33 protein-coding genes and 2 tRNA genes are annotated in these 41,174 nt (G+C 56.5%); 22 read left to right on the top strand and 13 right to left on the bottom strand.

What is annotated here, in order from left to right:
• From Q669_RS04370 to Q669_RS04380, 3 genes are all read left to right on the top strand, one after another.
• Positions 1-288: hypothetical protein (locus Q669_RS04370; protein ID WP_036148811.1), on the top strand; the 288-nt coding region annotated here is incomplete at its 5' end.
• Positions 272-1,237, top strand: a complete 966-nt coding sequence (locus Q669_RS04375) for a PD-(D/E)XK motif protein (protein WP_022991392.1) — start codon at positions 272-274, stop codon at positions 1,235-1,237. The genes Q669_RS04370 and Q669_RS04375, both read left to right, overlap by 17 nt.
• Positions 1,230-3,296: an AIPR family protein gene (locus Q669_RS04380; RefSeq protein ID WP_022991393.1), complete on the top strand. Its 2,067-nt coding sequence runs from the start codon at positions 1,230-1,232 to the stop codon at positions 3,294-3,296. The genes Q669_RS04375 and Q669_RS04380 overlap by 8 nt, the downstream gene beginning before the upstream one ends.
• Before the next feature lie 83 nt (positions 3,297-3,379).
• Here the strand turns inward: Q669_RS04380 and Q669_RS04385 are convergent, their stop codons facing one another.
• A complete protein-coding gene (locus Q669_RS04385; RefSeq protein ID WP_022991394.1) occupies positions 3,380-4,960 on the bottom strand; it encodes a DNA cytosine methyltransferase in 1,581 nt (526 codons plus the stop codon).
• A gap of 73 nt (positions 4,961-5,033) precedes the next feature.
• Here Q669_RS04385 and Q669_RS04390 point away from each other — a divergent pair, with 73 nt between their 5' ends.
• Positions 5,034-5,522: a very short patch repair endonuclease gene (locus Q669_RS04390; protein ID WP_036148817.1), complete on the top strand. Its 489-nt coding sequence runs from the start codon at positions 5,034-5,036 to the stop codon at positions 5,520-5,522.
• An 18-nt stretch (positions 5,523-5,540) separates the two neighbouring features.
• Complete coding sequence (locus Q669_RS04395) at positions 5,541-6,161, top strand: class I SAM-dependent methyltransferase (protein WP_036148820.1); 621 nt, start codon at positions 5,541-5,543, stop codon at positions 6,159-6,161.
• Here Q669_RS04395 and Q669_RS04400 read toward each other — a convergent pair.
• From Q669_RS04400 to Q669_RS04410, 3 genes are all read right to left on the bottom strand, one after another.
• Positions 6,158-7,210 (bottom strand): NAD(P)H-dependent flavin oxidoreductase, encoded by a 1,053-nt coding sequence (locus Q669_RS04400; RefSeq protein WP_023010496.1) that lies wholly within the window; start codon positions 7,208-7,210, stop codon positions 6,158-6,160. The two genes, Q669_RS04395 and Q669_RS04400, sit on opposite strands and share 4 nt — an antisense overlap.
• A gap of 37 nt (positions 7,211-7,247) precedes the next feature.
• Entirely contained in the window at positions 7,248-7,988 is a 741-nt protein-coding gene (locus tag Q669_RS04405; protein WP_023010495.1) for a hypothetical protein, read from the bottom strand.
• Between the two features lie 76 nt (positions 7,989-8,064).
• Positions 8,065-8,505, bottom strand: a complete 441-nt coding sequence (locus Q669_RS04410) for a methylglyoxal synthase (protein WP_014421098.1) — start codon at positions 8,503-8,505, stop codon at positions 8,065-8,067.
• 207 nt (positions 8,506-8,712) lie between these two features.
• Here Q669_RS04410 and Q669_RS04415 point away from each other — a divergent pair, with 207 nt between their 5' ends.
• From Q669_RS04415 to pelG, 8 genes are all read left to right on the top strand, one after another.
• Positions 8,713-9,528, top strand: coding sequence for an SDR family oxidoreductase (locus tag Q669_RS04415; RefSeq protein WP_036148823.1), 816 nt, complete (start codon positions 8,713-8,715; stop codon positions 9,526-9,528).
• A 118-nt stretch (positions 9,529-9,646) separates the two neighbouring features.
• Positions 9,647-12,400, top strand: a complete 2,754-nt coding sequence (locus Q669_RS04420) for a bifunctional glycoside hydrolase 114/ polysaccharide deacetylase family protein (RefSeq protein ID WP_036148825.1) — start codon at positions 9,647-9,649, stop codon at positions 12,398-12,400.
• Complete coding sequence (locus tag Q669_RS04425; protein ID WP_036148828.1) at positions 12,401-15,589, top strand: tetratricopeptide repeat protein; 3,189 nt, start codon at positions 12,401-12,403, stop codon at positions 15,587-15,589.
• Complete coding sequence (locus tag Q669_RS04430; RefSeq protein ID WP_023009908.1) at positions 15,586-16,119, top strand: hypothetical protein; 534 nt, start codon at positions 15,586-15,588, stop codon at positions 16,117-16,119. Before Q669_RS04425 ends, Q669_RS04430 begins: the two co-directional genes overlap by 4 nt.
• Positions 16,120-16,124: 5 nt before the next feature.
• Entirely contained in the window at positions 16,125-17,456 is a 1,332-nt protein-coding gene (locus Q669_RS04435; protein ID WP_036148830.1) for a PelD GGDEF domain-containing protein, read from the top strand.
• A complete protein-coding gene (locus Q669_RS04440) occupies positions 17,440-18,438 on the top strand; it encodes a tetratricopeptide repeat protein (RefSeq protein ID WP_226611120.1) in 999 nt (332 codons plus the stop codon). The genes Q669_RS04435 and Q669_RS04440 overlap by 17 nt, the downstream gene beginning before the upstream one ends.
• The gene (gene pelF / locus Q669_RS04445) at positions 18,435-19,973 is read left to right on the top strand and encodes a GT4 family glycosyltransferase PelF (RefSeq protein WP_036148834.1); all 1,539 of its coding nucleotides are present in this window, start codon (positions 18,435-18,437) and stop codon (positions 19,971-19,973) included. The genes Q669_RS04440 and pelF overlap by 4 nt, the downstream gene beginning before the upstream one ends.
• Positions 19,973-21,349: an exopolysaccharide Pel transporter PelG gene (pelG, locus tag Q669_RS04450; RefSeq protein WP_011785372.1), complete on the top strand. Its 1,377-nt coding sequence runs from the start codon at positions 19,973-19,975 to the stop codon at positions 21,347-21,349. The genes pelF and pelG overlap by 1 nt, the downstream gene beginning before the upstream one ends.
• On the opposite strand, the gene Q669_RS04455 is transcribed toward pelG, so the two are convergent.
• Entirely contained in the window at positions 21,346-22,527 is a 1,182-nt protein-coding gene (locus Q669_RS04455) for a trans-sulfuration enzyme family protein (RefSeq protein ID WP_036148836.1), read from the bottom strand. The two genes, pelG and Q669_RS04455, sit on opposite strands and share 4 nt — an antisense overlap.
• 101 nt (positions 22,528-22,628) lie before the next feature.
• Here Q669_RS04455 and selD point away from each other — a divergent pair, with 101 nt between their 5' ends.
• A complete protein-coding gene (selD, locus tag Q669_RS04460) occupies positions 22,629-23,666 on the top strand; it encodes a selenide, water dikinase SelD (protein ID WP_036148853.1) in 1,038 nt (345 codons plus the stop codon).
• A 68-nt stretch (positions 23,667-23,734) separates the two neighbouring features.
• Here the strand turns inward: selD and Q669_RS04465 are convergent, their stop codons facing one another.
• The gene (locus tag Q669_RS04465) at positions 23,735-24,889 is read right to left on the bottom strand and encodes a cytochrome P450 (RefSeq protein ID WP_036148837.1); all 1,155 of its coding nucleotides are present in this window, start codon (positions 24,887-24,889) and stop codon (positions 23,735-23,737) included.
• Positions 24,890-24,991: 102 nt separating this feature from the next.
• Positions 24,992-25,378, bottom strand: a complete 387-nt coding sequence (gene rnk, locus Q669_RS04470; RefSeq protein ID WP_014421109.1) for a nucleoside diphosphate kinase regulator — start codon at positions 25,376-25,378, stop codon at positions 24,992-24,994.
• Positions 25,379-25,686: 308 nt separating this feature from the next.
• Between rnk and Q669_RS04475 the strand changes: the two genes are divergently transcribed.
• Entirely contained in the window at positions 25,687-26,601 is a 915-nt protein-coding gene (locus Q669_RS04475) for an AEC family transporter (RefSeq protein ID WP_036148839.1), read from the top strand.
• Here Q669_RS04475 and Q669_RS04480 read toward each other — a convergent pair.
• Complete coding sequence (locus Q669_RS04480; protein ID WP_023009918.1) at positions 26,581-27,546, bottom strand: zinc ABC transporter substrate-binding protein; 966 nt, start codon at positions 27,544-27,546, stop codon at positions 26,581-26,583. The two genes, Q669_RS04475 and Q669_RS04480, sit on opposite strands and share 21 nt — an antisense overlap.
• Before the next feature lie 142 nt (positions 27,547-27,688).
• On the opposite strand from Q669_RS04480, the gene gltX reads away from it, so the two are divergent.
• The 3 genes from gltX to Q669_RS04495 all read left to right on the top strand — a co-directional run bounded on the left by gltX (position 27,689) and on the right by Q669_RS04495 (position 29,445).
• Complete coding sequence (gene gltX / locus Q669_RS04485; protein WP_023010485.1) at positions 27,689-29,170, top strand: glutamate--tRNA ligase; 1,482 nt, start codon at positions 27,689-27,691, stop codon at positions 29,168-29,170.
• Positions 29,171-29,286: 116 nt separating this feature from the next.
• A tRNA-Ala gene (locus tag Q669_RS04490) sits at positions 29,287-29,362 on the top strand.
• Positions 29,363-29,369: 7 nt separating this feature from the next.
• Positions 29,370-29,445, top strand: a tRNA-Glu gene (locus Q669_RS04495).
• Positions 29,446-29,571: 126 nt separating this feature from the next.
• Here Q669_RS04495 and Q669_RS04500 read toward each other — a convergent pair.
• Positions 29,572-30,426: a 6-carboxytetrahydropterin synthase gene (locus Q669_RS04500; protein WP_023010484.1), complete on the bottom strand. Its 855-nt coding sequence runs from the start codon at positions 30,424-30,426 to the stop codon at positions 29,572-29,574.
• 12 nt (positions 30,427-30,438) lie between these two features.
• On the opposite strand from Q669_RS04500, the gene Q669_RS04505 reads away from it, so the two are divergent.
• On the top strand, positions 30,439-31,125 hold the full coding sequence (locus Q669_RS04505) for an NTP transferase domain-containing protein (RefSeq protein WP_160170553.1): 687 nt from the start codon (positions 30,439-30,441) through the stop codon (positions 31,123-31,125).
• Here the strand turns inward: Q669_RS04505 and Q669_RS04510 are convergent.
• The 3 genes from Q669_RS04510 to Q669_RS04520 all read right to left on the bottom strand — a co-directional run bounded on the left by Q669_RS04510 (position 31,105) and on the right by Q669_RS04520 (position 34,215).
• Complete coding sequence (locus Q669_RS04510; protein WP_023010482.1) at positions 31,105-32,202, bottom strand: response regulator; 1,098 nt, start codon at positions 32,200-32,202, stop codon at positions 31,105-31,107. The genes Q669_RS04505 and Q669_RS04510 overlap by 21 nt on opposite strands.
• 51 nt (positions 32,203-32,253) lie before the next feature.
• The gene (locus Q669_RS04515) at positions 32,254-33,639 is read right to left on the bottom strand and encodes an MORN repeat-containing protein (protein WP_036148843.1); all 1,386 of its coding nucleotides are present in this window, start codon (positions 33,637-33,639) and stop codon (positions 32,254-32,256) included.
• A gap of 114 nt (positions 33,640-33,753) precedes the next feature.
• A complete protein-coding gene (locus Q669_RS04520) occupies positions 33,754-34,215 on the bottom strand; it encodes a hypothetical protein (RefSeq protein WP_036148845.1) in 462 nt (153 codons plus the stop codon).
• Between the two features lie 99 nt (positions 34,216-34,314).
• Between Q669_RS04520 and Q669_RS04525 the strand changes: the two genes are divergently transcribed.
• Entirely contained in the window at positions 34,315-37,239 is a 2,925-nt protein-coding gene (locus tag Q669_RS04525; RefSeq protein WP_036148848.1) for an insulinase family protein, read from the top strand.
• 44 nt (positions 37,240-37,283) lie between these two features.
• On the opposite strand, the gene Q669_RS04530 is transcribed toward Q669_RS04525, so the two are convergent.
• A complete protein-coding gene (locus Q669_RS04530) occupies positions 37,284-38,099 on the bottom strand; it encodes a pyruvate, water dikinase regulatory protein (protein WP_036148851.1) in 816 nt (271 codons plus the stop codon).
• 132 nt (positions 38,100-38,231) lie between these two features.
• Between Q669_RS04530 and ppsA the strand changes: the two genes are divergently transcribed.
• Positions 38,232-40,604 (top strand): phosphoenolpyruvate synthase, encoded by a 2,373-nt coding sequence (gene ppsA, locus Q669_RS04535; RefSeq protein ID WP_014421120.1) that lies wholly within the window; start codon positions 38,232-38,234, stop codon positions 40,602-40,604.
• A 32-nt stretch (positions 40,605-40,636) separates the two neighbouring features.
• A complete protein-coding gene (gene rraA / locus Q669_RS04540) occupies positions 40,637-41,116 on the top strand; it encodes a ribonuclease E activity regulator RraA (protein ID WP_014421121.1) in 480 nt (159 codons plus the stop codon).
• The last annotated feature ends 58 nt before the right edge of the window (positions 41,117-41,174 follow it).

Here is a 41,174-nt window from a genome sequence, read left to right on the forward strand (position 1 = left end):
CACGTTCGCCGGAATACGCACCCCGATCACATATATAGAAAGGTGAGGAAGAAAGGGCTTTTCATACTACATCTAGTTATTCCAAAAGTGCCGGACGACGAAAAGGAGCTTCGTAATCAGATTTGTGTTCCAAGCGAGGTGGTTGTTGGGTGGGGAATGAGTCTGCCTCGATCTCTGCATGCTGAAGAAACTGTGGAGTACGTGGTGAACGCTGTCAGGTACAAAGAGTTGTTTGGGGATGAGGATGAGGATGAGGATCAGGAGAGCGACGATGACAGCAACAACTGATCCATGGGACAAGCTGACGAACGATGAAGCCCGGCGAGTGAATGTGGCCGGTCATTTTGATTTTTTCTGGATCGTCTTGGAAAAGAACACCCCTGGTCTGATGCTAAGACTTCCTCAGCTGCCCCTTTCACCTCCGAAGCTGCCTAAGCTAAAGAATCTAAGCCTGTCCTTCCGAAAAGCAGGTGCCTCACCGGCGTTCGTCGTCGCTTTGAATGAACGTAGCCAGATTGAAATTTTCGAAACGCTCTGCAGAGATGTCGTCGCGGCGGGAGAGGCTGCAGAGAATGTTGAGGATGCTTTGCTTAGGGCGGCTCAACGCACCCAGCGCTGGTACTATCTGTTGAGGGGGGGGAGTGAAAGAGGGCTTTCAGTGGAAGAGCAGCGAGGTTTGGTAGGAGAGCTGGCTTTTCTTAGAGAAGTGGCTGCGGGTATTAGCCCTGAAGCGGCAATAGAGGCTTGGAAAGGCCCTTCAAAATCATCGAAGGATTTCGAGTTTATCGGCTGTTGTGTCGAAGTTAAGGCTCGGAGAGTTGCAGCAAAGCCCTTTGTGTCAATTTCTTCCGAGGAGCAACTTGCTGATGTTGAAGGCTGCAGGTTGTTTCTGAAGGTCTGGAATATTTCCTCTGCCATTTCGCCAGACGGGTTTAGTTTGCATGACCATGTGAAAATGACAGCCGCCTATTTCGAGAATTCGGTCTCTGCCTTTGATCAGTGGGAAGAAGCTATCTTCGCAGCAGGATATGATCCGGATAATGATTATTCAGATAGACGTTGGCACCTTGGTAGTTCCCAAACTTATGAAATTACGGATGGGTTCCCTCGTCTTGCTGTACCACTTCCTTTTGGGGTTGAGATGGTTAGGTATTCGCTATCTCTAGAGGCCTGCGCAGAATTTGAAACAACCAGTGATTTAATCAAAGTGATCAAGGATGGCCCGAGTGATGAATGAACTACTTGAGTTTCACCATCAGCTTATCGCTGATATTCAAGGTGATGCAGATGCTTTGGGACTCGTTACAGCGGAGGCTTTTTTTGAGAAGGCGGCAGATTTGTTGTCCGAGGCTGGCGAAGTAGACGAGGCCGATCGAGCATATTATGAAGGTAGGATGTCAGGGTATCAGTTGCAGGTAGACGGCTACGGTGGAGACCCCAGTGATAACTCCGGTGTTCTGACGCTGATTCTTTGTGATTTTGGTCTTAGTGATGAAGTTCGTGTTTTGAACAGGCCTCATGTTGAGCGGATGCAAAATCGGCTCTACCGGTTTCTTATGGCCAGCATTAAGCCAGATTTTAGAAACCAATTGGAGGAGACAAGCTCGGGCTTTGGTTTGGCAGACCTTATATCCACGCGCTGGAACACAATTGAAAAGATCAAGCTGGTAATCGCTACGAATGGTAACTTTAGTGCAAGGACTGATGCTGAGGCTATTGACCCGGTTGACGGCAAGCCGATCACACTAAGTGTTTGGGACCTTAAGCGACTGAAACAGTTTATGGATCAGGGTCAGGCGCGGGCTGATCTTCAAATTGATTTTGAAAGGGACTTTGGTGGCGGAATACCGCTGCTGAAAGCTTCTGGGGGAAATGGGGCCCTAGAGAGTTACCTAGCGGTTATTCCTGGAAAACAGCTCGCAGCTATTTATGAAAAATGGGGCCCCAGGCTGTTGGAGGCGAACGTCAGGAGTTTTCTTCAGGCGAGAGGAAAAGTGAACCAGGGGATCAGAAATACGATCCGTGATGAGCCACACATGTTCTTTTCATATAACAATGGCTTGAGTGCAACCGCAGATGGCATTGAATTAAAGCAGGTAGCATCGGGTTTGGAACTAGTTCGGGCAGACAATCTGCAGATAGTGAATGGAGGTCAGACCACTGCCTCTCTACATGCTGCAAAAAAGGCTTTTGAAGAACAGTTAGAGCAGATACATGTGCAGATGAAGCTGACTATTGTTCCTCAGGATCAGTCGGAGGAGGTTGTTCCCCGGATTTCAGAGTATGCAAATAGTCAGAATAAAGTAAATGCGGCAGACTTCTTCGCAAACCATCCGTTCCACATTCGCGTTGAGGAGTATTCTAGACGGCTACTTGCACCTGCGGGAGATGATGGTTACCGGGAGACAAAGTGGTTTTATGAGCGTGCTCGTGGGCAGTACGCAGACGAACGAGGAAGACGGTCGCCAGCCGAGCGAAAGAAATTTGATGCTGAGTATCCTCGCGGACAGTTTTTCACTAAAACTGACCTGGCGAAATATGTGAACACCTTTGAGTGCTTACCTCATATTGTAAGTCGGGGTGCACAGAAGAATTTTGCAGAGTTTGCAAAGAATATTGGAAAGCAATGGGGTAAGGATGGTTCTATATTCGATGAACTTTGGTATAAGCGGCTTGTTGCAAAGAACATCATCTTTAGAACGATGGAGCGGCTGGTATCCAATGCTGACTGGTATGAAGGAGGCTATCGAGCGAACATCGTAACCTACGGGATTGCTAAAGTTGTTTATGACGTGAGGCAAAAAGGGAAGGTTATTGATCTAGACTTGATCTGGAGGAGTCAATCTATTGCTCCTGAGCTCAAAGCCATGCTTTTAGTAGCTGGTGAGACTGCCCAGCGTGTTATCAACACACCGCCAGCAGGGGTTCGAAATGTCAGCGAATGGGCCAAGAAGGAGATTTGCTGGACATGGCTCTCTGAGAAAGATGTCGTTTATTCCGGGAAAGTGGAGCGGGTAATCACCTCCTTGGAGTCTGCCAAAAGCCGGGCTAGAGAGGCAAAATCAGAGGCTGAACTGGATCAGGGTGTGAGTGCGGAGATAGAGGTTCATACGTTGGGTAGTCAATTCTGGAAAGGTGCTCGGGATTGGGCTCGCGAGCGAGCGTTATTAAGTCCCAAGGAGCTAGGGGTTTTAGAAACTTGCTCAGCAATTCCTAGAAAGATGCCGTCGGAGAGACAATGTGCGGTTGCATTGACAGCTCTAAGCAAACTAAAAAATGAAGGGTTTTCGGGTTAGGGGCTGTTACAGTTTTGTTTGCAGTCTCTTTTTGGAGTCGTGAGGGCACCGAACTGGAATTTTTTCAGTTCGGTGCCCAAGTACTACTTTTCCCCAGTGAGAACTGAGAACACTACCTTCGCAATATGGTTTGCTAGTAATGGGGGTACTGCATTCCCTACTTGAACATACTGCTCTGTGCGATTTCCTTCAAAGAAATAATTATCGGGAAATGTCTGAATGCGAGCCGCTTCTCGAACAGTCAAACTTCTGCACTGTGATGGATCGTAGTGAATGAAATAGTGCCCGTCTTTTGAGATATGGCTGGTGACCGTGCTTGCTACGCGATCCTTTGCTTGTACTTTGAAACGGTCAGTAAAATTGCCGCTCTTCCAGTTTTTATGGTTTGGGGTGAGGCTTTCAGGGTAGTCCCGTGAGCGCGGTGATTTGCCACTTTTGGCTGAGGCATAGCAACTAGCATAAAGATATCGGTGCAGATCTTTGGCCATATGGTTCCTGGCCTCGTGGTTTACGAAGCCAAGTAGGTGCTCATCCTCATACCACCTCTGCAAATGCTCTGGTAGACGATTTTTACTCTTTTGTTTCAGCGGAACGAATCTACCGCCTTGGTTCAGTTCCTTGGTGGTAGAATCATATGCGTGTTTTGCATCATTTTGAGCCTCAGTTGAGAAGGCTAGTTCTGTATAGACTTTGAGAAATCCCTTTTCAAAGTTGTTCTTCCATGTTTGGAAGTCATTGGGCTGGGTTCTGGATAGCCCGCTCCTTAGTGGAGGTAGATTTGCGAGGATTTCCCCGACAGTAACTTGCGCGTCCTGTCTCCAGTCAGATAGAAGCTCGCCAGTTAACTCATTGGGTACCAGGTCTTTGCGGACTCCAAGAAGTATCACTCGGTGCCGCGCTTGAGGAATGCCGAATTCCTCAGCACGGATCACGAAATCCTTGTTCTGAAAACTCCCTATGAGGTTTCGGTCTTCAAGCGGATGAGCGAACGGAAGAAGCATATATTCAATTGCCTCGCGATCGCTGTTGATAGCTTGGGCAGGACAAGCGAGATCCTCCCGAATCTTCTCGAAAATCGATTCACCGTTAACCTTGGCCGTCAGAATTCCTTTAACATTCTCCATCACGAAAATGTCGGGCTGCACTAGGTCGAGAACCTTCAGATATTCTTTGTAGAGAAAATGACGGTGGTCCTCTTCAGCAACATACCCCTTGATGCCTTTGTTCCTGGCTCGGCCAACCAGTGAGTAGGCTTGGCAAGGCGGGCCGCCGATGACGATTTTCTTTCCTTTGTGGTCAGCAATCTGCTCTTCAATTGCCCGAAAGATCTCATCATGGTCTTCGCTGCCCAGCGCTTTGGGACCACCAAGCGTTTCCCGTTTTGCTGCAGCCCACTCTTCAGGAAACTTCTCCGAGAAGAATTGTTCTGCACTGACTTTATGGCCGCTCCGAAGGTATTCATAGTATTCGGGTGGAATTCCTCGACCCAGGAACTGTCGGTAAAAAGCTCGCAATGTGAGCGTCTTGTGGGCGCTCGTTTCTTTCTCAACCGAAGCGACGATCTTGAAAGGGTGTGTTCCATCCGAAGTTTTGAATGCAGAAAAGCCCTCACCAAGCCCTCCCGGGCCAGCAAAAAGATCAATTACTTTGATAGTGTCAGTCATGCAGAGTTCGCCAAAATCAGGTAAGCGGGTAGGATACCAGGTAGCGCTCTAAATTCCAGAAGGCATTTGTTAGATGGTCGACGTTGTAGACCGACGAACCCGTTCCAGAATGATGTCGGGGATTCGCGGCAAGAACACAAAGCCGGAACTCGTGATCCGCAAGGCCCTCCACGCGGGCGGCTTCAGGTTTCGGTTACACCGAAAGGGCTTGCCCGGTTCTCCGGATATTGTGCTACCGAAATACCGAGCAGTGATTCTGATTAACGGCTGCTTTTGGCATGGCCATGATTGTCATTTGTTCAAGTGGCCCAAAACTCGTCCGGATTTTTGGCGGGAGAAGATAGAAGGGAATATCGCCAGAGATCTCAGGAATCAGGCTGAGTTGAAAAAACTTGGGTGGCGCCTGTGTATTCTGTGGGAGTGCGAGGTTAAAGGAGCAGAAGAGGTTCGCCGTACGGAGGTAATTACCATGATAATGGATTGGCTTTGCAGTGAATCAGATGAAGTTCATATCCCTCACTCCCGTACTCAGTCTAGTTCCACTACTGACAACAGTGGCTGACCAGATCAGAATAAACCAGTGGAACATAATGACAGTCGCCCCTACAACAAAAACGCCCAAAAATTCTTCACCCAATACCAGTCCCTGACCTTCGAACAGGTCCATAGCCACTGGCTCCCTCATTTGGATAATGTAACCGGCCTCGCGCTGGATGTGGGCGCCGGCAGTGGCCGCGATGCGCTGGCATTGGCGGAGCTTGGCTGGGACGTGGTGGCGGTGGAACCCGCTGCAGAGTTGCGCCGGCTGAGCGAGTCGGCAACGGCTCACCGCAGTATCCAGTGGGTGGATGATGCCCTGCCGGATCTGAGCGAGATCCGCAAACTCAGTTACCGGTTTGATCTGGTGCTAGTGTCTGCCGTTTGGATGCACCTGCCCCCCACACACCGGGAGCGGGCGTTCTGGATTCTGACTGAGCTGCTGGCGCCGTCCGGCATGCTGGTGATCACCCTGCGCCATGGGCCGGGGGATGGTGAACGGCAGTTTTATGAAGTCACCAAGGCCGAGCTGGACAGCTTTGCTCTTCGTCGCGCGGTTATGTCGGTGCCTTTGGCGGATTCACCTCGGGCCGATCAGTTAAACCGTTCCGATGTGTGGTGGGAGACCGCCGTTTACCTGGCTGCAGAAAAACCTTCCAGTTAAAGCATAAGCTGTTTCACCAACTCCCCCGCCGAAACCTCCCTGCACCCACTCACATTCTGCCCACTCCACAACGGTGAAAAATCGCCGGAGCCCGCCGCTTCAGCCGCTGCCCTGAGCGGCGCGATGGCGTTGGTTGCCAGTGGAAATGCCGGTGCGAGCTCTGATATTGGCCCGAGTTCTCGCATTATCCGGTTAACAATGCCCCGTGCAGGGCCTCCGGAAAACAGGTTTGTCAGGGCGGTATGCCTGGCCTGCGGGCTTTTGAGTGCCTGCCGGTGCAGGGGGCGGGTGGTTGCCTCGGGACACAGCATAAACGCCGTGCCAATCTGCGCTGCCGCTGCGCCAAGCTTCAACGCGGCCTGTACTCCCTCTGCAGTTGCAATGCCACCGGCCGCGATAATGGGAATGTTCACGGCGCCCACAATCTGAGGCAACAGGGCGAAGGTGCCCATCTGGGTGCTCATGTCTTTTGTAAGAAAAATTCCTCGATGACCGCCCGCTTCCAACCCTTGGGCGATAATTGCGTCTGCGCCGTGTTGTTCCAGCCAGATGGCTTCCTCCACAGTCGTGGCGGTAGAGAATATCTTTGCCCCGGCTTGCCGGACTCTATCCAGCAAAGCCGGTTCTGGTAGCCCGAAATGGAAGCTCACCACTGCCGGGCGGAAGGCTTCCACAATAGCTGCCGATTCTTCGTTGAAAGGCATGCGGCCGGGGCCGTTGCTGATGGAGGCTGGATCTATCTCGAATTCTTTGTAATAGGGCGCCAGTGCCTGCCTCCATCCGGCCTCCTGCGGGTCATTCGGGGTGGGCGGTGTATGGGCGAAAAAATTGAGGTTATAGGGGCCACCCTGGGTGGCTTCATTCAGTGCCTGAAGTTCTTTTTTCAGTGCATCGGGGCCGAGCATGGCGCAGGGCAGAGAGCCGAGGCCGCCGGCATTGGTAACTGCCGCTGCCAGGCGATAATCCTGAACGCCGGCCATCGGAGCCTGGATGACGGGTTTTTCTACGTGCAGTATGTCCAACAGTGGATGCGGCCATGATCGGGGCATAATGTGGGATCCTTAAAGGCGGTTTTCCGATGCTGAGTCAGCTTTTGCTGTGTTGATCTCGACGGAAGGACTCCAGTACTTCGGCTTTGATTCCTTCGCGTTCCAGTTGTTCGAGCACCTTGGCGAGTTGATCAGCGAGCACAGCATGTCGCTGGTTAAGGTAGTGGTAGAACGTAAAAGTCGTCACGGGCTTTCGGATCGGCTTTAGCCGATGCCAATGTTCGTTTGTCAGCGGCGATATGCCCTCAACATCCGAGACGAAAGCCACGTCAACTCTCCCTAGCTCCAGAAGGGAGCGGACCTGATCGTAATCGTCTGCAAGGATAGGCTCCATGCCGAGCTCTCTGGCTTTGTCCTCGGCGATGATGGCCCCCCGCAGTACAGATACCCGAAGAGGTTGATTCTTGGGCGAGTGTGGCAGGTCGTGGTTTTCTGTCTCCCGGACAACGGCCAGAAGTTTGCCCTGTAGAAGAGGGAACTCAACCCTGACGAGGTTGGGGTAATTCGATGCGACGGCATCAACCCGGTAGAGGTCGCCATCCAGGCCGCCATTGTCGGCCAGCAGAAGAGCGCGTTTGGTGGGCACCTCCATCACGGAGACACCGACACCCAAGCGTTGGTAGGCGATTTCCAGGATTTGCCTTGCGGCTTTCGCACTGGGCACCCCCTCAATGGCTGCCAGTCTGACTTCTGCCGGCAACCCGTTGGCCGTTGTATGGGGTGCAACGAATGCCAGAGAGGCAAGCACTGCGATCAGTAATCGACGTATTGCTTCCATAGTCTTTCCCCTCGGCTCCTTTCAAGGGTGTTCCTACATGTTAGTTCCGATCTGGACGTCTGGCTGTTTTTTTCGGTTACTGAACTTTACGACCAGTGTATTCCGAGAAGTCCGGCTTCTGTGGCTGGTGCTGGTCGTCGGTCATATAGGCGGAGGTCAGCACGAACTCTGCGGTGGCCCGGTTGCAGGCGACGGGGATGTTCCAGAGGGCGGCTATGCGCAGCAGGGCCTTGATGTCCGGGTCGTGGGGCTGAGGTTCGAGAGGGTCCCAGAAAAACACCAGCAGGTCGATTTCACCTTCAGCAATCTTGGCGCCGATCTGTTGGTCGCCCCCCAAAGGCCCGCTCAGCAGACAGTTGAGATCGGTTCGTCCGAGGCTTTCACTCAGTAGCCGGCCAGTGGTGCCGGTGGCGTACAAACGCAACGGGGCAAGGCGAGTGCGGTTCTCGTTCGCCCAGTCCACCAGTTCCTTCTTCTTGTTGTCGTGTGCCACCAGGGCAACGGATTTTACGGCCATGTTGCGTCCTTAATCTGTGAGGTTCCGTCAAAAGGGGCAGAGTGTTTCATAAACGCGTGGCCCGGGAAATAGGACGATGGCGGCATCACACCGGCACCGGCTACGTCAATAGCCAAACACGGGGCATTGGCCGGCATTGAAGGCATGGAGGATTATGCTGGCCGGGGGTACGCTGGCGGGATAACAAGGATTTGCGGAGCGTGTGGTATGGCGGGTGGTAATGTACAGAAGAAGTCTGCGAGCAAGGTATACATCACCGGTGGTGCCAGCGGAATTGGCCTTGAACTGGCGCGGTCTTATCTGCGTTCAGGGGCAGAGGTTACCCTGTTTGATATCCAGCCGATGGAATCCGCTGTGGAGGTGTTGGCAGCCATAGCGGGGCCGGCATCCATTCGAACATTCGCCATGGATGTGACCAAACCGGGCGGAGTGAGAGAGGCCTTTGCCTCCGCGGCGGAGTCTTCACCGCCAGATCTGGTCATTCACTGCGCGGGAATTGCCATTGCGGCCGATTTTGAGGCCATAGACGACGATGCCTATGCCCGGGTGATCAACATCAACCTGGTAGGTACGCGCAATGTGGTGGCCGGTGTCCTGCCCCATTTGAAAGCAGGTTCGCAGCTGGTTCTGGTTGCATCCATGGCCGGATTGGTGGGGTGTTATGGCTACGCGGCTTATTGTGCTTCCAAATACGGAGTGGTGGGGTTAGCTGAGGTGTTGCGCATCGAGCTGGCAACGCGGGGCATTGATGTCTCTGTGGTGTGCCCTCCGGAAGTGGAAACGCCGATGGTAGAGGCGGAGCGCTTGAATCGCCCCAGGCAAACCGAAGCGCTGAAGTTGATGGCCGGCACCTTGCCTTTGAATGTTGCCGTGGCGCAGATCCGCAAAGGTATCGATCGCCGCCGGTTTATGATTATCCCGGGTTGGCGGGCCAGGGGGCTTTGGTTTACCAACAAGCTGCTCCCGGGATACTGGACGAGAACCCTGGCCGATTATCTTGTCAGCAGGTCGTCGCAGTCGTAGGTTGTTGATGCGGGTGATCATTTTTTGGCCGTTTAATGTATGACCTTTGTCAAGCCCATGGTACCCTAGGCACCTTCTTTATCTGCTGCCTGTTTGGCTTGTTGGTTGCGCTGCCTCCATGACGTTTTTCAGAGTTCTGACGGTTCTTTCACTCCTTTTCCATGTGCCGGTTTTATCCGCCGAGAGCCCGAGAAATGTTGGCTTTTACTATGGCCACGAGTCACCGATAGGGCCACTTTTTGCCTACGACTGGCTGGTGTTGCAACCGGATCAGGCCACAGATGCCCGGCTGTCTTTGCTTTCCCGGGGAGGGACTGCGCCCCTGGCGTACGTTGCGGTTGACGAGATTGCCAAATCTCACGCGCTTTTCCCGCAAGTAGATCCGGCCTGGATCGTTGGTCGCAATAAGGCCTGGGGGAGCGTGATTCTGGATATCCGCAAACCCGAAGTCCGGCGGTTTCTCGTGGATAAGCGCGTTGTGCCGGCGTTGATGCGAGGCTTTGAAGGGGTTTTTCTCGACACGCTCGATAGTCACCTGATGGTGGAGGCCGGCAAGGTAGACGCATTGAGCTTCGCGCAAGCGCAGGCTGATCTGATCGCCGATATCCGAGATAGGTACCCTGAAGCTGTCATGATTATTAACCGCGGCTTTCATCTTCCGGTCCGGGCGCTTGATCAGGTGGATGCGCTGGCGTTCGAGTCCTACTTCGAGGGCTTTGATCCAGAGTCGGGTCGCTATCGCCCGGTTCCTGAGGAACATCGGGAATGGCTGGATGCTCGTATTGCCGAGTGGTCGGCTCGATATCCCGAAAAGCCCGTTATTGCCATTGATTACACAGCGACGCCACAGTTGGCTGAAGAAACGGCCGATCGTCTTCGCGATCGGGGCCTTTTGCCGGTGGTCAGCAACCAGGCGCTGGATCGATTAGGCCCGACGTCGCCAGAGACGATACGCCGACAAGTGCTGGTGTTGCATGACCTGCCGCCGCAGCAAGCGGATCAGAGTCAGGCCCACAGCCGTTTGGGCGTTGTTCTGGAATACCTCGGGTTTGTACCGGTATACCGCTCTGCTCTGGAACCTCCCTTATCCGAACCCGTGCTCGACCGGTATCACGGCGTGGTTGTCTGGTGGGAAGCGGGCACGGCTCATAGCCGGCTGTGCCAGTGGCTGGGAAATAGCGTTCAAGACCAGTTGCCGTTGGTTTTAATGGGGTTAATGCCCGCAGCTCCTGCCTGTCAGAGACTCGTTTCTGGCCAGCGCATGCGGGTCCCGGAGGGGATGCTGCAGGTTTCTGCACTTCAGGAGACGGTTGGCAGGTTTGAAGGTAGCCGTCTGCCGGCGCGGGTTCCTTTGGCGATGCCGCCCGCCATGGATACCTATGAGCCGTGGATTCTGATTGAGGACAAGAACGCGCGATCCTACTCCCCGGTATTTATTCGCCCGGAAGGGGGCGTTGCGCTGAGTCCGTTTTTGTTTGAGCCAGGGCCAGACAATGCAGCGTATTGGCTGTTTGACCCGGTACGGTTTATGGCCGATGCATTGAAGCCGGAGAGTCATCCTGGCGTGGATGCAACGACGGAAGCCGGGCGACGCATCGTCACGGCTCACATCGACGGCGATGGAGCGGTTTCCCGGGCTAACCTGCCTGGAACCCCGCAAGCCATCAGGGTGATCCTGGACAAGATCATCCGTCACTATCCCATTCCCCATACGGTTTCCGTCATCGAAGCGGAAGTCTCGGAGCGCGGGGTCTATCCGGCAGAGAGTCGGGAGGCGTTGGAGACTACGCGGCAGATCTTCCGGGAGCCGAATGTCGAGGTGGCTTCTCATACGTTCAGTCACCCGTTTTTCTGGCGCATGATGGAAGGTGGGGAAGCGCCGACGGCCGAACAGGCCGCCTACGGATATGCCATGGAAGTGCCGGGCTACGAACCGGATCTGAAAAGGGAAATCCCGGGTTCGGTGGCCTTTGTTAACGAGCTGACGCCTGACGATAAAGCGGTTCGTGTCTTTCTGTGGAGTGGTGATGCCCGGCCCGGTAAAACGGCGTTGCGAATGGTGAGGGAGTTGGGGCTGGTCAACGTCAACGGTGGTAATACCCGGCCGTTGAAATATGATTCTACCCTCGCGGCGGTCTGGCCGGATGCCCGCCTGGTGGGGGATGAGCTACAGGTTCATGCGCCCGTGCTGAACGAAAATGTCTACACCGATCTATGGACAGGCCCGTTCTATGGTTATCGTAACGCCCGGGAGAGCTTCGACCTGCTGGACGCCCCATACCGGTTGAAACCCAGCGGGATCTATTATCACTTTTACTCCGGCACCTACCCGGAATCGATCAAGGCGCTTCATGAGGTCTATCAGCATGCGCTGGACAAGCCAAATTCGCCGCTATACCTGAGCGAATACGCCACGCGGGTCCAGGCCCGCTATTACAGCGTTACGACCAGGGATGACGATGGCGTATACCGCTGGAAAGGGGTGTACACGCCAACGACCGTAACACTGCCCGATTCTCTGTATCCGGATATGAAAAAAAGCACCGGTGTTGCCGGCTTCATCAGGCATGGTCAGCGGCATTACGTTCACCTCACAGGCCCCGGCGCAGCGCTGGCGGTGAGTGAAGTCGCCCCTCAGGGTGTATATCTGGAGTCTGCCAATGCCAGGTTGACCCGTTGGGAGCGCGAGCAGGTTTCCGGGGCGACTTCGCGCGTTACTGTGTCGGCAAATGGTCATGTGCCGGTGGAGTTCCGTTTTGGTGGTGCTGAATCCTGTCGAGTGGTAAGTGAGCACCCTGCCACCCGCCTGAGCCCGGTGGCTTTCAGGTTGTCCGGTAAAGTGGTGTCGAACGTTGTGGTGGAGTGTAGCTGAGTGAGGCGAAGCTCTTCCCGTCCCAATCTGTTCGGGGTTCAGGCGTTGGCGGTGATGGGCGTGCTGGCCATTGCGTTGCTGTACGTAGTACACCCGCGGGAGGCGTTTTTTGACCAGATCGGCAGCCTTGAGAAGCCGGATGCGCTCTCCCTGGCTTACCTCACCGTGTTGCTGAATTCTGATTCTGATAATAAAGAGTTGCGCTATCGGCTTGCCCAGATGCAATCGGATGTTGGTGAATCCGAACAGGCCATGGCAACGTTGAGCCCCTTGCTCCATGAGCCGACAGTGTCGCCGAAAGCCGTGGAGCTGGCCTTGACATTGGCCATTCAGAAACTGGCGGCTGCGACTGATGAGCCTACCCGCGCTGAGCGAAAGGCTGACCTGCTGGTTCTGGTTGAGCGGCTGCTTGGGGGCGCAGGGGCCCATCCCCGCGTACACAGGAGCGTCGAGACGGTGCTAGGCTGGCTCACGCCGGATGAGCAACTGAGTTTGCTGCCGACGTTGATTTCATCAGCGGAGGGGCAAGACCGGTTGTGGTTAGTGATGTCGCTAGGACATGCTCAGGTCGCAGCCGGGAACCCGGCAGACGCTGCGGAAACCCTTGCCGGTATAGTCGACCAGTTACCCGCTGGGGAGCAGGACAAAGCGGCCAGGGAGCTGGTGCGACTATACCTTGCCTCCGGTCAACCCGTCCGCGCGCTGGATACCTTTCAGGCCCGGAATCTGATGTCTCCCGGAGCCGCGGGGCTGCAAGAGGCCATTCAGTTGGCCCGATTGGCGGGCAAAGACGGTCTGGAACGACAATGGCTAGAGTCGTTGATGCGACAGTATACGGCCGATATCACCGAACTCCGTCGTTTGCGAGCCCTGCAGTTGGGGCAAGGAGATCTGGCCCAGGCGGCAATGACGGCTGAGCGCGTTGCCGGGATGCCGGCGGCCGTGGTTGAGGATCGAATCTGGGCCGCAAGGGTGTGGGAGTGGCGAGGGCAGCCGGAGAAAGCCCTGGCCCGCTGGCAGTCGCTTTATCTTTCTGCCGGTCACCCCGAGGCACTGCAGCGCGCAACAGCGCTTGCTCAGGAACTGTTTCGTTGGCCTGAACTGGTGAAAACCCTCGAGACGGCGAGGGCAAGAGGCGATCTTGGGGCCGATGGTTACCTTGTGCTTGGTGATGCCTATACCAGAGCGGTGGAACTGGACAAGGCGGTTGCGGTTCTTGAGGAGGGACAACGAAAGTATCCCTCCGTCGTCGGGTTCAAGGACCGCCTGTATCAGTTGTACGTTAACAACAATCGTTATCTCGACGCCATTGCCCTGTTTGAGCGGCAGGATGTGCTCAGTGAGGGAGACCGATTGGTTCTGGCCAATCTGTATTGGCGAACCCGGCGCGTAGAGCGGGCGTTCGAAACCCTGTCTGTATCGTTCCAGAATCCGGATTTCGCTGCAGAGGCAGAGCTGATGCGGCTGGATCTTCTGACTATGCTGGGGGATGTCGACAAGATTCGGGCTGAGTATTCGCAATTGATGGCTGGTTCCTGGCGGCAGCATGGACCTGGTGTGGCGGATCGGCTGATCGGCCTGGCCGCGCAGTTCGGGGATTATGAGCGTGTTGCGGAACTCGCCCGTTACCGGTTTCAACGTACCGGGAATGCCCGTTACATTCCCATTCTTGCCGATGCACAGGCGAATACGGGGCAGTGGGAGGCGTTGGAGCGTACGCTGGCACAGTGGCGGTCAGACCCGGCCCACCGTCAGGATGGCCTTTACTGGACATTCCGGGGGCGACTGTTTGAGCAGCGGGGCAAGGCTGGTGACGCAGAGAAGGCCTATCGACAGGCGCTGCGTCTGAATCCTGGAAGCGAGGACATCCTCAGCGCGTGGGGCTGGCTGCTGGTGGCAGAACCTCAGCGCAAGAGCGATAAGCTGAATGCCATTCTGACAGAACTGTCATCGCAATCCGGGCAGCGACAGTATGCGTTGCTTGCGTATGGATACTCGGCACTTGGGCAGGATAAGCGGTCCAGGTATTGGTTACAGAAGTGGCGAACGGAGAATGCCGTTGAGCCCCGCGCCCTTGAGGAGCAGGCGGGTCTCGCCCACAGTCTTGGCGATCAGGCGAGTGCTTTTCATCTCAGACGTCTCGCCGCTCGACAGGTTCCTCGACGCGTCGAGCCAAGAACCCCGTCACGGCAAAGAAGCCCTGATGAGTTGTCCTCCGGATACAGGGCGCAACCGGTGTTTGGTTCCGAGAACCGTGCTGCCCAGTTGGGCTGGCAGCAGGAGCGCATCAGCGACATGGCTGTGAATCATTGGTTCGGCGCGTGGGACTACAGTTCGGAACGCTATCGGCTGACCGGGCGAGCGGCCCGCGTTGATACCAGCGACGACACGAGATTCACGAAGGCTCCCGAACCGTCCAGCGAGGCCATGATTGAACTTCAGAATAACGCCACAGATTGGTTGTTTACGGCTGGGCTTGGGCACGTGGGGCGTCTTGACGGCGATGAACTGAGTACCAGGTTTGAGGCCCGGTTCCAACCACTGGGCCGGTGGCAGATGGCAGTGGGGTATCATTCGGGAGAGCGCTCGACCGATTCGGCAGAAGCCTGGTGGCTGGTTTCCAGGGACAGCACTTCGTTTGAGGGCCTTTACCAGCCAGACAGCCGAACAACCGTTGGGGCGCGGTTAGCATCACTGTCATTTGATGCCGGTTCACAAAGCAGTGTGGCGGAGGGACAACGGCTCGAGGTGTTCGGTAGTCATCTCGTGGCTCGCCGTTATCCGGACTGGAGTGTACGGGCGGAATATGTGTTGCAGGATCTGAATCGACTAGAGCGCCTGGAAGGCGCAGTGCAATCGCTGTTCGAACGACCACTCCAGACCGGTGAATTGCTCACCGAACACTACGAGCGCGTGTCTGTCGGTATGCGGTGGCAAGAGCATTCACCTCACTCGTTGCTCGAGCAACAGGCTCAGCCAGGCTGGTTCCTGGATGTGAACACCGGCTATGTTCTTTCCACCGATACCGTCGAGTACGGGCTTGGCGGCGGTGTAAGCTGGTCGCTATTCGGGGATGACGAGATCGCGCTATCTGCCGGTTATGCGTCGGATAGTCTGAGTGGAGACAGCTCGCTGGACGCACGTGTTACCTATACCTTGTTTTTCAAAACTGCGGGAGAAAACCGATGATTCTTTTTCGACCTCTGCTGCTGGGGCTACTGTTTGTCGCCCTGAGCGGTTGTTCTACCCTGATCACGGAATCGGGTGACACGCCTGTCAGCCTGGCGGAGCAAGTGGCGGTTGTGCCTTTTGTTAATCTCTCGGAGACCCCTCAGGCTGGTGACCGGGCCGCCAGTATCGCGGTTGCCATTCTGCGGGCGGAGGGGGCTGGCCGGGTAGAGCTGTACTTGCCCGAAGACCAGAACCCACTGATGTATGAGAGTCAGGCTCGTCAGGCTGAAGCGATGGACATGGCGGATCGGGACGGGGCTGATCTTATCGTCACGGGAACGGTGGAAGAATGGCGTTATAAGGCGGGTTTCGACAGCGAACCCGCGGTTGGCGTGACAATGATTGTCAGACGCTCTGGCAGTAACGCTATCGTCTGGTCCGGAACAGCAGCTCGCACGGGATGGGGGCGGGAGAGTCTCGGAACGGTTGGGCGTGAGGTGCTTCAGGATCTCATTGATGCCATGCCTTTGGTTCGCGGCGAAGACTGATACTGATGCAGGACACCCGGGCAACTACGACAGTGGCACAATCGGGGCCCGCCACCGAGGTGCATGGCTGGCTGAAATGGCTGGAAGTCGTTCTGGTCTCAGGCCTGTTTCTCGCGGCAGGCTTCTGGCTGCGACCTGACGACCCGCTCCACGTTGGCAATACGTTTGCGTGGCCGGTTCTGGCGCCCTTGTTGATTGGCCTGCGCTACGGCTTTTTCCCGGCTCTGATGTCGAGTCTGTTGGTGCTGCTTGTGGCTGGGTGGCACTATGACAAGGCCGCTGCCACGGCTTATCCGTGGGGATGGGCCGCCGGCATGCTGGCATGTGGGCTGCTGGCCGGGGAGTTTCGGGACTACTGGGAACGCCAGTTGCGCCGGGCCAACGCAGTTAACGAATACAGTCTCCAGCGCCTGGAAGAATTTACCCGCAACTTCTACCTGATGAAGGTGTCCCATGATCGTCTTGAGCAACAGTTAGCCGGGAGCTCCGGCAGCCTGCGGGAAGCACTGAGACGACTGTATGGCGAACTGTCCCAGACCCGCTCTGAGGGTTTGAATGAAGAAAGCGCGGCCCTGATGTTGCGGGTTCTGGCTCGATACGGCCAGCTCCAGACGGCCGCCATACTGGCAGTGGAAGGAAACCGAAACATTCAACCGAAGGCGTTGGCCACGGTTGGTGACTATGAGGCGGTTTCGGAGTCCGATCCGCTGATTCGATATGCCATGCAGGAAAGAACTCTGGTGTCGGTGCAGACAGAGTTCCGCAAACACCTGAAAAAACTGGATACCGATCTGCTGGTTGTGATCCCCCTGATCAGTTCTACCGATGACCTGGTGGCGCTCTGTGTGGTGGAGTCCATTCCATTCTTCAGTTTCCAGAACCGGACGCTTCGTTTGATGGCGATTCTTGCCGGGCATATGGCGGATATGTTGTGCCAACGGGATCAGACGATGGCAGGTTCTCATGAGTGGCAGAGCCTGTGTTCCCAGGCGCGTCGCGCAGCCAGAGATGCAGAGGCCTTTGGCTTGCCGTCCGTGCTGCTTAAGCTGCAGGTAAACGAGCAGGATCTGGCAACCCTCGCGGACAGGATGACCGGCTTGCTGCGGGGGCTTGATGTGATTGCCGTTAACCGAGCGAACGAGAGCCCCAGCGTGGTCCTGTTGATGCCACTGACCGATGAATTGGGGCTTGCCGGGTATCTGCACCGACTGGAACTGGATATCCGGGAAAATGCGGGCCGTTCACTGTGGGATTTTGCCAGTCAGCAGTCACTGGTGGTAAAGACGGAAGCCCAGGTCGCCGAGTGGCTGTCTCGTGAAGGTGGCGCGATTGACTAGCTACTGGTTGTTACCGTTTGGGCTGGTCTCAGAACTGGGTGGTGCGGTTGCACTGTTTACCGGTGAGGATTCGGTTCGGGCAGTGGGTGGTTATGTCGTTGCCCATGCTTTGTCCTGCGTGGTGTTTACGCTTGCTCTGCTGGTCCTCATGCCCCAACGTTACCGAAAACAGCGCTGGCGGCCCGCAGTCTTTCTGTTTTCGCTGCAGTTTGCGATTCCCCTGGTGGGCAGTCTTGGCGTGTTTGTCGGTATTCTGCTCGCGCTGTATCTCCCGCGCTCGAACCGGGAACTCCCGTGGCAGCAGGTGCCCATCCCTGAGTTGCCTTTCCGGCCTACCGATATGGGCAGTCAGGTTGTCTATACCGAGGGTGGTTTGCGCCAGGTTCTGAGAGAGGCGAGTGATCCGGGTAAACGCCTGAAAGCTTTGTTGGCCAGCCGACAGATGGAAGGCCGGGAGGGAGTTGATATTCTCCGGGAGGCACTCAAGGATCCGGTTGATGATGTCCGGCTGCTGGCGTATTCCATGCTGGAGCAGAAGGAAAAGGCACTGGTGCAGGAGGCTGAGCGCCTGCAGAGCCAGGTGACGGAAGCCGCTGACCCCAAAGCGCTCGAGCGCATGAATCGCCGTCTGGCACAAACCTGGTGGGAAACCGCCTATCTTGGATTGGCTCAGGGCAGTCTCAGGCAGTACTACCTGGAAAAGTCGCGGGACCTCCTGGTGAAACTGGTTGCCACCTATGACGAGCCCTCGGACTGGCAGCTCCTGGGGCGGGTGGAACTGGCGTTGGGGCGGCCCGAAGAAGCACGTGATGCGTTCGAAGTCGCTATTGATAATGGTGCCCGTCAGGAACACATCCTGCCTTATCTTGCTGAAATCGCGTTTCTGGCCAGGGACTACCAGCGGGTCAGGTTCTATCTGGCCCGGTGCGCCCATGGTCACAATCATCCGGCGATCACTCCTCTTCTTGAAGCCTGGTTATGAGTTTGTTCAAACGAAAGCAGCCGTATATCGCGGACATCGCATTGCTGTTGGAAGGCACCTATCCGTTTATACGGGGAGGCGTGTCTTCCTGGGTACACCAGATGATCTCGGGACTTCCGGAATACCGGTTTGCCCTGGTTTTTCTGGGGGGCGATCCCAGCCATTACGGAAAGCAGCAATACACCCTGCCGGATAATGTCACCCATCTGGAGTGCCACTACCTGATGGACACCCAGGTTCGGGAAAAGCCGAGGCCGAGGGACGGAAACAAGCGGGCCTTCCAGAGTCAGCGGCGGCTGCACGAGAGTTTCAAGGCCAATGAGGCGGTGCCCGAGGAGGTGCTCACGCAGGTATTCAGAGACCTGGGTGAGACCGGGGGGATTACCCGCAAGGATTTTTTGTACAGCCGGGAGAGCTGGCAGGTCATTGAAGACAGTTTCCGTGCCTACTGCACCGAACCCTCTTTTGTTGACTATTTCTGGACTATCCGGACGATGCACGCGCCGCTGTTTACGCTGGCAGAGATTGCGAAGAACATGCCCAGGGTAAAGATGGTGCACTCTATCTCAACCGGGTATGCCGGTCTGCTCGGTGCAATGGTGAGTGACCGATACCGTATACCTTACCTGATCAGTGAGCATGGCATTTACACCAAAGAACGAAAGATCGATCTATCCCAGGCACAATGGATTGACGATCCGGAGGACCAGGTGAGTGCGGCACTTAACGACCAGTTGGGCTATATCCGGCGTCTCTGGATACGCTTCTTCGAGGTGGTGGGAAGGCTGGCTTACCAGAAGGCCGACAGCATTGTCTCGCTGTATTCCGGTAACCAGGCTCGCCAGCACCAGGACGGGGCTTCGCCGGAAAAAACCTGCATTATCCCGAACGGGATCGATCCTGAGCGTTTCAGGGAACCACGGGAGCAGCGGTCGGAGGCCATTCCCAAGGTGCTTGGGCTGGTTGGCCGCGTCGTCCCGATCAAGGACATTAAAACCTTCATCCGGGCGATGAGAAGCGTCTCGGAGCAAGTGCCCGAGGCTGAAGGGTGGATCGTCGGGCCAGAGGATGAAGACCCCGCCTATGTCGCTGAGTGTCGCAATCTTGTGACCAGCCTGGGATTGGAAGGCCGCGTTAAATTCCTGGGTTTTCAGAATGTCAGCGAGATTTTGCCCCAACTGGGTTTGATGGTGCTTACCTCGATCTCCGAGGCGCTGCCGTTGGTCATACTTGAGGCCAATGCCGCGGGGCTGCCGTGCCTTGCCACGGATGTCGGCGCCTGCCGTGAACTCATTGAGGGAATGAGTGAGGAGGATCGGGCTTTGGGTGCCTCGGGCGCTGTCGTTCCGATCGCCGACCCTGAAGCGACAGCCAGGGAAGCGATTCATCTGCTGACGGATAGTGAGGCCTGGCGGGCAGCCCAGGCCGCGGGGTTGGAGCGGGTATCACGCTATTACACTTTGGACAGTATGTTTGATCAATACCGCCGCCTCTATGAGGCGTCGTTAGAGACGGCGAGTGGGGGAGAGCGCTAGTGGCGGGTATCGGTTTTGAGCTTAGGCGAATACTCCGGCGGGAAAGCTTTGTGAACCTCCTGGGTGCCTATGGTCTGGCGGGCATCATCAGTTCGGGGCCCTGGGTGCTGTCGGTGCTCGGGGTTATGATCATCGGGGTGCTGAGTTTTGCGCTCGAGGCAAATCAGGGATTCGTGGTCCAGTTTCTGGTGTCGGTCACCTATCTGATGGCGTTCTCGCTGATTCTCTCCGGGGTGTTTCAGCACGTTTTCACGCGCTGGGTCGCAGACAGGCTCTACGAGTCCAAGCGTAACCTGATACTGCCCAACCTCATGGGGGTTATCTGGGTCTCAACCGCGGCGTCTTTCATGCTCGGCGTTGTTGCTGCTATCTGGTTTATGCCGGGCACCAGTTATCTATACCGGCTCCTGATGCTGGCGAATTTTGTGGTGCTGTGTAACCTTTGGCCGGTTACCATTTTTCTCTCCAGCATGAAGTCCTATCGTCGTATTGTTGTTGTCTTCGCGCTTGGGTATCTGGTTGCTATCGTTGCCTCGGTGCAGTTGCGTGATTTCGGCATTGAAGGGTTTTTGCTGGGGTTGCTGCTGGGCCACAGCCTTTTGTTTTTCAGTTTCTTTTACACCATCATCCGCCAGTATCCGGGTACCACGCTCATCCGGTTTGACTTCACCAGGCGCGCCCAGATCTTTCCCACCCTGATCTTTACCGGGCTGCTCTTCAATGCTGCGGTATGGGCCGACAAGCTGATCTTCTGGTTCGTGCCGGAAACCTCAGAGCCGATTATCGGGCTTTTGAGAGCGTCGATTATCTATGACATTCCCATTTTTCTTGCCTACCTTTCGATCATCCCCGGTATGGCGGTTTTTCTGGTGCGGATGGAAACCGATTTTTCCGAAGCATACGACCGGTTTTATAACGCCGTTCGTGAGGGCGATACCCTGGAGCGAATCAACCGGTTTCGGGATGACATGGTTCTGGTCGCCAGAAACGGCATTTATGAGATCATCAAAGTGCAGGGAATGACGGTGATCATTCTGTTCCTGTGGGGGGAGGAAATTCTCTCTGCCCTGGGTATCTCTACACTGTACCTTCCACTGTTCCACATTTTCCTGATTGCGGTGGCCATGCAGTTGATTCTTCTTGCGATACAGAATGTACTGTTTTATCTCGATGCCCGGGGGATAAACCTGATTCTTTGCGCCCTGTTCCTCGGTACCAATATCGTATTCACACTGATCACCATTGAGTTGGGCGCCGCCTTTTACGGATACGGCTATGCGGCGGCTACCCTGGTCTCAGCTCTGGTTGGACTGGCGCTGCTGTCCCGCAAGTTCGATGAACTTGAGTACGAAACCTTCATGCTACAGGGGCGTTAACACACTTGTGTAAGGGCATCATTCAGGTCCTGTATCAGATCGGCTGCATCCTCAAGCCCCACTGACAGGCGCAGCATGCCATCGCCAATGCCCCGTTTGAGGCGCTCTTCCCGGCTCAGGCCGTGATGGCTGGTGGCGCTCGGTTGGCTCACCAGGCTTTCTACTCCGCCCAGGCTGGTGGCAAGCAGGAAGACTTTCAGGGAATCCGCCACTTTTTCGGCTGCCTGCTGGCCACCGTCCACTTCAATACTGAGCATGCCGCCGAAGCCGGTCATCTGCTGTTTGGCCAGGTCGTGGCCTTCGAAGGAAGGCAGGCCGGGGTAGTGTACTTTGGTGACTTTCGGATGTTGTTCCATCGCTTGAGCGACTGCCATGGCGTTCTCGTTGTGTTGGCGCACTCGTAATGGCAGCGTGCGCAAGCTGCGGGAGAGCAGGGCGGCGGTTTCCGGGGCAATCAGCTGGCCCAGGTTCTTGCGCCAGGCGACCACGGGTTTTGCCAGGCTTGCAGAGGTCATCAGGGCACCGGCGGTCAGGTCGCTGTGGCCACCCAGGTATTTTGTGGCGCTGTGCAAGACCAGGTCTGCGCCCAGTTCCAGCGGTTTCTGGTTGATGGGGCTGGCGAACGTATTGTCCACCGCCACCAGTGCGCCGTGCTGGTGGGCCGTTTCAGCGATGGCGCGAATGTCCAGGATCGCCATGTTCGGGTTGGCCGGGGTTTCGAAATAGACCAGCTTGCCCGGTTCGTTCAGTGTTTCCGCCAGTTGGTTCTGCTCTTCACGGAACAGGAAGGTCACTGGAATGCCCAGCGCCTGGCAGTGATTCTTCAGTAGTTCCTGTGTGCCCCCATAAAGATCGCCTACGCACACAATCCCATTACGGCCATGGGCCAGCAGGGTTGCCGAAATTGCCGCCATGCCGGAGGCGAACCCCAATGCTGCTTCAGCATTTTCGAGCCCGGCCAGTCCCTGTTCCAGTTCCTGGATGCTCGGGTTGGTGCCCCAGCGAGTGTACAGGTTACCGTCGCTTCGCCCCTCAATCACATCCAGCAAGTCTGCCGTGTTTTCAAACCGGTAGGTGGTGGTGTTGTAAACCGGCGAGTAGGGGCTGCCGAAGGCATCCTTATGGCGGCGATTGTGGATGATGCGAGTCGCGGGGCCTTGGTTGTTCGGGGTGGTCATGGTGGTTCCTACGCATTTGGTGGCCGGAGAGTGAGCTGCATTGTAGACTGTTGCGTATCCTGACGATAACCGAGTTGCTCAACCGAAAGAAGGAAGACGCTTTGTCCATCAAATTGACCCAGTTCAGCCACGGTGCCGGATGTGGCTGCAAGATTGCTCCGGACGTTCTGGACCGCATCCTTCACACTGATGCTCCCGAATTTCACGATCCGCGACTGCTGGTGGGCAACAGCAGCCGAGACGATGCTGCGGTTGCCGATGTGGGTAACGGCCTTGGCATTATCAGCACCACCGATTTCTTTATGCCGGTGGTGGACGACCCGTTCGATTTCGGCCGTATTGCTGCCACCAATGCCATTAGCGATGTCTATGCCATGGGCGGAAAGCCCGTGATGGCTATTGCCATTCTGGGCTGGCCGGTCAATGAGCTGGAACCGGAAATTGCCGCCAAGGTAATCGATGGTGGGCGTGCCGTGTGTGCCGAGGCAGGTATCGCCCTGGCCGGTGGCCACAGCATCGATTCACCGGAGCCGATATTCGGGCTGGCGGTGACTGGCCAGGTTTCCGTTGACCGTATTATCCGCAACGACACCGCTCAGGCGGGCGATTTGCTGTATCTCACCAAGCCACTGGGCGTCGGTATTCTCACCAGTGCTTCCAAGAAAGGTAAGGTTACTCCTGAAGACCTGGCCGTGGCGGTGGAGAACATGGCGACCCTCAATAAGGTTGGCGAAGTGTTTGCTGAGGTGGATGGTGTCAATGCCATGACCGATGTAACCGGCTTTGGTCTTGCCGGGCACTTGCTGGAAATCTGCCGGGGCAGCGGCTTGAAGGCAACGGTAAGTCGCAAGGCTGTGCCTGTGCTGCCAAACCTGAAGCCCTATATTGATGCCGATTGCATCCCTGGTGGCACCCACCGCAACGCGGCGGCGTTCGGCAAGGCGATTTCCGGTATGACCGACGCCGACAAACTGTTGTTCTGTGATCCGCAAACCAGCGGTGGCTTGATGGTTAGCGTGGCCGAAAAGAGCCGGGAAGCCTTTGAGGCCCTCGCCCGAAAGCATGGGCTGGATCTGCAGCCTCTCGGGCGTCTTGAAGCCGCGGGGTCCGACGAAAGCCTGGTGTTTATCGAAGACTGATCCCGTCGCAATATAAAGCCGCACCGGAGGTTCTCCGCTGCGGCTTTTGTTTTTTCTGGAGAAAGCTATCAGCGGAACACCAGTGGCAGATAGTTAAATCCACCCGTGGGAAACATCGCCCGCTCAGGCTGTTCGCCATCAGCCTGCTCGATAGCTTCGATCTGCTTCAGCAACTCCTCTATGAAGATCCTGAGTTCCATTCGTGCAAGGGGGGCGCCGGGACAGACATGGATGCCGGCGCCATAGAGCAGGTTCCTGGCTGCGTTCTGACGTGCGCAGAACTGGTCCGGGTTACCGAAAACATCTTCGTCCCGGTTGGCGGATGCCCAAAGAAGGGTGATTTTTTCGCCGGCGGGAATGGTTCTGCCGGCTATCTCGACCTCTCGGGTGGTTACTCGGCGGTTGGAAATGAGTGGGGCGTCCATTCGCAGGATTTCGTCAATGGCTTCGGGGAGCTGCTCTGGCGCGGCCTTAAGGTTGTTCAGCAACTCGTGGTGGTGGGCCAGATAGTTGGTCAGTATCGAGATGCTCGCAGAAATGGTCGCGAGTTCGCCGACTGTCCAGTTGCGCAGGAGGCTGACCAGCTCTTCGTCGGTCATGGGTTGGCCATTGATTTGCTCACTCATTAACCGGGTGGTGACATCATCTGGCGCAGGCTTATTGGGCTGGCGCCGGGAATCCAGCAGGTCGCGGATGTACCCGTCAAACTCTTCAGCAACGTCGGCCATGGCGGAACGGTCGCGGGCCAGCGTTGCCCGGTGATTCTTCATCACCCACTCGGCCAGCGGTTGATGCAGGCTAGCCGGCCAGCCCATAAACGCGCACTGAATCTGTAGTGCAAAGGGCCGGCTTAGAGTGTTGACCGCATCCAGCGCCTTGTTTTTGTCAAGGGATTGCACCAGCGCCCGGGCAACATCCCGGCATACCGGTTCAAAGCGTGCCATGGGCTCGGGCGCAAAATAGGGTTCGATGGCCTTGCGGTAAGGGGTGTGTTCGGGCGGGTCCATGCCATTCGGTACGGACAGGTGCGCGGAGACGGCGTTACTGAAGGTGTGATGATCCTCCAGTGCCCGCATGACATCGGCATGGCGAAACAACGTCCACTGCTGGTAATCACTCCAGGCTACCGGGCATTCCTTGCGCATGGCATCGTAGGCGCGGATCTGGTCCGTCTGAACCTCGGCTGATCTGGGGTCCCAGTCTTCGTGGTGCTGCTCTGCCATACGGCCTCCTGATCTGTCGGTTAGCATTGATGAAATGCTACCACCGGAGGCCGTTCTGCCTTTGGAGAAATATCAAGTCCTGATATTTGTAAAGGAAAGTGCTTATGGGTTTCGGGTAACACCGATCACTTTCAGGTGGATGGGCTTGCGGCCTTTCATGGGCCATTCGATGCTGCTGCCAATGCTCAGCCCCAGCATGGCGGCACCGGCCGGTGCCAGTATCGAGACTTTGTGATCGGCGTCGCCTACTTCATGGGGGTACACCAACGCCACTTCGTGCTCCTCGCCGGTGTCTTCGTTCAGGAAGCGCACTCGTGAGTTCATGGTCACCACGCCCTCTGGCATGTCGGCCAGTGGCTTCATGTCGGCACGGCTGAGTTCGTCTTCCAGCCCATCGGCCACATCAGACTGGCCGGCGACCCGCTCAAGCAAGGTGCTGAGACGGTTATAATCTTCTTCTGCAACAGTGATAGGTGGCAATTCAGCCATAGCAATCTCCAGGTAAACAATCGATTGTTGGTTAGGCGCTGAATCCGGACGGGGAAGAGAGTGGATTCAGCGAAATCAGAGGCGGATGGCAGCCCTGCCGGTGTTCCCGAAGGAGGACCGCAGTGCCAGAGATATCGTGTAATTGCCTGAACGCAGAATGTTCACGGGAATTGCACTTCGCCTTTAGAGTTGAAGAAGCTCTGAATCTACCCCCGGGTGAGCAAAATGGCAACTGCGAACTTGCCGAAGATCTGTGCTAGTGTCTTGCACCTGTGAACGGGCTGGTGTCTGGTAGTCGGGAGGTGGTGATGCCAATGGTGGTTCAGGCTTTGATTCCTGTCTTCGTGCTGATCATGTTGGGCCATGGCTTGCGCCGCGTGGACTTTCCCGGAGGTGATTTCTGGCCCCGTGCGGAGCGCTTCACCTATTACGTACTGTTTCCTGCCATGCTGGTGTTCAAGCTTGGGCAGGCCCGGCTGCCTCCTTCCGCCTACGGTGATACGGCGATGCTGATTATCGCCATGCTGCTGGCGATGACGCTGGTGCTGGTGGCTGTGCAGTGGCTCTGGGGCTGGTCTGGTCCGGTGTTTTCTTCGGTATACCAGGGTGCGATTCGTTTCAATTCCTACGTGGGTCTGGCCGCGGGTGGCATGCTCCTGGGGGATGATGGGCTCTCGCTCACGGCTATCGCCGTGGCCATTATGGTGCCGTTGTTGAACCTGCTGTGTATTCTGATGTTCGCTCTGGTAGCAGGGCGAGAGCAAATCAATCTGGCGGCGGTGATTCGGGCGATTGTCACCAACCCGTTGATCGTCGGTTCGGTCATTGGCGTGCTCTGGAGCTATTTTCAGGTAGGGTTTCATCCCTTGCTGGCAGGCATACTGGAGCCGTTGAGTAATCTGGCGCTGCCGATGGGGCTTATGTGCGTGGGGGCTGGTTTGCAGCTCAGTGCCCTGCGTGGCGGTTCGGTTCCGTTTATTGTCTCCTCGGCTCTTAAACTGGTGGCGTTTCCACTGATGACCGCGGGCCTGGCCTGGATGCTCGGGCTGGAGGGGCTGCTGGTGCAAGTGGCGGTGCTGTTGGCGGCCTTGCCTACTGCCACGTCGGCCTACATTCTGGCGCGCCAGCTTGGCGGGGATGCGCCGCTGATGGCAGGGATCATCAGCGGGCAAACCCTGTTGGCGATGGTCTCTATTCCGGTGCTACTGAGCCTGCTCTGGTAAGCACTTGAGAACCGCATCGGCCACAGATTGCTGAAACTCGATGTAGCCTGCCGGTGTCGATTCAATGTCGGTTGCCAGCGGGTCCCAGGTGCTGAAGGTGACGTTCAGTCCTTCGGTAATGGAACGCCACCACTGGCGGTTGAATTGGGGCTCGGTCAGCAGGCACGGGTGATTGGCAGCTTCGAGCTTGGCCTGAACATCGGCGATGTGTCGGGCGCCAGGGGAAAGTTCCGGGTTCAGGGTCAGAACGCCTTCCAGCGTCAGCCCATAGTGCTCGGCGTAGCGGGTAAAGGCATCGTGATAGGCGAACAGGCTGATGTCATCCAGGCCGGCAAAGCTCGCTCGAATACTCTGCTCTTTGTTGAGCAGTTCGGTTTGAAAACGCTCCAGGTTGGCATTCAGTTCCTCGGGGTTTACGCCCTCAAGTTCGCTCAGTACATTCCGGATGCCTTTCGCCATGTCCAGTGCCAGCATCGGGTCTACCCATATATGTGGGTCTTCGCCGTCGCCGTGATCGTGGTGATGGACATCGGGTTCGTCATGATGCCCGTGATCATCGTGCTCTTCATGCTCAGGCTCATGGTTGTGTTCATCATGATGCTCGTCGTGCTCAGATTCAGCGCCTTCGCTTTCCAGGAAAGCCACCGATCGGCCAGCGAATTCCTTGCCACCGAGCAGACGGTTGAGGAAGGTTTCCATATCCGGGCCGACCCAGAAGATGACATCCGCCTGTTCCAGGGCACGCCGCTGAGAGGGCTTCATGCTGTAGTTATGGGGGCTGGAGCCGGGTGGTACCAGCGTTGATACCTCCACGCTGTCACCCGCGACAGCTTTGACCAGAAGTTCGACAGGTTTAATGGACGCAACCACATTGGTTGCGGCGGCGGGTGTTGCTATAGCCAGGGCTGAGAGTGCAAGGGCCAGGCGGGTGACATTCTGTGGCATGGTGTATCGAATCCTGCGTGTGCGCGAAACGTTATAATATAACAGTTTGTGTCGGGGATGCAAAAGCCGCCCATGCGAAACCTCAGGATGGCCGCTATAATGCGCCCTTTATAAATCGGCCACTTATTTTCAGGATGGTTTCATGACAGTACGCACCCGAATTGCCCCGTCGCCCACCGGCGATCCACACGTTGGTACCGCCTACGTGGCCCTGTTTAACCTTTGCTTTGCCCGTCAGCACGGCGGCCAGTTCATTTTGCGCATCGAAGACACCGATCAGGCCCGCAGTACCGCTGAATCCGAGCAGGATATTCTGACAGCGTTGCGGTGGCTGGGTCTGAATTGGGACGAGGGTCCCGACGTTGGCGGCCCCCACGGCCCGTATCGCCAGTCTGAGCGCAAGCACATGTACGGTCAGTATGCCGAGGACCTGGTCACCGCCGGCCATGCTTTCTACTGCTTCCGTACACCGGAAGAGCTGGATGCTATCCGCGAAGAGCGCAAGGCTCAGGGCCTGAATCCCGGCATCAAGGGCGATCTGGAGTTGCCGGAAGAAGAGGTAAAGCGCCGTCTGGATGCGGGTGATCCGTATGTTATCCGCATGAAAGTGCCCGACGAAGGCGTGTGTGAAATTCAGGATATGCTCCGGGGTACCATTGAGATCGATTGGGCTCAGGTGGACTGCCAGATCCTCTTGAAGTCTGATGGGATGCCGACCTATCACCTGGCCAATGTTGTTGATGACCATTTGATGGGCATTACCCACGTGCTGAGAGGTGAGGAATGGATCAATTCTGCGCCCAAGCACAAGCTGCTGTATCAGTACTTTGGCTGGGATATGCCAGAGTTGTGTCACCTGCCGCTGCTGCGTAACCCTGACAAGAGCAAGCTGTCGAAGCGCAAGAACCCGACCAGTATCAACTTTTACGAGCGTATGGGCTTCTTGCCAGAGGCTGTGACCAACTACCTGGGCCGTATGGGCTGGTCCATGCCGGACGAGCGTGAGAAATTCACTCTGGATGAGATGATCGAGAACTTTGATATCCAGCGCGTGTCCCTGGGTGGCCCCGTGTTTGACGTGGAAAAACTGCGTTGGCTCAACGGCCAGTGGATTCGTGAGGAGCTGAGCGACGAGCAGTTCATGGCGCGGATGCAACAGTGGTGGTTTAACCAGGACGACTTGAAAGCCCTGGTGCCCCATATCAAGGGTAGGGCAGAAGTGTTTTCCGATGTGGCGCCAATGGCCCAGTTCATGTTCAGCGGCATGCTGAATCTGAAGCCGGAGGACTTTGCCCATAACAAGCTGGATGAGAGTCAGGTCAAACGGGTGCTGCAGTTCGCCCTTTGGAAGCTGGAAGCTCAGCGCCACTGGAGCAAGGACACCATCTTTGCCGACATCAAGGCGTTGGCGAAAGCCATGGACCTGAAGATGGGCGATTTCATGTTCTCGATCTTTGTGGCCATTGCCGGAACGCCCAATTCCTGGTCAGTGATGGACTCCATGGCGTTGCTGGGCCCGGATATGACTCGCTCCCGTTTGCGTCATGCCCTTGAGGTTATGGGTGGTTTTTCCAAGAAAGAAACCAAAAAAGTAGAGAAGGAATACGCCGCTCTGGGTGTTTGATGAGCGGTTTGTTGGTTAATTGAACGATGAGAACAGGGATGTTCAAAAAACTTTAAAAAAAGCGGAATCGGGTGTTGACGCCCCAAGGGCGGATCCTTAATATACGCATCCGTTGAGGGGCCATAGCTCAGCTGGGAGAGCGCAACACTGGCAGTGTTGAGGTCAGCGGTTCGATCCCGCTTGGCTCCACCAATTTCTAGTCCCCTTCGTCTAGTGGCCTAGGACTCCGCCCTTTCACGGCGGCAACAGGGGTTCGAACCCCCTAGGGGACGCCAATTAGGCTTGACGGTTTAGTCCACCGGATAGCCATCAAAAAAACCGCCTTCGGGCGGTTTTTTTGTGTCTGAACGAATGAGCTGCGGGATTCGCGCCGTTTAGGGCGCCAATCCCGGATGGCCGGTTCAGGCTCGTATGGCAATAGCGCCTTTGCCCACTCCCTCGTAGGCTTTTACCCGAATTTCCTCTCCGGAGAACTCCGCTTTCAGTTTGTCCGCAATGTGGGCGGCAATCAGCTCTACGGTTGTGTCCGTTTCCAGCATGTATACCCGGTGCTCAGGCAGTGTCAGGGCAAACTCTCCCTGGTTGGCTTCATACTCGAAGGTGATATAGCCAATGCCATCCTCGCCCACGAATCGGCGAGCCACGTCTTCTTCCGTGCCCACATAGATATCCTGCCAGAGCTTCGCCCAGCGTTCTTCCAGGTCATAGGCCCGGTGTCCGTTGCGGTCAATGCGTATCGGGGAGCGATGCCCATGGGCAATGCGCTGGCAGTTGCCCAGGTGCTTTTTCAGGCCGTGAACATAGTGGTAGTAAGCGCCTTCGATGACTTCTTCGCGCAGGTTGATGTCGACGGAGGTGACATTGCCGGGCAGAACGGCTTTAAGCTCTTTTTCCAGCAGGGCGGCCACAGCAGACGGGACGACCCGGTCCGAGGACAGCCAGACAACGGCTTCGTCCGGCGAGCTGTGCTCGATGTGACCGCCGCCAGAGAGTGCCCAGCGGAAAGTGTTGGGCGCGTCCTCGCTCCATTGCAGGCCTTCGTATCCGCGGGGAATCACCAACCGGTGGTCAACGCGTTCGTCAATCACCCTTTTGATGGTGCGCTTGACGTTGCTGAAGTCAAAGACCATACCCTGTTCGTCCAGTTCTCCTCCCAGCACCACATCGGCAATCCAGCTTTCGCCAACCAGGCCTCGAGCGGGATCCAGATAGGCGAAATCAATCACAGTGAGGTTGTCGACAAAGAGATGGTTCATGGAGGGTCCGGCGTGGTCAGGTTGCATGATGGCGGAATTCTAGCAAAAATCGCTGCATTCAGCAGTTTCAGGGGGCGCATCATAAACGCGAATCATAGCATCAAGGATCCGCAGTTTCCGGCATTGGTGCTGGCAGCCGGCCAGGCGAGACGAATGGGGTGTTACAAGCAGGCCTTGAAACTGCCAGGTGGCGATTCATTGCTGGGGCACGCCATTAGTCAGGCGCGGCAGCTATCGGCGCAGACGTGGGTGGTTGCGGGCGCAGGCTACCCTCTGGTGCGCTTTCGCTGCAATCGGCAACCGGCGCACTGGGTGGTTAACGAGCGTTGGCGGGAGGGCTTGTCGACGTCGTTGATTGCCGGCCTGCAGGCGCTTTCTCCCGCTGCTTTGGGTGTGTTTGTGCTGTTGGCAGACCAGCCCTTACTGGATACCGAAGGGCTCAGACGGCTGTCCGCAAACGCCCGGCGGAAGCCAGAGGTGCCCTGGGCAGCCAGTTATGGCAAGCGGGTAGGCGTGCCAGCCTGGATTCCGAAATCGCTCTGGGGAGATCTGTTATTGCTTAAAGGCGATGCGGGGGCGGGGGTGGTTCTGAACCGGGCCGGAACCCGTCCGGTTGAAATAGCCGGGGTGCAACAGGACGTTGACACCCCTCAGGACTGGCAGCAGGTCCGTGGGCAATTAGCCGAACAGGCCGGATAACCAGGCGATTCCTACGCTGAAAATACCCAGACTGATGGCCAGGCCAACGGTATAGATACGCGAGTTGGCCGAGCGCTGCTGAGACACGTACAGATCGATGGTGCGCTGGGCAATGTCCTCGGCGGTCTCCCGGGAAATCTCGTGGGCCTGCTGAATGGCTTCCGACTGCAGGGTTTGCCAGAACTCGGTGTCGATGGTCTGTACGCTGGTGATGTGGTCCTTCAGCTCTGCCATATGCTCGGAGGTGAATCCGGCGTTTTTGGAGAGTTCTTTTTTCAGGGAAGTAAGCTCGCGCCCCAGGTTCAGGTTAACTTCGGCAGCCACTTCGTCGCGCAGGTTGCGGGTGCGTTCATCCAGCATCTTGCTGAGTGACTCCAGGCGCTCCTCGATAGTGGCTTCCTGCCTGCTGCGGGTTTCGTCCAGCGCACGCTTGAGGTGATCGAACTGCTCGTCGAAAAGAGAGCTGAGCAGTTCATGCAGCCGGTTGTTGATATGAGTCTTGACCGCCGAGCGGGCAATCTGCTCAATCAGGTCGCTGGTCAGAGGCACCACATTCGGGGCGCTTTGGCCGTTCAGGCCGCTTTCTGCTTTTGGCGACAGTTGCACAGAGGCATCCTCCGGAAAGTCCATGGGTTCGTCATCTGACTCGCGCAGGTCATGGCCGTTCATTTCAACAGGTGCTTCTGGCACGTTCCCCTGCTCGACGTCACTGGCCAACTGCTCCAGCATCAGGTTGAGACCTTCGTTGTGAGGCGGCTTGGTAAGGATGTTGTAGACACCAAAGTTGCGCGCTTCCTCCATAAAGGAAGAGGATTTCTTGGAGGTACACATGATGATCGGAATGCCGGCCGTTTCCGGGTTGTTCTTGATGGCCTTGGTGGCTTCCACGCCATTCATGCCGGGCATCAGGTGATCCATAAAGATCACGTCTGGCCGGTCGTGGCTCTTCAGGAAATCCAGCGCTTCTTCTGCTGATCCCGCCATGTTCACTTCCATGTCCCGACTCTCGAGCAGTTTGCTTAGCGCAAACCTGGCAACTTTGGAGTCGTCCACCAGCAGAGCATTTTTGATTGCCATGTCACTACCTCAACCTGTTACTGCAAACGCGTGGGTGCTGCGACCGGGTGATTACCAGCCTTCCAGTTGCGGGCACTGGGTTGCCCGATAACTCTTTTCCCGATAACAGACACCGGGTTCCGTGGTGCGGGCGGTAAACACTTCGCCGGCCGCGGTTGTCAGGCGAACCTGTCCATAGGGTTCACCATGGCGGAAAGTGGCCTCGATGGAGCTGCCGTTAGGGTTGCGCAGCAGGCCTTTGCCGTGGAACTTGCCTTCCATGTACTGGCCATCGTATTTCTTTCCGTCAGCAAAGACTTCCGAGCCCTTGCCATGAAATTCGCCGTTGGAGAATTCGCCTTCGTAGGAGCGTCCGTCCGGGTAGGTGAGGGCGCCCTGGCCGTGGAATTCATCATTCCGAAAGCCGCCAACGTACAGCATGCCATCGGCGGTGGTCAGGGAACCATGGCCATTCATACGGCCCTGCTCCCAGTTTCCGGTCAATATGTCGCCGTTGGCCAGGGTAAGCGTGCCCTTGCCGTGGAACTGATCGTTCTGGAACTGGCCGGTATAAGTCGTGCCGTCTGCGGAGCGCCAGCGCCCCTCACCGTGCCGTTCGCCCTGTTTCCAGTCGCCCTCGTAGCGGCTTCCATCGGAGTACCACGCGGTACCGGAACCATCAAACTCGGCGTCCACGAAGTGGCCTTCATAACGCAGGCCGGAGCTATCTTCCCAGGTGCCATCACCAGTGGTGATGCCGCCGCGCCATTCACCATTCCTGTAGTTTACGGTGGTGAAGGCTTCCAGTTTGCCGACCAGCGTGAGTTCGTCGCCGGCTTCCAGTGCCACTGAATTGCTCCAGGACTGGTATCCGGGCTTTTCGATGGTGATGTCATAGAGGCCGGGGTCCAGCTCCAGGTCCAGGCGGGTGGCGCCATAGGATTTACCGTTGATCGTAACCTGATCGCCCACCACGTTGGAGCGTAACACCAGGGTGCCGGTTTTCGGAGGCTCGGGCGCGGGTTTCGTCTCCGGCACGTCGCGTTGGGAACGCATAGCCGAAACTGGTTCGGCCATGGCCAGCATTTCCGGGTTTTCGGGCATTGGTTCAACGGTGAACGGTTCGCTGTTTGCTGCTGTTTCGGCTTGTTCGCCGGTGGCCGGAAGCGCGTTGTCGACGGGCTGCGGCGTCTCCGGAGTGTCTGCCAATGGTGTCTCGCGGGTATCAGCAAACAGCGGCTCTTCAGCCACAGGTGCGGGTGTTTCGGCTTCAATCCGGGTTGTGGGTGTTTTCGCGGCTGAGGTTTCCGGCGCGGTGGCATGCTCCACGGTTTGCGCCAGAGCCGGAGCTGTGGTGTCGGTGGTATCCAGATCCTTGCGAACCGATGCGAATCCGGCAGTAACCAGAAGCATGAGCGCAAGTGCATTGATGAACAGCAGCGGCCTGAAATCGACCATGACAAAACCTCTTGATCCAAGTGTTCCGGATGCTTTGTTATGGGTTCATCTTAACCACTGTCTGCAACGTTATGTAACAGAAAGTGTCTGAACTTGATCAGAATGCCGGTCGTATCACATTTTGTCCGGAAGCCGATCATGGTTAAGTTGCTCCCAGGACTTCATGTAAACATCGGCTTCATATTGATAGGGAGACCGGAACGGGGTCAGAACAAAATCGAATATCAGGAAAAAGGAGCCGATCGACAGCCAGGCGATCGTCAGGGTGCTGATGGTCGTGGCCTGTTCCTCCGGATTCGAGTTGACGAACCCCTGCAGCATCGGGATCAGGTCACCGGCCATGACTACCGGGTTGAAGCTGGCCAGGACAAAGGGCAGCCAGAAGGCAATGAAGATGGGGAAGAAGCCGTAAGACCACAGCACACGCCGTAACAGGTAGATAGCAACTTCCCGCCAGAATCGCTGTCGAATCTCGGGAACTTTGCGGATTCGCTCGAGATACTGGCGCCGTTCGGCCCACCAGGCGGCAACTTCAGGGGCGTCGATGTGGGATTTGTCTGGGCTGTGGTCTGTCATGGATTGGCAGGCTACCTTGTTGAGTCCGTTCCGTGCATGATATCCGATACTACGTGTTACCCTGTAATTCTCCAATTGTTCTATACACAGGATTTTTTAATGGCTGCAGTGACTGACAACGCAATCCATCCGGCTTTTGAGAAACTTCGCAGTCACCGGATCGGCACCCTGAACCTTGAGGTTGAGGAGTATCGCCATAAAAAGACCGGTGCACGCCATCTTCACCTGGCGGCGGATAACGACGAGAACGTATTCTTCGTTGCTTTGCGAACGTTCCCGATGGATTCGACCGGTGTCGCCCACATCCTGGAGCATACCGCCCTGTGCGGCAGTGAGCGTTACCCGGTGCGTGATCCGTTCTTTATGATGATTCGCCGCTCCCTGAACACTTTCATGAATGCGTTCACCAGCAGCGACTGGACCGCTTATCCCTTTGCCAGCATGAACCGAAAGGACTTCGACAATCTGCTGTCGGTATACCTGGATTCCGTGTTCTTCTCCAAGCTGGACCCGCTGGATTTTGCACAGGAAGGTCATCGCCTGGAATTTGACAAGCCGGATGACCCATCCAGCGACCTGGTCTACCGGGGTGTGGTCTACAACGAGATGAAAGGGGCGATGAGTGCACCTACCTCCCAGCTCTGGCAGAACCTGACCAGCCATCTGTTCCCGACCACCACTTATCACTACAACAGCGGCGGCGAGCCGGATCATATTGTCGATCTGAGTTATGACGACCTGGTGAAGTTCTATCGCCACCACTATCACCCGAGTAACGCGATTTTTGCGACCTACGGCAATATCCCGGCCCGGGAGCACCACGAGAAGTTTGAAGAGCTGGCGCTGAAACGGTTCGATCGGCTGGATATTGAACTGCCGGTGAAAGACGAGAAGCGCATGTTCGCGCCGGTCCGGGTAGAGCAGGGCTATGCGGTAAATGAAGGAGAGGGCACCGACAACAAGACCCACATTGTGATGGGGTGGTTGTTGGGCCACAGCTTCGACCTGCAGGAAAATCTTGAAGGCCAGTTATTGTCTGCCGTCTTGCTGGAAAACAGCGCATCGCCGTTGATGCGGGCGCTGGAAACCACAGACCTGGGCCATGCGCCGTCTCCCATGTGCGGGCTGGAGGATTCCAACCGGGAAATGACCTTCGTTTGCGGTATTGAGGGCAGCGAGCCGGAGCGCCGGGCGGATCTGGAACAGCTGATTGAGTCTACGCTGCAGAAGGTGGTGGATGACGGTGTCAGCCAGGAGCGCCTCGAGGCCATCCTGCATCAGCTGGAACTGCACCAGCGGGAGATTGCCGGAGACCAGTTCCCCTACGGCTTGCAACTGATCATGAGCGCGATTGCCCCCATGGTTCATGGTGGTGATCCGGTGGAACTGCTGGATCTCGAGCCGGTATTGGCCACATTGAGGGAAAAGATCAAGGATCCCGAGTATGTGCCCGGGCTGATCCGGCGCAAGTTGCTGGAGAACCCGCACCGGGTAACCCTGACCTTGCGCCCGGATGAAAAACTCGAAGGCCGTCGTCAGCAGGCCATCAAGGAAGCCCTTGCCCGGCGCAAGGCGGAGCTGTCCGACGATGATATCAGCCATATTGTGCAGCGTGCTCAGGCACTGGAAGAGCGCCAGATGCGCAAGGATGATGATTCCATACTGCCCAAGGTTGGGCTGGATGATGTGCCGCTGCAGATGCCGGAGCCGGAGGGACGGTACGATGCCGAAACCGGTGCGACCGTTTATTCCCGAGGCACTAATGGCCTGGTGTATCAGCAGGTGGTGCTACCGCTGCCGGCTCTGAGCAAAGACGAACTGTTGCTGTTGCCTTATTACACCACTCTGATTTCCGAAGTGGGGTGTGGAGAGCTGGATTACTTGCAAATGCAGGATCGTATTTCTGCGGAATCTGGCGGCATCGGCGCTTCTTTTACTGCCAAGGGGCAGATTGATGATGTTCAGGCTATGACCGGCTATCTGATTTTCAGTGGCAAGGCGCTGAGCCGCAACAGCAAAGCGCTGACCCGCCTGCTGAAGGATGTCTACACCGGGGCCCGTTTTGACGAAAAAGAGCGTGTTCGTGAGATCATTGCCCAGATCCGGGCTCGCCGTGAGCAGGCGGTGACGGGCAGCGGGCATGCCCTGGCCATGGGCGCAGCGGCTCAGGGCGTCAGTTCCGGTGCCTGGTTGTCGTACCGTCTGGGTGGTCTGGCTGGAATTCGTGGTACCAAGGAGCTTGATCAGCAGCTCAAAGATGAAGCCGGCCTGGCCGATTTCTGTGGCAAGCTGGCCGCGCTGCACAACCGTATTCGCAGCCAGAACCGGCAGTTCCTGCTGATTGGTGAGGACGAGCAGTTGGCGCCCATGCTGGATGAATTAGGTACCTGCTGGAACGGTGTGGCTGCAGAGGGCGAGGGCGACTGGTCCATGGAGCCGGTCAGCTATAACACTCGGGAGGCCTGGCTGACTTCTACCCAGGTCAACTTCTGCGCCAAAGCCTACCCAACGGTTGCCGTGGATCATCCGGACGCAGCTGCGCTGACGGTGCTGGGTGGATTCCTCCGGAACGGTTACCTGCATCGGGCCATTCGCGAAAAAGGCGGAGCCTACGGTGGCGGTGCTGGCCAGGACAGCGTGAATGGTGTTTTCCGGTTCTTCTCCTATCGGGATCCCCGCCTTGCGGAAACCCTCGACGACTTCGATGCAGCGCTGAACTGGCTGCACGGGGAAACGCATGAGCATCAGGCTCTGGAAGAGGCCATTCTGGGTGTGATCGGCCAACTCGACCGGCCCCGCTCGCCAGCCGGAGCGGCTCGCCATGCTTACCACAACAAGCTGTTCGGGCGTACCCCGGAGCAGCGTGCCCGTTTCCGTGAGCGGGTTCTTGGTGTCACTCTGGACGAGCTTCAGCGCGTGGCCAGGACCTGGCTTGCGCCTGAAAAGGCCAATGTGGCCGTGGTGACAAGCCCGGACAACCGTGCGGTTGTGGAAGGGCTTGGCATGGATATTCAGGAACTCTGATCAGACCGGCAGAGGGCCACTGGCTCTCTGCCTGGTTTCCCGCCTCAGCGGTGCCGCTTCAGGCCCGTTGTCACCATGATTCTCGTCGAGATTTCCTCAACGGAATACGCCGTGGTATTCAGATAGGGAATCCGCTCCCGCTTGTACATCAACTCGATTTCTTCAATCTCGTGCATGCATTGCTGCAGCGACGAGTAGCGGGAGTTTGGCCGGCGCTCGTTACGGATGGTGGCAAGGCGTTCCGGTTCGATGGTCAGGCCAAACAGTTTTTCTTTGTGGGGCCGGAGCGCTGCGGGCATCTTCTGGTCGTCCAGGTCTTCTTCGGTAATCGGATAGTTGGCGGCCTTGATGCCGTACTGCAGAGCCAGGTACAGGCAGGTGGGCGTTTTACCGCTGCGGGAGGCTCCGATCAGTATCAGGTCAGCCTCGTCGTAATGCCGGGTGCGGGCGCCATCGTCATTATCCAGGGCAAAGTTGACTGCGTGGATTCGGCGCTCGTAGCTGCCTGCGTTATTGATGGAGTGGGATTTGCCCACGGTGTAGGAGGAAGACGAGTTAAGTTCCTGCTCCAGGGGGTTCAGGAAGGTCCCGAATATATCCACCATAAAGCCGTCGGCCCGGCTGATGATTTCCCGGATACTGCCATTAACGATGGTGTCGAACACCAGCGGCCGTTCACCGTCGATTTCCGACGCTTTGTTGATGCGGCTGACAAGATCCCGGGCCTTCTCCTCATCGTCGATATAGGGCACGGTAACCCGCTCAAACTCGATTTTTTCAAACTGCGCCAAAAGGGCATGGCCGAGCGCTTCTGCCGTAAGGCCAGTGCCATCAGAGATAAAAAACGCCGTTCTTTTCATGGTCGTATCCGGTCTGGTTTGAACTTGTTCCCGGGAGTCTTTGGTTGCCTCCCTAGGTAATTTCCGCAGCTTACAGTATCATACACGCCAGATTCGAGACTCCGCGCTACACAGACTCAAGGGAGACACGCTTTGGAAGATTACATTATCTGGTTTGACCACCTGGGAATGTCCGACGTAGACCGGGTTGGAGGCAAGAATGCTTCCCTCGGTGAAATGATCAGTAATCTCGCCAATGCTGGTGTTACCGTCCCTGGCGGTTTCGCTACCACTGCTCATGCTTACCGTGAATTCCTGGCCACCGACGGCCTGAAAGACCGCATTGACGAAGCCCTGGATGCCCTGGATGTCAACGACGTTAACGAACTGGCGCGGGTTGGCTCCCAGATTCGCCAGTGGGTAATCGACACCGCGTTTCCGGAAGTGCTGGATAACGCCTTGAAAGAAGCTTATGCCAAGCTTCAGGCCGGTAATGACCAGATGGCTGTCGCGGTGCGTTCCTCCGCCACCGCGGAGGACCTTCCTGATGCCTCTTTCGCCGGCCAGCAGGAAACCTTCCTGAACGTGGTGGGCCTGGAGCAGGTTCGTACCTCGGTGAAAGAGGTGTTTGCCTCGCTGTTCAATGACCGGGCGATCTCCTATCGCGTGCACCATGGTTTTGATCACAAGCTGGTAGCGTTGTCTGCCGGTATCCAGAAGATGGTTCGCAGTGAAACCGCTTCCAGCGGTGTTATGTTCACCCTGGATACCGAGTCCGGTTTCCGCGATGTCGTGTTTATTACCTCCTCATACGGCCTCGGTGAAACCGTGGTGCAGGGTGCCGTGAACCCTGACGAATTCTACGTACACAAGCCGACCCTGGAAGCCGGACGTCCGTCGGTATTGCGCCGTAACCTCGGCAGCAAGGCCATCAAGATGGTTTACCATTCCGAACCGGGTGAAGGTAAGTTTGTTGAAACCGTGAAGGTAGAGCAGGAAGACCGTAATCGTTTTTCCATCACCGATGCGGAAGTGGAAGAACTGGCCAAGCAGGCCATGATTATTGAAAAGCATTACCAGCGCCCGATGGACATTGAGTGGGCCAAAGATGGTGATGACGGCAAGATCTACATCGTTCAGGCCCGGCCGGAAACGGTCAAGAGTCGTGCAGCTGCCAATGTGATGGAACGTTACCTGCTGAAGGAAACCGGCAAAGTACTGGTGGAAGGTCGCAGTATCGGCCACAAGATCGGCAGTGGCCCGGTGAAGATCATCACCAGCATTAACGAAATGGACCGGGTACAGGCCGGCGACGTGCTCGTCACCGATATGACCGACCCGGACTGGGAGCCGGTGATGAAGCGGGCTTCGGCCATTGTTACCGACCGTGGCGGCCGTACCTGCCACGCCGCCATTATTGCCCGGGAGTTGGGTATTCCGGCGGTTGTGGGCTGTGGCGATGCCACCGAGGTGCTCAAGGACGGTCAGGACGTGACCGTCTCCTGCGCCGAAGGTGACACCGGTATGATCTACGAGGGTGCTCTGGACTTCGAGCTGCGTGAGAATACCGTGGACTCCATGCCCAACATTCCGTTCAAGATTATGATGAACGTGGGTAACCCGGACCGCGCCTTTGACTTCCAGGCGCTGCCCAATGAAGGTGTGGGCCTGGCCCGCCTTGAGTTCATCATTAACCGGATGATCGGCGTGCACCCGAAAGCGCTGTTGAACTTCGATGGCCTGCCCCGTGACATCAAACAGACCGTGGAAAAGCGCATTTCCGGCTATGCCTCACCGGTGGATTTCTACGTGGACAAGCTGGTGGAAGGTATTTCCACCCTGGCAGCGGCGTTCGCTCCCAAGAAAGTGATTGTGCGTTTGTCCGACTTCAAATCCAATGAGTACGCCAATCTGATTGGCGGCACTCTGTACGAGCCGGACGAAGAGAACCCGATGCTGGGCTTCCGTGGTGCGTCGCGCTATATCTCCGATACCTTCCGCGACTGTTTCGAGCTTGAGTGTCGGGCTCTGAAGAAAGTCCGCAATGAAATGGGCCTGACCAACGTTGAAGTGATGGTGCCGTTCGTACGGACTGTCGGCGAAGCTGAGCAGGTGGTGAATCTGCTGGCGGAAAACGGCCTGAAGCGTGGTGAGAACGGCCTGCGGGTCATCATGATGTGTGAACTGCCAGCCAATGCCATTCTGGCGGAGCAGTTCCTGGAGCACTTTGATGGCTTCTCCATTGGTTCCAACGATCTGACTCAGCTGACGCTCGGTCTGGACCGGGATTCCGGCATTATTGCCCACCTGTTCGATGAGCGTAACGATGCGGTGAAGGCGCTCTTGTCCAACGCGATCCAGGCCTGCAAGAAAACCGGTAAGTATATCGGCATCTGTGGTCAGGGCCCGTCAGATCATCCGGATCTGGCCAAGTGGCTGATGGATGAGGGCATTGATACTGTGTCTCTGAACCCGGATTCGGTACTCGATACCTGGTTCTTCCTGGCCGACGAGAAGATCGACTGATCACCAACACTTGGGAAAAGGAGAGTGACAACGTGAGCAAGATTATTACTCCGGATCTGTGTGACGAATTTCCGGAAGTGCAGGTGGTCGAACCTGGCTTCAACAATTACGGTGGCGTGCGCCAGTTCGGCGGTGAGATCGTGACCGTGAAGTGTTTTGAAGACAACTCAGTGGTGAAAGAGCAGGTTGGTCTGCCCGGTAACGGCCGCGTGATGGTGGTTGACGGTGGCGCGTCCAGGCGCAATGCCCTGCTGGGGGATATGCTGGCCGAGAAAGCCGCGGAAAACGGCTGGGCTGGCCTGATCATCTATGGCTGCATCCGTGATGTAGATGAGATTGGACAGACTAATCTGGGCGTTCAGGCTCTGGGTACCGTACCGCGCAAGACTGAAAAGCGTGGTATCGGTGATCTGAATATCCCGGTGACATTCCACGGTGTGACGTTCAAGCCCGGGCAGTACGTGTATGCCGATAACAATGGCATCATCGTCTCCGAGAAGCCGCTGGTTTAAGCCGCGGCCTCGGCACAGACAAAAACGGCGGCCTTTGGAGGCTGTGTGAAAACAGCCT

The sequence above is a fragment of the Marinobacter sp. C1S70 genome, assembly GCF_000475355.1.
GTDB lineage: Bacteria > Pseudomonadota > Gammaproteobacteria > Pseudomonadales > Oleiphilaceae > Marinobacter > Marinobacter nauticus.

What these genes read in the sequence shown, in the direction of transcription:
- Q669_RS04375 (WP_022991392.1), top strand. Translation starts at nt 272, where the DNA reads ATGACAGCAACAACTGATCCATGGGACAAGCTGACGAACGATGAAGCC.
- Q669_RS04380 (WP_022991393.1), top strand. Translation starts at nt 1,230, where the DNA reads ATGAATGAACTACTTGAGTTTCACCATCAGCTTATCGCTGATATTCAA.
- Q669_RS04385 (WP_022991394.1), bottom strand. Translation starts at nt 4,960, where the DNA reads ATGACTGACACTATCAAAGTAATTGATCTTTTTGCTGGCCCGGGAGGG.
- Q669_RS04390 (WP_036148817.1), top strand. Translation starts at nt 5,034, where the DNA reads ATGGTCGACGTTGTAGACCGACGAACCCGTTCCAGAATGATGTCGGGG.
- Q669_RS04400 (WP_023010496.1), bottom strand. Translation starts at nt 7,210, where the DNA reads ATGCCCCGATCATGGCCGCATCCACTGTTGGACATACTGCACGTAGAA.
- Q669_RS04405 (WP_023010495.1), bottom strand. Translation starts at nt 7,988, where the DNA reads ATGGAAGCAATACGTCGATTACTGATCGCAGTGCTTGCCTCTCTGGCA.
- Q669_RS04410 (WP_014421098.1), bottom strand. Translation starts at nt 8,505, where the DNA reads ATGGCCGTAAAATCCGTTGCCCTGGTGGCACACGACAACAAGAAGAAG.
- Q669_RS04415 (WP_036148823.1), top strand. Translation starts at nt 8,713, where the DNA reads ATGGCGGGTGGTAATGTACAGAAGAAGTCTGCGAGCAAGGTATACATC.
- Q669_RS04420 (WP_036148825.1), top strand. Translation starts at nt 9,647, where the DNA reads ATGACGTTTTTCAGAGTTCTGACGGTTCTTTCACTCCTTTTCCATGTG.
- Q669_RS04430 (WP_023009908.1), top strand. Translation starts at nt 15,586, where the DNA reads ATGATTCTTTTTCGACCTCTGCTGCTGGGGCTACTGTTTGTCGCCCTG.
- Q669_RS04435 (WP_036148830.1), top strand. Translation starts at nt 16,125, where the DNA reads ATGCAGGACACCCGGGCAACTACGACAGTGGCACAATCGGGGCCCGCC.
- pelF (WP_036148834.1), top strand. Translation starts at nt 18,435, where the DNA reads ATGAGTTTGTTCAAACGAAAGCAGCCGTATATCGCGGACATCGCATTG.
- Q669_RS04455 (WP_036148836.1), bottom strand. Translation starts at nt 22,527, where the DNA reads ATGACCACCCCGAACAACCAAGGCCCCGCGACTCGCATCATCCACAAT.
- Q669_RS04465 (WP_036148837.1), bottom strand. Translation starts at nt 24,889, where the DNA reads ATGGCAGAGCAGCACCACGAAGACTGGGACCCCAGATCAGCCGAGGTT.
- rnk (WP_014421109.1), bottom strand. Translation starts at nt 25,378, where the DNA reads ATGGCTGAATTGCCACCTATCACTGTTGCAGAAGAAGATTATAACCGT.
- Q669_RS04475 (WP_036148839.1), top strand. Translation starts at nt 25,687, where the DNA reads ATGCCAATGGTGGTTCAGGCTTTGATTCCTGTCTTCGTGCTGATCATG.
- Q669_RS04480 (WP_023009918.1), bottom strand. Translation starts at nt 27,546, where the DNA reads ATGCCACAGAATGTCACCCGCCTGGCCCTTGCACTCTCAGCCCTGGCT.
- gltX (WP_023010485.1), top strand. Translation starts at nt 27,689, where the DNA reads ATGACAGTACGCACCCGAATTGCCCCGTCGCCCACCGGCGATCCACAC.
- Q669_RS04500 (WP_023010484.1), bottom strand. Translation starts at nt 30,426, where the DNA reads ATGAACCATCTCTTTGTCGACAACCTCACTGTGATTGATTTCGCCTAT.
- Q669_RS04510 (WP_023010482.1), bottom strand. Translation starts at nt 32,202, where the DNA reads ATGGCAATCAAAAATGCTCTGCTGGTGGACGACTCCAAAGTTGCCAGG.
- Q669_RS04515 (WP_036148843.1), bottom strand. Translation starts at nt 33,639, where the DNA reads ATGGTCGATTTCAGGCCGCTGCTGTTCATCAATGCACTTGCGCTCATG.
- Q669_RS04520 (WP_036148845.1), bottom strand. Translation starts at nt 34,215, where the DNA reads ATGACAGACCACAGCCCAGACAAATCCCACATCGACGCCCCTGAAGTT.
- Q669_RS04525 (WP_036148848.1), top strand. Translation starts at nt 34,315, where the DNA reads ATGGCTGCAGTGACTGACAACGCAATCCATCCGGCTTTTGAGAAACTT.
- Q669_RS04530 (WP_036148851.1), bottom strand. Translation starts at nt 38,099, where the DNA reads ATGAAAAGAACGGCGTTTTTTATCTCTGATGGCACTGGCCTTACGGCA.